The 54,818-nt window shown below is 71.6% G+C and carries 48 protein-coding genes (1 of these 48 only partly in view); 32 read left to right on the forward strand and 16 right to left on the reverse strand.

Annotated elements, in window-relative coordinates; all coding sequences use genetic code 11:
* From AB0M27_RS20035 to AB0M27_RS20050, 4 genes are all read left to right on the forward strand, one after another.
* Nucleotides 1-391: the end of a 5-(carboxyamino)imidazole ribonucleotide synthase gene (locus tag AB0M27_RS20035; protein ID WP_365723186.1), read on the forward strand. The gene continues 749 nt to the left of window position 1, outside the view; only the last 391 of its 1,140 coding nucleotides appear in the window; its start codon lies beyond the left edge, outside the window; it ends in the stop codon at nucleotides 389-391.
* Entirely contained in the window at nucleotides 388-921 is a 534-nt protein-coding gene (purE, locus tag AB0M27_RS20040) for a 5-(carboxyamino)imidazole ribonucleotide mutase (protein ID WP_365723187.1), read from the forward strand. The genes AB0M27_RS20035 and purE overlap by 4 nt, the downstream gene beginning before the upstream one ends.
* A 6-nt stretch (nucleotides 922-927) precedes the next feature.
* Nucleotides 928-2,115 (forward strand): dipeptidase, encoded by a 1,188-nt coding sequence (locus tag AB0M27_RS20045; RefSeq protein WP_365723188.1) that lies wholly within the window; start codon nucleotides 928-930, stop codon nucleotides 2,113-2,115.
* A 276-nt stretch (nucleotides 2,116-2,391) separates the two neighbouring features.
* The gene (locus AB0M27_RS20050) at nucleotides 2,392-3,486 is read left to right on the forward strand and encodes a dipeptidase (protein ID WP_365723189.1); all 1,095 of its coding nucleotides are present in this window, start codon (nucleotides 2,392-2,394) and stop codon (nucleotides 3,484-3,486) included.
* An 8-nt stretch (nucleotides 3,487-3,494) separates the two neighbouring features.
* Here AB0M27_RS20050 and AB0M27_RS20055 read toward each other — a convergent pair whose 3' ends face one another.
* Together AB0M27_RS20055 and AB0M27_RS20060 are read right to left on the reverse strand one after the other, a co-directional pair.
* Nucleotides 3,495-3,887, reverse strand: coding sequence for a VOC family protein (locus AB0M27_RS20055; RefSeq protein WP_365723190.1), 393 nt, complete (start codon nucleotides 3,885-3,887; stop codon nucleotides 3,495-3,497).
* A 20-nt stretch (nucleotides 3,888-3,907) separates the two neighbouring features.
* The gene (locus AB0M27_RS20060; RefSeq protein ID WP_365723191.1) at nucleotides 3,908-4,282 is read right to left on the reverse strand and encodes a VOC family protein; all 375 of its coding nucleotides are present in this window, start codon (nucleotides 4,280-4,282) and stop codon (nucleotides 3,908-3,910) included.
* Nucleotides 4,283-4,377: 95 nt separating this feature from the next.
* Between AB0M27_RS20060 and AB0M27_RS20065 the strand changes: the two genes are divergently transcribed.
* Nucleotides 4,378-4,884, forward strand: coding sequence for a CGNR zinc finger domain-containing protein (locus AB0M27_RS20065; RefSeq protein ID WP_365723192.1), 507 nt, complete (start codon nucleotides 4,378-4,380; stop codon nucleotides 4,882-4,884).
* A gap of 139 nt (nucleotides 4,885-5,023) precedes the next feature.
* On the opposite strand, the gene AB0M27_RS20070 is transcribed toward AB0M27_RS20065, so the two are convergent.
* Nucleotides 5,024-6,367: a UDP-glucose/GDP-mannose dehydrogenase family protein gene (locus tag AB0M27_RS20070; RefSeq protein WP_365723193.1), complete on the reverse strand. Its 1,344-nt coding sequence runs from the start codon at nucleotides 6,365-6,367 to the stop codon at nucleotides 5,024-5,026.
* 182 nt (nucleotides 6,368-6,549) lie between these two features.
* Between AB0M27_RS20070 and AB0M27_RS20075 the strand changes: the two genes are divergently transcribed.
* Together AB0M27_RS20075 and AB0M27_RS20080 are read left to right on the forward strand one after the other, a co-directional pair.
* Nucleotides 6,550-7,707 (forward strand): acyl-CoA dehydrogenase family protein, encoded by a 1,158-nt coding sequence (locus tag AB0M27_RS20075; protein WP_365723194.1) that lies wholly within the window; start codon nucleotides 6,550-6,552, stop codon nucleotides 7,705-7,707.
* 162 nt (nucleotides 7,708-7,869) lie between these two features.
* Nucleotides 7,870-8,232 (forward strand): four-helix bundle copper-binding protein, encoded by a 363-nt coding sequence (locus AB0M27_RS20080; protein ID WP_365723195.1) that lies wholly within the window; start codon nucleotides 7,870-7,872, stop codon nucleotides 8,230-8,232.
* 87 nt (nucleotides 8,233-8,319) lie between these two features.
* Here the strand turns inward: AB0M27_RS20080 and AB0M27_RS20085 are convergent, their stop codons facing one another.
* Nucleotides 8,320-9,642 (reverse strand): LCP family protein, encoded by a 1,323-nt coding sequence (locus tag AB0M27_RS20085; RefSeq protein ID WP_365723196.1) that lies wholly within the window; start codon nucleotides 9,640-9,642, stop codon nucleotides 8,320-8,322.
* Between the two features lie 119 nt (nucleotides 9,643-9,761).
* Between AB0M27_RS20085 and AB0M27_RS20090 the strand changes: the two genes are divergently transcribed.
* Together AB0M27_RS20090 and AB0M27_RS20095 are read left to right on the forward strand one after the other, a co-directional pair.
* The gene (locus tag AB0M27_RS20090) at nucleotides 9,762-10,322 is read left to right on the forward strand and encodes an acyl-CoA thioesterase (protein WP_365723197.1); all 561 of its coding nucleotides are present in this window, start codon (nucleotides 9,762-9,764) and stop codon (nucleotides 10,320-10,322) included.
* 89 nt (nucleotides 10,323-10,411) lie between these two features.
* Nucleotides 10,412-12,091 carry an LCP family protein gene (locus tag AB0M27_RS20095; RefSeq protein ID WP_365723198.1) on the forward strand — a complete coding sequence of 560 codons (1,680 nt, stop codon included), beginning with the start codon at nucleotides 10,412-10,414 and terminating at the stop codon, nucleotides 12,089-12,091.
* 1 nt (nucleotide 12,092) lies between these two features.
* Here the strand turns inward: AB0M27_RS20095 and AB0M27_RS20100 are convergent, their stop codons facing one another.
* The gene (locus tag AB0M27_RS20100; protein ID WP_365723199.1) at nucleotides 12,093-13,469 is read right to left on the reverse strand and encodes an LCP family protein; all 1,377 of its coding nucleotides are present in this window, start codon (nucleotides 13,467-13,469) and stop codon (nucleotides 12,093-12,095) included.
* Nucleotides 13,470-13,721: 252 nt separating this feature from the next.
* Between AB0M27_RS20100 and AB0M27_RS20105 the strand changes: the two genes are divergently transcribed.
* From AB0M27_RS20105 to AB0M27_RS20145, 9 genes are all read left to right on the forward strand, one after another.
* Nucleotides 13,722-14,750, forward strand: a complete 1,029-nt coding sequence (locus AB0M27_RS20105; RefSeq protein WP_365723200.1) for a glycosyltransferase family 2 protein — start codon at nucleotides 13,722-13,724, stop codon at nucleotides 14,748-14,750.
* A 241-nt stretch (nucleotides 14,751-14,991) separates the two neighbouring features.
* Nucleotides 14,992-16,335 carry a peptidoglycan-binding protein gene (locus AB0M27_RS20110; RefSeq protein ID WP_365723201.1) on the forward strand — a complete coding sequence of 448 codons (1,344 nt, stop codon included), beginning with the start codon at nucleotides 14,992-14,994 and terminating at the stop codon, nucleotides 16,333-16,335.
* Complete coding sequence (locus tag AB0M27_RS20115; protein WP_365723202.1) at nucleotides 16,332-17,024, forward strand: ABC transporter ATP-binding protein; 693 nt, start codon at nucleotides 16,332-16,334, stop codon at nucleotides 17,022-17,024. Before AB0M27_RS20110 ends, AB0M27_RS20115 begins: the two co-directional genes overlap by 4 nt.
* Nucleotides 17,021-18,415, forward strand: coding sequence for an ABC transporter permease (locus AB0M27_RS20120; RefSeq protein ID WP_365723203.1), 1,395 nt, complete (start codon nucleotides 17,021-17,023; stop codon nucleotides 18,413-18,415). Before AB0M27_RS20115 ends, AB0M27_RS20120 begins: the two co-directional genes overlap by 4 nt.
* Before the next feature lie 110 nt (nucleotides 18,416-18,525).
* Nucleotides 18,526-19,407: a hypothetical protein gene (locus AB0M27_RS20125; RefSeq protein ID WP_365723204.1), complete on the forward strand. Its 882-nt coding sequence runs from the start codon at nucleotides 18,526-18,528 to the stop codon at nucleotides 19,405-19,407.
* A 65-nt stretch (nucleotides 19,408-19,472) separates the two neighbouring features.
* A complete protein-coding gene (locus AB0M27_RS20130) occupies nucleotides 19,473-19,889 on the forward strand; it encodes a hypothetical protein (protein ID WP_356311624.1) in 417 nt (138 codons plus the stop codon).
* 98 nt (nucleotides 19,890-19,987) lie between these two features.
* Entirely contained in the window at nucleotides 19,988-20,458 is a 471-nt protein-coding gene (locus AB0M27_RS20135; RefSeq protein ID WP_365723205.1) for a DUF2690 domain-containing protein, read from the forward strand.
* Nucleotides 20,459-20,504: 46 nt separating this feature from the next.
* Nucleotides 20,505-20,942, forward strand: coding sequence for a hypothetical protein (locus tag AB0M27_RS20140; RefSeq protein WP_365723206.1), 438 nt, complete (start codon nucleotides 20,505-20,507; stop codon nucleotides 20,940-20,942).
* A 61-nt stretch (nucleotides 20,943-21,003) separates the two neighbouring features.
* On the forward strand, nucleotides 21,004-21,909 hold the full coding sequence (locus AB0M27_RS20145; protein ID WP_365723207.1) for a hypothetical protein: 906 nt from the start codon (nucleotides 21,004-21,006) through the stop codon (nucleotides 21,907-21,909).
* Nucleotides 21,910-21,990: 81 nt separating this feature from the next.
* Here AB0M27_RS20145 and AB0M27_RS20150 read toward each other — a convergent pair whose 3' ends face one another.
* The 4 genes from AB0M27_RS20150 to AB0M27_RS20165 all read right to left on the reverse strand — a co-directional run bounded on the left by AB0M27_RS20150 (nucleotide 21,991) and on the right by AB0M27_RS20165 (nucleotide 27,763).
* Nucleotides 21,991-23,589: an LCP family protein gene (locus tag AB0M27_RS20150; RefSeq protein ID WP_365723234.1), complete on the reverse strand. Its 1,599-nt coding sequence runs from the start codon at nucleotides 23,587-23,589 to the stop codon at nucleotides 21,991-21,993.
* A 130-nt stretch (nucleotides 23,590-23,719) separates the two neighbouring features.
* Nucleotides 23,720-25,480 carry an LCP family protein gene (locus AB0M27_RS20155; RefSeq protein ID WP_365723208.1) on the reverse strand — a complete coding sequence of 587 codons (1,761 nt, stop codon included), beginning with the start codon at nucleotides 25,478-25,480 and terminating at the stop codon, nucleotides 23,720-23,722.
* 230 nt (nucleotides 25,481-25,710) lie between these two features.
* A complete protein-coding gene (locus AB0M27_RS20160; protein ID WP_365723209.1) occupies nucleotides 25,711-26,892 on the reverse strand; it encodes an LCP family protein in 1,182 nt (393 codons plus the stop codon).
* Nucleotides 26,893-27,007: 115 nt separating this feature from the next.
* Nucleotides 27,008-27,763: a TIGR03089 family protein gene (locus AB0M27_RS20165; protein WP_365723210.1), complete on the reverse strand. Its 756-nt coding sequence runs from the start codon at nucleotides 27,761-27,763 to the stop codon at nucleotides 27,008-27,010.
* 122 nt (nucleotides 27,764-27,885) lie between these two features.
* Between AB0M27_RS20165 and AB0M27_RS20170 the strand changes: the two genes are divergently transcribed.
* Together AB0M27_RS20170 and AB0M27_RS20175 are read left to right on the forward strand one after the other, a co-directional pair.
* Nucleotides 27,886-29,265 (forward strand): peptidoglycan recognition protein, encoded by a 1,380-nt coding sequence (locus AB0M27_RS20170; RefSeq protein WP_365723211.1) that lies wholly within the window; start codon nucleotides 27,886-27,888, stop codon nucleotides 29,263-29,265.
* A gap of 184 nt (nucleotides 29,266-29,449) precedes the next feature.
* A complete protein-coding gene (locus tag AB0M27_RS20175) occupies nucleotides 29,450-30,532 on the forward strand; it encodes an NDP-sugar synthase (RefSeq protein WP_365723212.1) in 1,083 nt (360 codons plus the stop codon).
* Between the two features lie 907 nt (nucleotides 30,533-31,439).
* Here the strand turns inward: AB0M27_RS20175 and AB0M27_RS20180 are convergent.
* From AB0M27_RS20180 to AB0M27_RS20195, 4 genes are all read right to left on the reverse strand, one after another.
* On the reverse strand, nucleotides 31,440-32,459 hold the full coding sequence (locus AB0M27_RS20180; protein ID WP_365723213.1) for a DNA-3-methyladenine glycosylase 2 family protein: 1,020 nt from the start codon (nucleotides 32,457-32,459) through the stop codon (nucleotides 31,440-31,442).
* A gap of 87 nt (nucleotides 32,460-32,546) precedes the next feature.
* The gene (locus AB0M27_RS20185) at nucleotides 32,547-33,830 is read right to left on the reverse strand and encodes a coenzyme F420-0:L-glutamate ligase (protein WP_365723235.1); all 1,284 of its coding nucleotides are present in this window, start codon (nucleotides 33,828-33,830) and stop codon (nucleotides 32,547-32,549) included.
* Nucleotides 33,831-33,850: 20 nt separating this feature from the next.
* Nucleotides 33,851-34,810, reverse strand: coding sequence for a 2-phospho-L-lactate transferase (cofD, locus tag AB0M27_RS20190; RefSeq protein ID WP_365723214.1), 960 nt, complete (start codon nucleotides 34,808-34,810; stop codon nucleotides 33,851-33,853).
* A gap of 34 nt (nucleotides 34,811-34,844) precedes the next feature.
* Nucleotides 34,845-35,339 carry a cysteine dioxygenase family protein gene (locus AB0M27_RS20195; protein WP_365723215.1) on the reverse strand — a complete coding sequence of 165 codons (495 nt, stop codon included), beginning with the start codon at nucleotides 35,337-35,339 and terminating at the stop codon, nucleotides 34,845-34,847.
* A 631-nt stretch (nucleotides 35,340-35,970) separates the two neighbouring features.
* Here AB0M27_RS20195 and AB0M27_RS20200 point away from each other — a divergent pair.
* From AB0M27_RS20200 to AB0M27_RS20210, 3 genes are all read left to right on the forward strand, one after another.
* Nucleotides 35,971-36,234 (forward strand): WhiB family transcriptional regulator, encoded by a 264-nt coding sequence (locus AB0M27_RS20200; protein WP_003975777.1) that lies wholly within the window; start codon nucleotides 35,971-35,973, stop codon nucleotides 36,232-36,234.
* 193 nt (nucleotides 36,235-36,427) lie between these two features.
* Nucleotides 36,428-40,099: a glycosyltransferase gene (locus AB0M27_RS20205; protein ID WP_365723216.1), complete on the forward strand. Its 3,672-nt coding sequence runs from the start codon at nucleotides 36,428-36,430 to the stop codon at nucleotides 40,097-40,099.
* On the forward strand, nucleotides 40,096-41,622 hold the full coding sequence (locus tag AB0M27_RS20210; RefSeq protein WP_365723217.1) for a DUF5719 family protein: 1,527 nt from the start codon (nucleotides 40,096-40,098) through the stop codon (nucleotides 41,620-41,622). Before AB0M27_RS20205 ends, AB0M27_RS20210 begins: the two co-directional genes overlap by 4 nt.
* A 231-nt stretch (nucleotides 41,623-41,853) precedes the next feature.
* On the opposite strand, the gene AB0M27_RS20215 is transcribed toward AB0M27_RS20210, so the two are convergent.
* Entirely contained in the window at nucleotides 41,854-42,306 is a 453-nt protein-coding gene (locus tag AB0M27_RS20215; RefSeq protein WP_365723236.1) for a metallopeptidase family protein, read from the reverse strand.
* A gap of 415 nt (nucleotides 42,307-42,721) precedes the next feature.
* Between AB0M27_RS20215 and AB0M27_RS20220 the strand changes: the two genes are divergently transcribed.
* The 6 genes from AB0M27_RS20220 to AB0M27_RS20245 all read left to right on the forward strand — a co-directional run bounded on the left by AB0M27_RS20220 (nucleotide 42,722) and on the right by AB0M27_RS20245 (nucleotide 48,568).
* Nucleotides 42,722-43,144, forward strand: coding sequence for a DUF3499 domain-containing protein (locus tag AB0M27_RS20220; RefSeq protein WP_365723218.1), 423 nt, complete (start codon nucleotides 42,722-42,724; stop codon nucleotides 43,142-43,144).
* 150 nt (nucleotides 43,145-43,294) lie between these two features.
* Nucleotides 43,295-44,659: a phosphomannomutase/phosphoglucomutase gene (locus AB0M27_RS20225; protein WP_365723219.1), complete on the forward strand. Its 1,365-nt coding sequence runs from the start codon at nucleotides 43,295-43,297 to the stop codon at nucleotides 44,657-44,659.
* A gap of 131 nt (nucleotides 44,660-44,790) precedes the next feature.
* The gene (locus tag AB0M27_RS20230; RefSeq protein ID WP_351812221.1) at nucleotides 44,791-44,961 is read left to right on the forward strand and encodes a Trm112 family protein; all 171 of its coding nucleotides are present in this window, start codon (nucleotides 44,791-44,793) and stop codon (nucleotides 44,959-44,961) included.
* 60 nt (nucleotides 44,962-45,021) lie between these two features.
* Nucleotides 45,022-46,149, forward strand: a complete 1,128-nt coding sequence (locus AB0M27_RS20235; protein ID WP_365723220.1) for an SIS domain-containing protein — start codon at nucleotides 45,022-45,024, stop codon at nucleotides 46,147-46,149.
* 115 nt (nucleotides 46,150-46,264) lie between these two features.
* The gene (gene manA / locus AB0M27_RS20240) at nucleotides 46,265-47,416 is read left to right on the forward strand and encodes a mannose-6-phosphate isomerase, class I (RefSeq protein WP_365723221.1); all 1,152 of its coding nucleotides are present in this window, start codon (nucleotides 46,265-46,267) and stop codon (nucleotides 47,414-47,416) included.
* Nucleotides 47,417-47,587: 171 nt separating this feature from the next.
* Nucleotides 47,588-48,568 carry a cation diffusion facilitator family transporter gene (locus tag AB0M27_RS20245; RefSeq protein ID WP_365723222.1) on the forward strand — a complete coding sequence of 327 codons (981 nt, stop codon included), beginning with the start codon at nucleotides 47,588-47,590 and terminating at the stop codon, nucleotides 48,566-48,568.
* Nucleotides 48,569-48,577: 9 nt separating this feature from the next.
* On the opposite strand, the gene lepB is transcribed toward AB0M27_RS20245, so the two are convergent.
* Complete coding sequence (gene lepB, locus AB0M27_RS20250; RefSeq protein ID WP_365723223.1) at nucleotides 48,578-49,270, reverse strand: signal peptidase I; 693 nt, start codon at nucleotides 49,268-49,270, stop codon at nucleotides 48,578-48,580.
* Between the two features lie 694 nt (nucleotides 49,271-49,964).
* On the opposite strand from lepB, the gene ahcY reads away from it, so the two are divergent.
* On the forward strand, nucleotides 49,965-51,422 hold the full coding sequence (ahcY, locus tag AB0M27_RS20255; RefSeq protein ID WP_365723224.1) for an adenosylhomocysteinase: 1,458 nt from the start codon (nucleotides 49,965-49,967) through the stop codon (nucleotides 51,420-51,422).
* Between the two features lie 192 nt (nucleotides 51,423-51,614).
* Entirely contained in the window at nucleotides 51,615-52,229 is a 615-nt protein-coding gene (locus AB0M27_RS20260; RefSeq protein ID WP_365723225.1) for a hypothetical protein, read from the forward strand.
* A 98-nt stretch (nucleotides 52,230-52,327) separates the two neighbouring features.
* Here the strand turns inward: AB0M27_RS20260 and AB0M27_RS20265 are convergent, their stop codons facing one another.
* Nucleotides 52,328-53,272 carry an RDD family protein gene (locus AB0M27_RS20265; RefSeq protein ID WP_365723226.1) on the reverse strand — a complete coding sequence of 315 codons (945 nt, stop codon included), beginning with the start codon at nucleotides 53,270-53,272 and terminating at the stop codon, nucleotides 52,328-52,330.
* Between the two features lie 154 nt (nucleotides 53,273-53,426).
* Here AB0M27_RS20265 and AB0M27_RS20270 point away from each other — a divergent pair, with 154 nt between their 5' ends.
* On the forward strand, nucleotides 53,427-54,434 hold the full coding sequence (locus tag AB0M27_RS20270; RefSeq protein WP_365723227.1) for a stage II sporulation protein M: 1,008 nt from the start codon (nucleotides 53,427-53,429) through the stop codon (nucleotides 54,432-54,434).
* Nucleotides 54,435-54,818: the final 384 nt, after the last annotated feature.

The following is a 54,818-nucleotide window of genomic DNA, read 5'->3' on the forward strand; positions in this document are numbered from 1 at the left end:
CGAGCTGTTCCAGACCCGTGACGGCCGTGTCCTCGTCAACGAGCTGGCGATGCGCCCGCACAACTCCGGCCACTGGACCCAGGACGGCGCGATCACCTCCCAGTTCGCCAACCACGTCCGCGCGGTCCTCGACCTCCCGCTCGGCGACCCGCGCCCGCGTGCCAAGTGGACGGTCATGGTCAACGTCCTGGGTGGCGACTACCCGGACATGTACTCCGCGTACTTGCACTGCATGGCCCGCGACCCCAAGCTCAAGATCCACATGTACGGCAAGGACGTGAAGCCCGGCCGCAAGGTCGGACACGTCAACACCTACGGCGACGACCTGGACGACGTGCTGGAGCGCGCCCGTCACGCAGCCGGCTATCTGAGAGGCACCATCACCGAATGAGCACCGCTGCCGGCCCCGTCGTGGGCATCGTCATGGGATCGGACTCCGACTGGCCCGTCATGGAGGCCGCCGCCAAGGCCCTGGACGAGTTCGAGATCGCCTACGAGGTCGACGTCGTCTCCGCGCACCGCATGCCCCGCGAGATGATCACGTACGGCGAGCAGGCCGCCGACCGCGGCCTGAAGGTGATCATCGCCGGCGCGGGCGGTGCCGCCCACCTGCCGGGCATGCTCGCCTCCGTCACCCCGCTGCCGGTCATCGGCGTACCGGTGCCGCTGAAGTACCTCGACGGCATGGACTCCCTGCTGTCCATCGTGCAGATGCCGGCCGGAGTCCCGGTCGCCACCGTCTCCGTCGCCGGTGCCCGCAACGCCGGTCTCCTCGCGGCCCGCATCCTCGCCGCGCACGACGAGGACCTGCTGCACAAGATGCGCGACTTCCAGCACGACCTCAACGACCAGGCCACCGAGAAGGGCAAGCGGCTGCGCTCCAAGGTCGAGGGGTCGAGCGGCTTCGGCTTCGGGAAGTAACTGGCAATGACCTCACTGGACGAAGCACGGTCCCTGCTGCGCGAGTTCCCGGTCGTCGACGGCCACAACGACCTGCCGTGGGCGCTGCGCCAACAGGTCCGCTACGACCTCGCCGCCCGCGACATCGCCGTACGCCAGGACGACCACCTGCACACCGACATCCCCCGGCTGCGCGCGGGTGGGGTCGGGGCGCAGTACTGGTCGGTGTATGTGCCCTCGGACCTGCCCGGGGCGGTGCCGGCGACCCTGGAGCAGATCGACTGCGTACGGCAGCTCATCGCCCGGCACCCCGCCGATCTGCGGGCCGCGCTGACCGCCGCCGACATGGAGGCGGCGCGCGCGGAGGGCCGCATCGCCTCCCTCATGGGCGCGGAGGGCGGTCACTCGATCGACAACTCCCTCGGCACCCTGCGCGGCCTGTACGAGCTGGGCGTGCGCTACATGACGCTCACCCACAACGACAACAACGACTGGGCGGACTCGGCCACGGACGAGCCGAAGGTGGGCGGTCTGTCCACGTTCGGCCGCGAGGTGGTCCGCGAGATGAACCGCCTCGGCATGCTGGTCGACCTCTCCCATGTGGCCCCCACGACCATGCGGGCCGCGCTGGACACCACGTCCGCGCCGGTGATCTTCTCGCACTCCTCGGCGCGGGCCGTGTGCGACCATCCGCGCAACATCCCCGACGACGTCCTGGAGCGGCTGCCTGCCAACGGCGGTGTGGCCATGGTGACGTTCGTGCCGAAGTTCGTGCTCCAGGCGGCCGTCGACTGGACGGCGGCGGCCGACGAGAACATGCGCGCCCACGGTCTGCACCACCTCGACACCAGTCCCGAGGCGATGAAGATCCACGCGGCCTTCGAGGAGCGCACCCCGCGCCCGGTCGCCACGGTGTCCACGGTCGCGGACCACCTGGACCACATGCGCGAGGTCGCCGGCATCGACCACCTGGGCATCGGGGGCGACTACGACGGCACCGCCTTCACCCCGGACGGCCTCAGCGACGTCTCCGGCTACCCGAACCTGCTCGCCGAGCTGCTGAGGCGCGGCTGGTCCAAGGCCGACCTGGCCAAGCTGACCTGGCAGAACGCGGTACGGGTGCTGGGCGCGGCGGAGGACGTGGCCCGTGACCTTCAGGCGGCCCGCGCCCCGTCCAACGCCACCATCGAGTCGCTGGACGGCAGCCCCGCCTGAGCCGCCAGGGCGGGGTGGTCGTTGTAGCCGGTGGCCCCGCCCACATACATGAGCGCCGTTTTGCGTCTGCCCCACTCCCGACTGCGCTCGAGCGGGGGACGCCCATCCGGGAGACCCTGGACGAGGTGATCCGCACGGCCCGGGAGGCCTGACCGGCCGTACCCCCGAACGCCCCACTCACCAGGAAGCCATCCTCCCCTCCGTGCGACCGTGGCGATACGCCCAGCCCGACGCAGCTCTCGACCGCGTAGGCCACGACGACGTACGGAGCCCGCCATGGCCGACCTCCAGGACGACGCCCCCTCCTCGACCGAGGTCGGCGAGGACGACGGCCTGCCGGACGACCCTTTTCTCTCGGAGCCCGCGTCCCTGCAGCGGGCCCACGCCCTGCTGGTCGCCCACCCGGTCGCCGACGGCTACAGCGGACTGCCGTGGGCCCTGCGCCATCTGTCCTGGTACGACCTGGAGCTGGGCGAGGCGGCCATCGACACCGACGTGCCCCGGATGCGGGAGGGGCATGTGGGCGCGCTGTTCTGGTCCCTGCACCTGCCCGAGGGCCCCGGCGGCGACCGTGCCACCTCCGCGACCCTGGAACAGCTGGACCAGGCGCGCTCGGTGATCGAGGCCCATCCGGAGGGACTGCGTCTGGTGGGCACCGCCGGGCAGATCATCGACGCCCGCAACTGCGGCCGGGTCGCGGTGGTGCTGGGCCCCGCCCATGCCGCCGCGCTCGACGACTCCCTCGGCATCCTGCGCGTCCTGCACGCCCTCGGCCTGCGCGTGCTCACGCTCGCGGGCACCGCCTGGGCGGGGGAGACGGGGCTGACCCGGTTCGGGGAGGAGGTGGTGCGCGAGATGAACCGGCTCGGTGTGGTCGCCGATGTCTCCGGCGCCTCCCGAGCCACCGGCGAACGTGTCCTCGCGCTGTCCAAGATCCCGGTGCTGTGCACCCGCTCCGCCGCCAGGGCCCTGCGCCCGCACCCGGCCAACCTGCCCGACGAACGGCTCGCGGCGCTGGGCGCGGCGAAGGGCTTGTGCATGGTGCCGCTGACCGCGGAGCAGACCGGGCCGACGGTCCATGACGTCGCCGACCACCTCGACCACGTCCGGGACGTGGCCGGCCCGGAGTGCGTGGGCCTGTCCGGCACCTACGACTCCGGCGCCGCCCACCCCCGCGACCTGGCCGACGCCTCCCGCTACCCCCACCTGATCGCCGAACTGCTCCGGCGCGGCTGGTCGGAGACCGAGCTGGCCCTGCTGACCTGGGGAAACGTCCAACGGGTGCTGCGCAGCGCGGACTTCACGGCCCGGGCCGCGCAGCACCGCCGGGAGGCGTCCAACGCGAAGATCGGGGAGCTGGACAGCTCCTGATCAGGGCGTCACGGGTGCTCGATCCGGCACAGGCAGAACGGATGCCCGGCCGGGTCGGCGTACACCTGGAAGTCCTTCTTCTCCCGGTCCTCCAGATCCAGCGGCCGGGCGCCCAGCGCCAGCACCCGCTCGTGGGCCGTGTCGATCTCGGCCCAGGTCCGGCCCGCGTCGAAGTCGAGGTGGAACTGCTGGCCGTCGCGGTCCGCGCGCGGCCACTCCGGCGGGGTGTGTCCCTCGGCCCGCTGGAAGGCCAGCCGCGGTCCGTCCGGCACCCGCAGGACGACCCAGTCGTCGTCCTCGGCCTCGGGGGTGCCCCCGGCGACCGCCGCGTAGAAGGCGGCCAGCGTGTGCGGATCGGGGCAGTCGAGCACGACGGAGCGGAAACGGGCCACGGACGCCATGGTGTCCTCCTTCGGACGGCTCAGCAGGCGCACAGGCAGAACGGGTGCCCAGCGGGGTCGGCGTACACACGGAAGGTCCGCTCGCGGTCCTCCGCGTCCAGCGGCCTGGCGCCCAGCTCCAGCACGCCCTTCTCCGCCGCGTCCAGGTCCTCCACCACCAGGTCCAGATGGAACTGCTGCGAGGCGTCCGGCGCGGGCCACTTCGGCGGCACGTACCCGGGCGCCTGCTGGAAGGCCAGCGCCGTCCCGCCGGGCACCTTCAGGTCGACCCACCCGTCGTCCTCGGGGTCTCCCTGCACCTCCACCGTGCCGCCCAGCACCTCGGCGTAGAAGCCGGCCAGCGCACGGGGGTCGGGACAGTCCAGGACCACGACGCCGAGCTTGGCGAGAGCCATGACTACCTCCTTGTGTCACGGACAGAGTTACCCATAGAGCTGGGTAACCGGTAACGGTTACTGCATGCTCCCGCATTGGAGGTAACGTCGCAACCATGAATGAGAGATCGGCCGCCCCCGGAGCGCTGGCGCTGGTCGAGTCCCTGGTCAACACGCTGGACATCGAGACCGGCGCCGACACGCTGGACACCGAGGAGGGCCGGGGGCGCTTCGGGATCACCGAGGACGGCCTGGAGGAGGCGCGGGAGCTGCGGGAGTCGCTGCGGGCCGTGCTGCTCGCGCACGCCGGGCACGCGCCGCACCGCGCGGTCGCCCCGCTCGGCCGGCTGCTGGCCCACGCCCCCCTGTACGTCGCCGTCGACGACCGCGACGGCTCCGCGGCCCTCACCCCCGCCCCGGACGCCCCGCTGCTCTCCCGGGTCGCCGCCGCCGTCGCCGAGGGCCTGACGCGGGGGACCTGGATGCGGCTGAAGGCCTGCGAGGCCCCCGACTGCCACTGGGCGTACTACGACCGCAGCCCGGCCGGACGCGGCCGCTGGTGCTCCATGCAGGTGTGCGGGGCGCGGGCGAAGATGCGCCGGTACCGGGCCAAGGAGGGGTAAGACACAGGGAGTTCACCGGCCACGTATGTGTCCGGTGGTGCAGAATGCGGAAAGACGCCGGTTCGGCCGACTGAGCCTCGGCCGAACCGGCGTCACCCGTACGTCCTCGGGCCGGGGCGAACCATCGCCCCGTATGTCCTCAGGCCGTCGGGCGGCCCATCGCGCGGTACGTCCAGCCCGCCCGGCGCCACAGCTCCGGGTCGAGCGCGTTGCGGCCGTCCAGGATCAGCCGGGCCGCCGCGGCCTCGCCGAGCGCCGCCGGGTCCAGCTCGCGGAACTCCCGCCACTCGGTGAGGTGCAGGACGGCGTCGGCGCCCCGCACGGCCTCCAGCGCGGAGCCGGCATAGCCCAGGGTGGGGAAGACCTTGCGGGCGTTCTCCATGCCCTTCGGGTCGTACACGGTGACCTGGCCACCCTGGAGGTGGATCTGCCCGGCCACGTTCAGCGCGGGCGAGTCACGCACGTCGTCCGAGTCGGGCTTGAACGTGGCGCCGAGCACCGCGACCCGCTTGCCGAGGAAGGAGCCGTCGCCGAGCGCCTCCCGGGTCATCTCCACCATCTGCCCGCGCCGGCGCATGTTGATGGAGTCGATCTCGCGCAGGAAGGTCAGCGCCTGGTCCGCGCCCAGCTCGCCCGCCCGCGCCATGAACGCCCGGATGTCCTTCGGCAGACAGCCGCCGCCGAAGCCGATCCCGGCGCGCAGGAACTTCTTCCCGATCCGGTCGTCGTGCCCGATGGCCTCCGCCAGCTTCGCCACGTCACCGCCCGCGGCCTCGCACACCTCCGCCATCGCGTTGATGAAGGAGATCTTCGTGGCGAGGAAGGAGTTCGCGGCCGTCTTCACCAACTCGGCCGTCGGGAAGTCGGTCACCACGAACGGCGTGCCCTCACCGATCGGCGTCGCGTACACCTCGCGCAGCAGCTTCTCGGCGCGCTCGCTGCGCACGCCCACCACGATCCGGTCCGGGTGCAGGGTGTCCTGGACGGCGAAGCCCTCGCGCAGGAACTCCGGGTTCCAGGCCAGCTCGGCGTCGCCGCCCGCCGGGGCGTGCTCGGCGAGATAGCCGGCCAGCCGCTCGGCCGAGCCCACCGGCACGGTCGACTTGCCGACGACCAGGGCCGGGCCGCGCAGATGTGGGGCGAGAGAGGAGATCGCGGAGTCGACGAACGACATGTCGGCCGCGTACTCCCCATGCCGCTGCGGGGTGTTCACGCAGACGAAGTGGACGTCGCCGAAGGCGCCGACCTCGGCCCAGTCGGTGGTGAAGCGCAGCCGCCCGGTGGAGCCCTCGAAACCGGCCACGTGCCGGCGCAGCAGCTCCTCCAGCCCCGGCTCGTACATGGGGGTCTCGCCGCGCTCCAGCATGGCGATCTTCTCGGGTACGACGTCGAGTCCCAGCACCTCGTAGCCGAGCTCGGCCATAGCCGCGGCGTGTGTGGCGCCGAGGTAGCCGGTACCGATCACGGTGATCTTCAGGCTCATGGATGTGCTCCAGCTCGGGTACGTCGGTGATGCGGTCCCTGAGCATAGTCGGGGGCCCTCCCCGGGCAATTTCCCTGCTGTCGTGTAGCTCACGTAGGCGTGTTGCGGGCCGCACTCTAAAATTTGAGTTACTTAACGGTAATTAGCGTCAGTATCACTGCGTCTTTGGAGCGTGAGAGACCGTGGCCGGATCGGCTGACTTCGACCTGTACCGCCCGTCCGAGGAGCACGACATGCTCCGGGACGCCGTCCGCTCCCTGGTCGAGGCGAAGATCGCGCCGTACGCCGCAGCGGTGGACGAGGAGGCCCGCTTCCCGCAGGAGGCCCTCGACGCCCTCGTCGCGGGCGACCTGCACGCGGTGCACGTGCCCGAGGAGTACGGCGGCGCGGGCGCCGACGCGCTCGCCACCGTGATCGTGATCGAGGAGGTCGCCCGGGCCTGCGTCTCCTCCTCCCTCATCCCCGCGGTGAACAAGCTCGGCTCCCTCCCGGTGATCCTCTCCGGCGGCGAGGAGCTGAAGAAGAAGTACCTGACCCCGCTCGCCAAGGGCGACGCGATGTTCTCGTACTGCCTGTCCGAGCCGGAGGCGGGCTCGGACGCGGCCGGCATGAAGACCAAAGCCGTCCGCGACGGCGACCACTGGGTCCTCAACGGCGTGAAGCGCTGGATCACCAACGCGGGCGTGAGCGAGTACTACACGGTGATGGCGGTCACGGACCCGACCAAGCGCTCCAAGGGCATCTCCGCCTTCGTCGTCGAGAAGTCGGACGAGGGCGTCTCCTTCGGCGCCCCGGAGAAGAAGCTGGGCATCAAGGGCTCCCCGACCCGCGAGGTCTACTTCGACAACGTCCGCATCCCCGCCGACCGCATGATCGGCGAGGAGGGCACCGGCTTCATGACGGCCATGAAGACCCTGGACCACACCCGCATCACCATCGCCGCCCAGGCGCTCGGTGTGGCGCAGGGCGCCTTCGACTACGCCAAGGGCTACGTCCAGGAGCGCAAGCAGTTCGGCAAGGCGATCGCCGACTTCCAGGGCATCCAGTTCATGCTCGCCGACATGTCCATGAAAATCTCGGCGGCCCGCGCCCTCACCTACCAGGCCGCCGCCGCCTCCGAGCGCGGCGACGCCGACCTGACCTACCTGGGCGCCGCCGCCAAGTGCTTCGCCTCGGACGTGGCGATGGAGGTCACCACGGACGCCGTCCAGCTCCTCGGCGGCTACGGCTACACCCGCGACTACCCGGTGGAGCGCATGATGCGCGACGCCAAGATCACCCAGATATACGAGGGCACGAACCAAGTTCAGCGGATCGTCATGGCCCGCAACCTGCCGTAACGGCGAGAGCCTTCGGGACTCTTCGGAAAGGCGTCCTCCGGGGCGCCTTTCTGCTGCTCCGCCGCACCTTACGACCGGTCGGTCACATGCGGGCCGGGCCCGGTCGGCGTAGGACGGAAGCACACGGGGTCCGCCCCGGCCCCCCGCCTCCGAGGAGGAGCCATGACCCAGTCCCAGATGATGCCGGCGCTCACCCAGCAGATGCAGGACTGCATCGAGGCCTGCATGAACTGCCACAGCATGTGCGAGGAGACCATGAGCTCCTGCATGCAGAAGGGCGGTCAGCAGCAGATGCAGGTCATGCGCGCCCTGATGGACTGCTCCGAGATGACCCGCATGTGCGCCGACATGATGATGCGCCGCTCGCCCATGTCCGCCGAGATGTGCACGCTCTGCGCCAAGGTGTGCGAGATGTGCGCCGAGGCGTGTATGTCCATGCCCGACGACAAGCAGATGATGCGCTGCGCGGAGGCGTGTCGCCGCTGTTCGGAGACCTGCCGCGCGATGGCGGGCGCCGGCATGTGAGCCCCGCACGGCCGAACCGGGCCGGAAAAGGGTCGAGGGCACCCCCGCTGGTGCCCTCGACCCTTTTCCGGCGGTCGTCCGCTTCGGCTAGTTGCCGGAGACGGTGACCTTCTGGTCGTTGTTCAGCTCGTTCACCAGCGTCTTGACCTTCGCCTTGTCCCAGACGAGGTTGCCGCCGACGGAGCCCGAGACCGGCATGTTCATCGACGTGCCGTCACCGCCCTGGACGCCCTTCATCGCCCAGAACATCGAGCCCAGGTCCCACAGGGACATGTCCTTGTCGACGATCAGCGAGTCCAGGCCCGCGCCCATCACGGGGTAGAACTTGAAGGGGTTGAGGATCGTGGACGGGGTGGCCACCTGGTGGGCCAGCGCCGACAGGAACTTCTGCTGGTTCTTGGTGCGCTGCAGGTCGGAGGCCGCGAACGCGTGCCGGGTACGGACGAAGGCGAGGGCCTGCGCGCCGTTCAGGGTCTGCTTGCCGGCCTTGAAGTCGGCGCCCGAGTACTTGTCCTTGAAGCCCTTGTCGATGTCGATGGTGACACCGCCGACCGCGTCCACGATGCTGGCGAAGCCCTGGAAGCCGATCTCCACGTAGTGGTCGATGTGCAGACCGGTGTTGTACTCGATCGTGCGGACCAGCAGCGTCGGGCCGTCGTAGGCGTACGCCGCGTTCAGCTTGTTCTGGCCCATGGCGGGGCGGATCTTGCCGGACGTGGAGCCCCGGAACGAGGGGATCGTGACGTTCGAGTCGCGCGGCAGCGAGATCAGCGTGTCGCCGTTGTCGCCGACGTGCAGGATCATCATCGAGTCCGTGCGCTTGCCCTGGGCGGAGCCGGTGTGCAGCTTCTTCTCGTCCGCCTTGGACATGCCCTCGCGGCTGTCCGAGCCGACGATCAGGTAGTTGGTGCCGGCGCCCGACGCCGGCCGGTCGATGACCTTGGACAGGTCGACCTCGCGGCGCAGCTTGGAGTCGGCCCAGAAGTAGGTCGCGACGGATGTGACGACCAGCACGGTCGCCAGTGTGATCGCGGTCCACTTGAGCCGGCGCCGCCAGTTCGGGCGCGGCCGGTAGTGCTGGAGTTCCGGGTCCGGGTCGTTGTCGTTGGGGACGAAGCCGCCGCCGCGCCGCCCGCCGCCGTACACCTGCCCGGTGTTGTAGCCGCTGTCGTAGCCGGCGCCGTCGTCGTATCCCTGGCCGTCGACGTACGACGGCTGCTGCGGAATTCCGGCCCCGTACGGCGGTGCCGCCGGGCCGGGGTCGCCGTAGGAGCGCTGCCCGGGCGGTACCGCCGGGCCGCGCCGCACCTGCCGCATCACGCGGGCGGCCTCCGGCTGCGAGCCGGCACTGCCGCGTCCGTAGCGCGCGCCGCGGTTGTCGTCGGACCATCCCTCGGGCCAGTCATTCATGCGCCCCAGTGTGCAGGGCACCGCTGTGTGGCTTACAAGGGCTGTCGGAAAATAACAGCGGTGCTGTTGCGAAGCCGACACAAATTCCACGATTGTCGCTTCGGCATAAGGTGGACCGCATGACAGACCAGGCCACGGACGTGGAACCGGACATCGAACCGGACATTCCAGGCAAGCCGACGTCCGCCTCGCGTACCACCCTCAGCCACATCATGACCCACAACGACACCAACCTGCTGGGGACGGTGCACGGCGGGGTGATCATGAAGCTGGTCGACGACGCGGCGGGCGCTGTCGCGGGCCGGCACTCCGGCGGTCCCGCCGTCACCGCGTCCATGGACGAGATGGCCTTCCTGGAGCCGGTCCGCGTCGGTGACCTGGTCCATGTGAAGGCGCAGGTGAACTGGACCGGGCGGACCTCCATGGAGGTCGGTGTCCGGGTCCTCGCCGAGCGCTGGAACGAGTCGACCCCGCCCACCCAGGTCGGCTCCGCCTACCTGGTCTTCGCGGCCGTCGACGCCGACGGCAAGCCGCGCCGGGTGCCGCCGGTGGTCACGGAGACCGACCGCGACCGCCGCCGCTACCAGGAGGCCCAGATCCGCCGCACCCACCGCCTGGCGCGCCGCCGGGAGATCCGCGAGCTGCGGGAGAGGCGGGCGGCCGAAGGCTTCGAGGACTAGCAACTCCCCCTCCTTCCAAGGGGGTTGTACGGGAGTGGGAAACGTCACGGCCGTCCCCCGTCGATGATCTGTGCGGATACTGTGATGGCGTGGACACATCAGGCCCGGATCACGGCGACGACATCGACCCCGCGGACCAGTGGGTGCGCAACCCGCACACCGGCGAGTACGAACTGCGGCCGGCCCCGTCAGCCGGGGAGCCGGCCGTGCCGGGGCCCAGGTCCGCACCGGACGCCGCGGAAGAGCGCCGGGTGCCCGGTCCGCGCCGCGCCGCGGGCCGCGGCGGTGGCCGTGCCCAGCGCAAGGCCGGGAAGAGGTCCACGGGCAGGAAGTCCACCGGAAAAAGGATTCTCCTGTGGACCGGCGGCACCCTCGCCTTCGTCGTGGTGGCCGGTGCCGTTGCCGGTTATGTCTACCTCAAGCACCTCGACGGCAACATCACCACCACCGACACCGCAGGCGCCACCAGCGATTCCTTCAGCAAGGACAAGGCGTTCAACATCCTGGTGATCGGCACCGACAAACGGCAGGGCAAGGGCGACTCCGGCTACGGCGACGCCAACAGCGTCGGGCACGCGGACACCAACATCCTGCTGCACGTCTCCCAGGACCGGACGAACGCGACCGCGCTCAGCATCCCCCGGGACCTGATCACCGACGTACCGGACTGCCCGACCAGACAGCCGGACGGCTCGCTCAAGACCGTGCCCGGCGCCCGGGGCGTCCGCTTCAACACCAGCCTCGGCCAACTGGGCCGCGACCCCGGCTGCACGGTCCGTACCGTGGAGCGGCTCGCCGGGGGCATGAAGATCGACCACTTCATGATGGCCGACTTCAACGCCGTGAAGACGCTGACGACGGCCGTCGACGGCGTCGACGTGTGTCTGGCGCACCCCGTGAAGGACGAGAAGTCGCATCTGGACCTGCCCGCCGGGCCGGCGAAGATCGAGGGCGAGCAGGCGCTGGCCTTCGTCCGCACCCGCTACAGCTGGGGCAACCACGGCGACCTCGACCGCATCAAGGTCCAGCAGCAGTTCCTCGGGGCCCTGTTCCGCAAGATGAAGTCCGACGCCACGCTCACCAGCCCGGGCAGGCTGCTGGACCTGGCGGAGACGGCGACCAAGGCGCTCACGGTGGACAAGGGCATCGGGCACATCACCACGCTCAAGGACGTGACCCTGGAGCTGAAGAAGGTGCCGCCGAAGAACATCACCTTCATCACCCTGCCGGTCCGGGACAACCCCGCCGACGGCCCGATCCCCAAGACCGTCATCGTGCAGGAGGAGCCCGCCCGGCAGGTCTTCTCCATGATCGAGAACGACACCTCCTTCACCGAGGTGAAGAGGAAGCAGAAGGCGCAGGAGGCCGCCCGGCTCGAGGGTCCGCGCTCGGCGCCCGGCGACGTCCGGGTCGTCCTCTACAACGCCGGCGCCCCCACCGGCTCCGCCCAGACGACCCTGGCCTGGCTGCAGACCGAGAAGGGCGTGACCAAGTCCGGCCAGCGCGGCAATACCGGCACGCACCAGCCGAAGACCACGCTGGAGTACGCCCCCGCCCAGGCCGGTCAGGCGCGCGAGCTGGCCGACCTCATGGGGCTGCCGGCCTCCGCGCTGAAACCGGGCAGGAGCGAGACCGGCGGCCAGGGACTCCCGGCGATCGTGCTGCGGCTCGGCGCCGACTTCCGGGGCGCGGGCATCCCCCTGACCGGCCCGGCCAAGCCGCCGGCCGTCCCGACACACACGGCCGACCAGGTGAAGTGCGCCTCGTGAGCTAGCGGCCCGAGCACACGACCTCGTTGCCGCGGACGGGGGCCTGCTGGGGCTGGGCCGGGTCCTCGAAGTGGACCTTGTGCACGTCCTTGAAGTCCGCCCCGGCGACCACCTTCAGCAGCGGGCCCTGGCCCGGTACGGCGCGCAGCCCGGCCCCCGGCAGGGCGGCCGCCAGGGCACGTGCCGAGCGGTTCCAGCGGGGGTCGTAGGAGATGACGGTGCGCGGCACGTGTCCGGCGGCCGTCACCGGCAGGTGCGTCGTGGCGAACCCGGTTCCCGCGAGCGCCGCGTCGACGCGTTTGGCGAGGCCGGCGGCGGCGGTGCCGTTCTCCACCTGGACCCGGATCTGCCGGGGATCCACGTCGACGGGCGCCGGAGGCTGCACACGAACCTGTGCGCGCTGCGGCTGGTCCACGGTGAGCGGCTTGTCGTCGCGCAGGGCCGTGAAGAGCTGGTCCGCCTTGGTCTGGTCCCACTTCAGGGTCGAGCCGATGCCCTTGACGGCGTAGTTGATCTGCCCGATGGGCACGGTGGTGAACTCGGAGGAGGAGGGGGAGAAGTTCCGCATGGCCCGGCCGAGGTCGAGCAGCTCGTCGGTGCCGAAGCCCTCGTCGGCGCGGACCGACCCGAGCACCGCGCGGGTCACGTCCCGGAACCGCATCGGGTTCAGCAGCACCCCGGAGGAGGTGGCCCGCTGGATCAGCGCGGCCAGGAACCGCTGCTGCCGCTTCATCCGGCCGAGGTCGCTGGCCCCGTCCACGTGCCGGGCCCGCACGTACTGCAGGGCCTGCCCGCCGTTGAGCAGGTGCGTGCCGGGGGTGAGGTCGAGGCCGGCGAAGGAGTCCTTCAGCGGGGTCGTCGTGCAGACGTTCACCCCGCCGAGGACGTCCACGGTCTTCATGAAGCTGGTGAAGTCGACCTCCAGATAGTGGTCGATCTTCACATGGGTCATGTTCTCGACCGTGCGGATGGTCAGCTGGGGGCCGCCCTCGGCGTAGGCCGCGTTGAGCTTGATCGGGTGCGGCGGGTGCTCCTTCCCGGAGTCGGTGTGCGCGGGTACCTCGGCGTAGGAGTCGCGCGGCAGGCTCACCACGGTGGCCCGCTCCCGGTTCTCCGAGACGTGCACGATCATCATCGTGTCCGTGCAGTGGCAGGGCGCCCCGCCCAGCCGGTACCTCCGCCGCTCCTGCTCGCTGATCTTGTCGCGGCCGTCGGTGCCGACCAGCAGGATGTTCGTGCCGTGGCCCGCGCGTGGCCGGTTCCGCATGTCCTTGAAGGCGTCGACCCGCGCGATCCCCGCGTCCAGGCTGCTGATCACCGCGTGCCCGATCCCGGCGGAGGCGAGCACGACGACGGACAGCGTGCTCACCGCGCGCATGGCCCACCGGGGTCGCCGGGGCGGCCGTACGGACCGCACGGGCCGCTCGGGCGGGCGCGGCACGCGACGGGGCGGCTGCGGTCGGCGCTGCGGTCGCGCGGGGGACCTGGGCGGGCTGGCCAAAGGGGAGCACCTCCGGACGAGGCCGTACGTGGGATCCGTGAGCACCGTAGGCCGATACGATCTCCGCCCCGGCTCTACGTCCCGGCGGCGCGCACCGGTGTCCCCTGTTCGCGGTAACGTGAGCCCCCTATGAACGCCAAGCCCGACGTGCGACACCCCGCCGTTTCTGTGATCATGCCCGTCCTCAACGAGGAGCGGCATCTGCGCGGGGCCGTCCAAGCGATCCTCGCGCAGGAGTACGCCGGCGAGATGGAGGTCGTGATCGCCCTCGGTCCGTCCACGGACCGCACGGACGAGATCGCCGCCGAGCTGGTCGCCGAAGACCCGCGCGTGCACACCGTCCCCAATCCGACCGGCCGTACCCCCGCCGCGCTGAACGCGGCGATCAAGGCCTCCCGGCATCCGATCGTGGTCCGCGTCGACGGCCACGGCATGCTCTCGCCGAACTACATAGCCACCGCCGTCCGGCTCCTGGAGGAGACCGGCGCGATGAACGTCGGCGGCATCATGCACGCCGAGGGCGAGAACGACTGGGAGCACGCGGTCGCCGCCGCGATGACCTCGAAGATCGGGGTCGGCAACGCCGCCTTCCACACGGGCGGCGAGGCCGGGCCCGCCGAGACGGTCTACCTCGGGGTGTTCCGCCGCGAGGCGCTGGAGCAGCAGGGCGGCTACAACGAGGAGTTCATCCGCGCCCAGGACTGGGAGCTGAACTTCCGGATCAGGGAGGCGGGCGGGCTCATCTGGTTCTCGCCGGAGCTCAAGGTCTCGTACCGCCCCCGGCCCTCCGTCCGGGCCCTCGCCAAGCAGTACAAGGACTACGGCCGCTGGCGGCACGTCGTGGCCCGCTACCACTCCGGCTCCATCAATCTGCGCTACCTCGCCCCGCCGACGGCCCTCTGCGCGATTGCGGCCGGAATCGTCGTCGGCGCGGTGCTCACCCCGTGGGCCCTCGTCGTCCCCGGCGGCTATGTGGTGGCGATCGTCGCGGGCTCTGTCCCGGCGGGCAAGGGGCTGCCGTTGAAGGCCCGGCTGCAGATCCCGGTGGCCCTGGCCGCCATGCACATGTCGTGGGGCTGGGGCTTCCTGGCCAGCCCGAAGTCGCTGGCGCGCAAGGTCATCGCGTCGCGGAGACCGGCGGTCCTCGCCTCGCACTGAACTACGGCGCTCCCGCCACGACGTCCGGCAGGACCCCTCCCCGTACCGGGGAGGGGTCCTGTCTTTTCGCGTGCGCAACTGCCCTTTGTTTACTGCGCGTTGACCCTCTTTCCCCTCCAACGGGGCCCCCAATGGAAGCTCTTGACAATTTTAGTTCATTAATGATCAGATGTCTCTCGACTGTGAAGCAACTGTGGACCTTCTGACCAAAGGCTCGCGGTGTGGGGGATCTGGGGGACTCTTGTCCGGCTCGGGGGAGAAGTCTGCGCTGTTCCGGCGCAAGCGGTTGCTGGGCGGTCTGGCCGGCGGTTCCGTGCTGCTCGCCGCCACCGCGCTGTGGACCTCCGCGTATGTGAAGTCGCCCGCGCAGGCCGCCGCCGACGCCCGGCCGCCCGCGGCCGACGTGCTCACCGCCCCGGTCGAGCGGCGCGTGCTCTCCGACACGGTCGTCACCCGGGGCACCGTCTCCGCCTCGCAGGCCGTGGACGTCGCCGCCTCCGGCACCGCCGCCGAGGGCGGGCTCAAGCCCGTCGTCACCAAGGTGATGATGCACTCCGGGCAGACCTTCCCGGCCGGCCGCGTCCTCATCGAGGTCTCCGGCCGCCCCCTCTTCGCCCTGCGCGGCAGCCTGCCCGTCTACCGCGACCTCAAGCCCGGCGCGCACGGTGACGACGTCCGTCAACTCCAGAGCGCCCTGCGCGAGTTGGGGCACCCCACCGGGTCGGACCGGCCGGGCGTGTTCGGGCCCGGCACCAAGCGCGCGGTCGCCGCGCTCTACGAGGCGATCGGCTACGAGCCGGTCACCACCGACGGCTCCGCCGCCGACACCGCCCGCACCGACGTCAAGCGGGCCCGGCGCGAACTCGACCGCCTCATCGGCAAGGGCGCGAGCGCCGAGGACATCGGCTTCGCCCGCTCCGACCTGGCCGACGCCGAGTCCGGGCTGGCGAAGGCGGAATCGGTCTCCGGGCCGATGGTGCCCGCCTCCGAGGTCGTCTTCCTCTCCGGCTTCCCCGCCCGCGTCGAGAGCCTCGGGGCCAAGGTCGGCGCCGAGGCGGGCGAGAAGCTCGCCACCGTCTCCGCCGGCCGGCTGGTGATCAACGGCTCGCTCAGCCTGCAGGACAAGGGGCTGGTCCACTCCGGTCAGAAGGTCCGCGTCTACTCCGAGGTCACCGGCGACGAACTCACCGGCACGGTGGCCAGGGTCGCGGACGCGCCCACCACCTCCGGCTCCGACGCGGACGGGCAGGACGGCGGACAGGACGGCGAGGGGTACGCCGTCACGGTCACGCCGGGCTCGCCGCTGCCGGTCCGCCTCGCCGGCCAGGACGTACGGCTGACCATCGAGGCCGCCTCCTCCGGGCACAGGGTCCTCGTCGTCCCCGTCTCGGCGATCTCGGCCGGCGCCGACTCCCGCACCACCGTCACGGTCCTCGACCGCTCGGGCACCCGCCGTCGCGTCGAGGTGCGCACCGGCACCTCAGGCGACGGCTACACCGCGGTGACCCCGGTCGGCGGCGCCCGCCTCCTCGCCGGGGACAAGGTCGTGGTCGGCGTCGCGCCGGGCTCCGGGACGGTCCGGTGACCACCCTCGCCGCTCCCGTCGTGGAGTTTCGCGGTGTCGGTCTCACCTACCCGGGCCCGCCGCCCGTACCGGCCCTGCGGCCCAGCGACGTGACGATCCGGCAGGGCGAGTACGTCACCGTCGTCGGACCCTCCGGCTCCGGCAAGTCGACCTTCCTCAACATCGCCGGGCTGCTGGACGCGCCGACCAGCGGACGGTACTTCCTCGACGGCGTGGACACCGGTGGGCTCGGCGACGCCGACCGCACCGCGCTGCGCGGCCGGCGCATCGGGTTCGTGTTCCAGAGCTTCCATCTGCTGCCCCACCGGTCGGCCACCGAGAACGTGATGCTGGCCATGGTCTACAACACCGGACCGCGCACGGACCGCCGTACCCGGGCCCGTGAGGCGCTCGCCCGGGTGGGCCTCGCGCATCGCGCCGACGCGCTGCCGACCCGGCTCTCCGGCGGCGAGCGCCAGCGCGTCGCCATCGCCCGCGCGCTGGTCACCCGCCCTTCGCTGCTGCTGTGCGACGAGCCGACCGGCAACCTGGACACGGTGACGGCCGAGTCCGTCCTGGGCTTGCTGGACGATCTCCACCGCGACGGCATGACCCTCGTCGTGATCACCCACGACTCTGGCGTCGCCGCACGCGGCCAGCGCACGGTGACGATCAGGGACGGCGTCCTCGCCGAACGGACGGCGGCATGACCACCCCGACCACCCGGCCCGGCACGGGGCAGCCCGGCGGGCCCGACGGTGGCCTCCCTGACCCTGGCACGCCCGGCTCCGGCCTGCCCGGCGGCAGTTCGGAGCGCTCCCGGCTGCCCGGTGCGGCCCGGTGGCCGGTGTGGCGGCGGCCCGCGGCCGTGCGGCCTGTCGAGAGGTCGCGGCTCAGTGGGCGGGACGTGTTCGCCGAGGCCACGGCCGGGATTCTGCAGCGGCCGGCGCGATCCGCGCTGACCGCGCTGGGGACCGTGCTCGGCGTCGGGACGTTCGTCGCCGTGCTCGGGCTCACCGCCACCGCCTCCTCGCAGATCGACTCGCGCTTCAACGCCCTGTCCGCGACGGAGGTCACCGTCGAGGACACCGGCGGGGACCAGCCCGACCTGCTGACCGACGCCTTCCCGGCCGACGCCGACCGGCGCATCGAGGCGCTGCGCGGCGTACGGCACGCGGGGGTCTACTGGCCCGTCCGGCTGCGGGCCGACGAACTCGTCGCCGCCGTACCCCCCGGCTCGGCCGCGGAACCGGCGACGGGCGAGCGGACCCAGGTGATCGCGGCCTCGCCCGGCGTCCTCGCGGCCGCGGAACCGCACCTGGCGCAGGGGCGGATCTTCGACGCCTTCCACGACCGGCGGGGCGAGAACGTCGCCGTGATCGGCTCCGGACTGGCCGCGCGGCTCGGGATCACCACCCTGGAGACCCAGCCCGCCGTCTTCGTCGGCGGCCGCCCCTTCACCGTCATCGGCATCGTCGACGACGTGCGGCGCAAGGCGGACCTGCTGCTGTCCGTCGTCGTGCCCCGCACCACGGCCCAGCGGATCTGGGGCGGCCCGGACAGCGGCCGGCGGGCCGAGATGCTCGTCTCGACCGACCTGGGCGCCGCCCGGCAGGTCGCCGGCGAGGCACCCCTCGCGCTCGATCCGGCGCACCCCGACCTGTTCCGGGCCGTGCCGCCGCCCGACCCGCGGGCCCTGCGCGGCAACGTCACCTCCGACCTCGACCAGCTGTTCATGCTGCTGGCCGGCATCTGCCTGGTGATCGGTGCGGTCGGCATCGCCAACACCACGCTGGTCGCGGTGCTGGAGCGCACCGGTGAGATCGGGCTGCGCCGCGCCCTGGGCGCCCGTGGCCGGCACATCACGGCGCAGTTCCTGGCCGAGTCGGGCGCCCTGGGCGCGCTGGGCGGCCTGGTGGGCACCAGCCTCGGCACGGTGGCGGTGGTCGGCATGGCCGTCGTACGGGACTGGACGCCCGTGATCGCCCCGCTGACGCTCGTCGCCGCGCCCGTGATCGGCCTGGCCACCGGACTCGTCGCCGGCCTGTACCCCGCTTGGCGCGCGAGCCGCGTCCAGCCGGCGGAAGCGCTGCGCCGGTGACCGGCCCGGCCGGGTGCGGCCCGCGCCATCCCGAAGACGTTGCCTCGCGCCACCCCGAAGACAGTGCCCCGCACCACCCCGAAGACGTTGTGGGCTCACGAGGAAGACCTATGCGAAAGAAAACGACCGCCGTCCTGTTCGCCGCCGCGCTGCTGCTCACGGGGTGCTCTGGTGCGGGCGACGACCACGACGGGGCGCGGGCGTCCGCCGCCCCGGACAGTTCCCTGGCCCCGAAGTCCTCCAGCCTGACGGCGGACCTGGCCCTGCCGGTCGAGGGCTACATCTTCTCCGAGTCAGAAATGGGCCTGCTCACCCACGCGATGAATGACCTGGCCCGCGACTGCATGAAGGCCAAGGGCTTCGACTACCGCCCCGACGAGACCGACACCCCCGACATCGGCGTCATGGACCGCCGGTACGGCATCGCCAACTCCTACACGGCGGCCACCTACGGCTACCACTTCCCGACGCCCAGGACCGGCCGCGCCAACGTCCGGTCGCTCGGCGAGGCCGGCCGTGTCGCGCTGAGCGGCAAGCCGCGTGCCGACGGACGGCTGGACCCGGACGGCGGATGCGTCGGTGAGGCCAAGCGGCGGCTCGCCGGGGACAAGGGCACTTTCGGCCCGGACGAGATCGCGCGCCGGATCAACCTGGACAGCTACGTCCGCAGCCAGAAGGAACCCCGGGTGCTGGCCGTCTTCCGCGCCTGGTCCTCGTGCATGGCGGACAGGGGCTACCGCTACGCCTCGCCCATGGACGCGATCGACGACCCGAGGTTCGGCAAGGCCCGGACCGACCCCGCAGAGATTTCGACGGCCCGCGCGGACGTCGAATGCAAGAAGAACACCCGACTCGTCCGCACCTGGTTCGACGTCGAGTCCGCGATGCAGCAGACGGAGATCGACAAGAACGCCGAGACGTTGGCCCGGATCAAGCGGCACAAGGAGGACCAGCTCAAGCGTGCCGCCGCCGAGGTCGGTCAGTCCCGGTGACGGTGCCGCCGCGTCACCACCCCGGTTCACCCACCAGTTCACCCACCAGAAGGGACCAACCCCCCATGCGCCTTCGCAGCTCCGCCGTCGCCGTCGCGATGGCCGCCGCCGGAACCTTCGGCATGCTGGCCTCCGCCGCGCCCGCCCAGGCAGACAGCATCCCGGACAACCTGTGCGGCGGTGTCATCGATGTCGACTACTGCCTCTGGTACAACTCGAACCAGAAGGGCGGCTGGACGGCCACCTACGAGAACATCTCCAACTGGGCCGGCTGGAACTTCTCCGACGGCGGCCAGGGCACCAACGGCGTGAACACCCCGGTGAAGAACAACGCCGCGTCCTACGCCAACAGCCGCACCGACAAGACCGGTGTGTCGTACTACAACTCCAACTACGCCGGTGCCTCGGACGTGGCCCCGCCGCGTGACCTGGGCAACCTCGTCAAGACGTACAACAACAACGCCTCCTTCCGCTGGCGCTGACGCACCACATCACTCGCTCCACCCACAGGACGGCCCGTCCGCGACCGGGCGGGCCCGTCCTTCTATCTGTCATGCCCATGCTCATAGGAGACTTCGAAATGCGTTTCAACCTGCGTAACTTCGCGCGTGCCGGTGTGGTCACGGGCGCTCTCGGCCTCGCGATGATCGCCGCCACCGGCGGCGCCCAGGCGTACACCTACGACGGCTCCGACCCGTCCGCCACGGGCTGCGCCAGTGGCGCCACCACCGTGGAGTCGGCGGTCGTGCAGAACTCGCACTCCACCTTCGGCACCATCGAGCTCCGGTACAGCACCGCCTGTCATACCGCCTGGGCGAGATTCACCCTCAACTACACCCAGTCGGCGTGCGGCAACGCGTCCGCCGGCTACGACTGCGCCCACGCGTTCGTCACGCGCAACAACGACGGCCGCACCTACAGCTGCACCATCGGCCAGGGCCAGAAGCAGTGCTACACGCCGATGGTCTACGACAAGGGCCTGACCTCCTTCGCCGAGGGCACCGTCGACACGGCGGCCGGCATGGCCGACACCCGCACCGCGGCCTACTGATCCGCTGCCTTCCGAACACTCTTCGCTTCCGAACAAGGAGAACGTCATGAACGTCCGCAGGAACATCGCCGCCGCGGCCGTGGCCCTTCCCGTCGTGGTGGGCTCGCTCTTCGCCGCCACCGCGCCGGCGTCGGCGTACGCCTCCGACAACTGCCTGGACAGCTCGCTGTGCGTCGTCTTCGACTACAACAGCGACCTGGGGGGCGCGTCGGCCCACTTCGAGCGCGACAACGTCTCGAACCTGGCCGGCTACACCTTCGACGAGTACTCCGGGGACGCCGGTTACGGCCAGCCGGTGAAGAACAACGCCGCGTCGCTGGACAACGTGTCGCCGAACTCGTACGTGACCATCTACTTCAACAGCGGCTACGGCGGCTCCTGCGACTCGGTTCCGCCCTCCAAGCTGGTCTTCCGCCTCCACAACACCTACAACAACGACGCCTCCTTCAAGTTCACCCACGACACCCGCTGCTACCAGTTCTGACGACACCGCGCGTGCGGCCCGGTGGCCACCACCGGGCCGCACGTCCCCGTGGAGGCTCCCGGTGCTCACCTCTCTTCCGGCGTCGTTGCGCGGCGCCGCCGTCGCGGTCCTCGCCACGGCGGCGCTGACGGCCTGTGTCGGCCCGTCCTCCCCGCCCACCGGGCGGACCGCCCCGGCGCACACCGGCTCGCCGCGGGCCTCGGCCCGTGACGTGCCCGTGCTGTCCGGCGACTACAGCGGGAAACTGCCCATCGCCGCCTACAGCCTGACGCCCGCCCAGAGCGAGCTCATCCAGTCCGCGGAGCAGAAGCTGGAGCAGACGTGCCTGGCGCGCTACGGGATCTCCTACGACTTCGTCCGGCAGCCGGAGACACGTACGGCGGACCGGCGTTACGGACTGTCGAGCCCCAAGGAGGCGTCGGCGTACGGCTACCACCTCCCGCCGGGTCCCGCCGTCTCGGCGCCGCCGGTACCGCCGGGCATGCTGACGGTGCTCAAGGGAGAAAGCGCGACCTACCACGGCAAGGCCGTCCCGAAGGGCGGGTGCCGGGCCGAGGCGGTCGAGCGCGTCGAAGGAAAGTACGCCCGGCCGGACATCTCCGCCGCGGCCGCCGCCATCGCCGACGGCAGCTACGCGCAGTCGATGCGGCAGCCGGCCGTCGTGGCCGTCTTCCGCCGCTGGTCGGGCTGTATGGCGGCGAGCGGCGGCCATCACTACGCCTCGCCCATGGACCCCCTCGACGTGCCCGCGTTCACCAAGGGCCGCCCGGGAGCACAGGAGATACCCACCGCGGTGGCGGACGTGGCGTGCAAGCGGAAGACCCGGCTGCTGCCGGTCTGGTTCGGCGCCGAAGCGCGGATCCAGGCGGCGTTGATCGGCAAGCAGGCCGGGGCGCTGGCGGAGCTGCAGCGGATCCACCGCGACCAGGTGGCCGAGGCGAAAGCCGTCCTGAAGGGCGACGCCTGACGCCGACATGCGAGGAGGGGCCCGCTGCTCGGGCGGCGGGGCCCTCCTCGTCTTTGTTCCGTCACCCGGCCGGTCGGCCGGTCACCACTGGTAGGGCTTGTAGACGTCCATGCACGTGCTGGTGTCCGCCCCGTTGATCGAGTCGGTGTTGCCCGGCATGTCCCCGGCCTTCGGCTTGGTCTGCTTGGGGTAGCCGGCCCCGGTGCGCCAGTCCGTGCCGACGACGACCGTGACCCCGGAGACGTCGGTCGACTGCTTCACCGAGCTCATCGGGATGCCGAGTGCCTTCGCCACCGCCTGCGCGTCACCCTGCAGGTCCGCGCTCGGATACTGCACGAGCGTGCTCTCCTCGGACAGCGTCCCCGAGGTGTCGGCGGTCGCCCGGGTGTAGCCCTTCTGCGCGAGCACCTGGCTGATGTCGTTCGCCCGGCCGCCGACCGCCGCCTCGGTGGAGGTCTGGGTGGCGTTGCGCACCAGCACGCCCAGCCGGCCCGGGTCCGTGGAGGGCGACTTGGCCGCCGGGGTCTTGCTCGCGATCTGCTTCGTGGCCGACGGCTTGCCGTTCTTGTCGAACGGCACGTCGTCGCGCAGCATCTCCCACACCTTCTCGGCGTTGGCCGGGTCCGGCACGACGTGCTCGCTGTTCTGCGGGTCCTCGATGTGCGGCATCGTCATCGACGTGATGCGGTTCGTCGGCACCGACTTCAGCTCCATGGCCAGGTCGTACAGCTTCTTGACCGAGCCGATCTCCTCGGAGACCTGGAGCGACTTGGTGGCCGCCTCGGCCAGGTCCATCAGCCGCCCGCTGTCCGTGAAGACGTTCTGGTGCTTCAGGGTGCGGACCATCGAGTTCAGGTACATGTGCTGGGCGCGGGCCCGCATCAGGTCGCTGCCCCAGGCGTGCCGCGTGCGCAGCCACTGCAGGGCCTGCTCGTGGTAGATCTTCCGCGTCCCGGCCTTCAGCTTCAGCCCGGAGCCGCCGGGCTGGGCGGGCGTCGGGTGGTCCCAGACGTTCTGCTTCACACAGACCTCGACGCCCCCGATGGCGTCCGCCATGTTCACGACGCCGGCGAAGTCGATCATCATCCAGTGGTCGATGTAGACCCCGGTGAGGTTCTCCCAGGTGGCCAGCGTGCAGCCGGCCCCGCCCCGGGCCAGGGTGACGTTGATGATGTCGTTGGTCTCCGGGTACCTCTTGCCGGTCTTGGGATCCTTGCACTCGGGGATGTGCACGCGGGTGTCGCGGGGGATGCTCACCATGGCGGCGCTCTTGCGGTCCGCGGACAGGTGGATGAGCATCTGCACGTCGGCCAGCGGAGGCGCGCCGACGCTCTGCCGGTGCCCGCCGAGCTTCAGATCCTCCGGCGTGTTACGGCTGTCGGAGCCGATCAGCAGGATGTTCATCGGCGTCTGCCCGGCCGCGTTCGCCGGTGTCTTGTACGCCTTGGAGTCGTCGGCGCTGCTGCGCTGCCCCTTGCGGATGTTCGCGTTCAGGTGCTGGTAGTACAGGTAACCGGCGCCGGCCGTGCCGAGTATCACCACCGCGAGCACGGTCGCCGACCAGCGTAGTGCGCGCCGTCTGCGCCGTGGCCGCTCGGTCGTGGAACCGCCTCTGCGCCGCCCCCCGCCGTGCCGTCCGGACCCCTCCGGCGACTTCCGGTCCTGCGGTCCGAGCGACATCGCGTCGTCGACCGCAGGATCCTGCCCCCGCACGTCACTCTGCGCCAATCTTCCTGCCCTCCCCACCCTTGCGCCATACAACGGGCCCGTCCCGCGTCCAGTTAGACGCACGACGGGCCCTTTGGGTTACCTACGAGGCGCACTTCACCTTGTCTGCCGTGGACTTGTCGACCGTCGGCGCTTTCGACGGAGCGGTCAGGGAGACCCCCGCGCCCTTGAAGTCCTTGCCCAGGGTCAGCGTCATCGCCGGCAGGCCCTGGGAGTTGGTCACGCTCTTGCCCGGCTTGAGCGCCGAGCCGGACAGACCCATCAGATGGGCCAGCTCCCTGGCCTGGGCCGCCTGGTCGGGCGCGTACTCCAGCGTGGTCTTGCTCAGCTCCGCCGGGGCGTTGCCCGCGTTCTCCGACTTCAGCACGCCCTGCTGGTTCTGCAGCCAGTCGAGGGTCTCCTGCGCGCTGCCCGACTGGGCACCGCCGTTGAGGATCCGCACCCGCACCTCGGAGGGCGCGGACCTGGTGCCCTTCAGACGGGCGGCCTGTGCGTCCTTCTCCGCCTTCTGCTTCTTCTTCACCTCGGTGAAGGAGACGTCGCTGTTGATCGCGTCGAACACCTGCGGGGCGACGGCCGGGTCGACGATCACCGTCTTGTGGACGACGCCGTCCGCCGGGTTGTCCTTCACCGGCACCGTGAGGAAGCTGATGTTCTTCGTCGGCACCTTCTTCAGCTCCAGCGCGATGTCCTTGAGCGTGGTCACGGAGCCGATGCCCTTGTCGACGGTCAGCGCCTTCGTGGCGGCCTCGGCCAGACTGACCAGCTTGGTCGGGCTGGTGAGCGTGTCGCTGGAGGACATCTTCCGCATCAGCGAGGCCATGAACTGCTGCTGCACCTTGATGCGGTCCAGGTCGCCCTGGTTGCCCCAGCTGTGCCGGGTCCGCACGAACGCCAGGGCCTGCTCACCCTCGATCTTGTGCTCGCCGGCGGGCAGTTTGAGATGCGACTCCTTGTCGTTCACCGCGTGGGCGAGGCACACGTTCACCCCGTCGACCGCCGTCGTCAGCGTCTTCACGGCGTTGAAGTCCACCATCATGAAGTGGTCCGGCTGGATGCCGGTGACCGCCTTCACCGTGCGCATGGTGCAGCCCGGATCCCGGCCGTCCTGCCCGAGGCTGGTGTTGAAGCGCACGTCGTCCGTGCCGGGGATGACCTTGGTCGAGCCGTCGGCCTGCTTGGTCGGGCAGTCCGGCACGTTCACGATCAGGTCGCGCGGGATGCTGAGCGCGGTCGCGTTCGACCGGTCCTTGGCGACGTGCAGCAGGATGTTGGTGTCGGCGTGCCCGACGCTGCCCTTGTCGCCGTAGCCCTCGTTGCCCTTCCCGGTCCGCTTGTCGGTGCCGATGATCAGGATGTTGAAGGCGTCGTCCTTGCTGAATCCGTCCTTGGCGGCGCCCTCGACGTCCGTCGTGGTGACGTTGCCCTCGAGGTGCTTGATGTACAGATAGCCGGCCGTGCCGATGGCGAGCAGCACGAACGCCGTGCCTCCGGCCGTCCACGCCAAAGCCCTCTTGACCTTCGACTTCTTCTTCACCGGCCGCCGGGCGGCCCGGCGGCCCTGCGGGGGCTCCGGCTCGCTCCCCCGGCGCCGGCCCGACCGCGGCGGCGGTACGTCGCCCCCGCGCGCCTGGCGCATCTCGCGGGTCCCGCCGGACGCCGCGTCGTTACGGCGGCGCGGCGCACCGGCGCCGGCCCGGGAGGCGGGTCTGCGGGGACCGGGAACCGCCGACTGCGGTGCGGAAGGGCCCAGTCGCAGTTCGTATTCGCCGGTGTTCGGATTGAGCACCCACTGGTCTGCGGGATCGATGTTGTCCGCCCGCCCACGGCCTTGCGCGTCCACGGTTGTCCGAATCCTCCGTCGGGGCCACGCGGCGCCTTCCCCCTCAAAGGCGCTCGGGTCTCGGTGAAAGGTGCACGACCCCAGGAAGGATCTCGCGGCCTGGTGCACCGGATCGCTCACACTATCCGCCCAGTTCAGCGTCCAGCGACGCCGGTGACAAATTCCCTGTGCCTACAACCGGGCAATCCGGCTCATTTCCCGGACGGAAGTTCGGTGTCTTGATGTGCGCATTACTCACAGCCGTGTTCGGCGGCGGTGTTCCCGCGAAACGTCGGCGCGGGGGAGGGGCCGGCCTTGCCGCCGGTCTGCCCACCCGGCTCCGCGGCTTCCTGCGGCGTCTCCTGGGCCACCGCCACGGGCTGATCGGCCCGCAGCCGCGCGAACAGCTTCTCGGCTTCCGGCTCCACGAGTTGATCACGGTTGGCGTCGTAGACGTACGACTCCCTCGGCACCGTCAGGAACTGCACCCGTTCCGTGGGGATGTCGCGCAGCCCGCGTACCAACTGGTACAAGCCACGCAGACTGGCCAGTTCCGGATCCGTGGTCAGGGAGGAGGTCGCCGCGTCCAGCACCGGATACAGCTTCACCGGGTTCAGCAGCACGTCGTTGCTCTGCACCTTGTTGACCAGCGCGCCCAGGAACCGCTGCTGGCGCTCCATGCGTTCGGTGTCGCTGCCGTCGCCGAGCGACTTGCGGGCGCGCACGAACCCCAGCGCCTGCTCCCCGCTGAGCGTGACCTTGCCCGCGGGCAGCTTCAGCCGGGCCGCCTTGTCGTCGATGGGCTCCTTCAGGCAGACCTGCACCCCGTCGACGGCGTCCACCATCTCCTTGAACCCGCTGAAGTCCACGACCACGTGATGGTCGACCCGAATGTCCGTCAGCTTCTCGACGGTCCGGATCGTGCACGCCGAACCCCCCAGCTGGAAGGCGTGGTTGAACATCGCGAACACCGGCTCGCTGCGGCTGCCGTCCGGCTGCCGGCAGCCGGGGATGTCCACCATCAGATCCCTCGGCAGCGACACGGCGGTGGCGCTGCGCCGGTCGGCGGCCAGATGCAGCAGGATCGTGGTGTCCGACCGCTCGCTGCCCAGATCCCGCCCGTACGCGGAGTTCCCGTCCCCGGCCCGCGTGTCCGACCCGATCAGCAGGATGTTCTGCGCGCCCCGCACCAGCTCGGTGGGCCGTTCCCGCTCGTACCGCTCCAGTTCGCGGGCGGCCGCCTCATCGGCGGTGATGTTGTTGCTGAGCTTGGCGTACACGGCCCAGCCGGCCCCGACGCCCGCCACGACGAGCACGGCCACGCCGAGCGCCGTCGCCTTCACCCACCGCCGCCGGCGCCGCCGCACGAGCCCCGCGCCGGTGGCGGAGGCCCCGCGACCGGGACCGAGGGGCTTGCCAACGGTGTCGGTCACGGGCGGGGCACCCTTTCACGGCGTACGAGCGTCACGTCCTGCTCCTACGACGATGGCGGGGGAGGGGACCGATAGCGCCCTCAGCTACTCCAATCGGGGGACGGGCGGATGTCTCTCAGCGGCGCACCGCAGTCACCCGCTCGCTCTCGATCCGCTTGGCGAGAGCCTCCTCGTCCAGCCGGTCCAGATGCCAGCACAGCACCACGGACCCTCCGACGGCCAGCGGCGCGTACATCCCCGCGCTGACCCCTTCCCAGGTGTCGTACGACAGCCCGGACAACAACCTCGATCCAGGCCCCGTCAGGCCAAGGGAAGGCGCATCCGCGAGCGCCCGCTCGACGACCTCGGCCCCGCTGAACTCGGCCCCCGCGACGATCAGCGCGGGCTCCTCCGCATCCACCGGAGCGAACGGCACGAACCGGTCCCCCTGCCCCGGCACTTCCATGGCGTAGTCGACGAACCCGGCCGGGGTCTGCGGAAACCGTCCGCCCAGCGGCCGCAGTGCGAGCGCCACGCGCTCCCCGCCGCACGCTCGCGCCGCGTCCAGCGCATCCGGCCCGCTCACCACGACGTCCGCCGCGGCCGGATCCCCGCCGACGTCCGCCACCGCGCCCACCGCGGAACAGGCCAGCAGCCACACCGCCGTCTGCCAGTGCGCGGGCAGCAGCAGCGCGACCCGGTCACCGGGCCCGGCGGACAGATCGCCCTGAAGGAGGTTCGCGGTCTTGGCCACCCAATTGGCGAAGGTGGCCACGGACAGTTCGACGCGTTCGCCCGTGGCGTCGTCGTAGAAGGTCACCAGCGGGCGGCCGGGGTCCGCGGCGAGCGCGGAAGCCAGCAGGTCGGCAGGGGTGCGATCGGTGGCGTTCACCCGGGAAAGGGTACGCGCGGACGGACGCGCGAGGCGTGCGGTGGGGCCACCGGTTCGGCGGAACGGTTCCCGACGGGTCGTCAGTTCACCGCCGTCTCACCGTTGGACAGATTTGTATGCCTATGCCCACGATCATGACCATGCGTGGATTCCTGACTTCGCCCCCCGGCTCCCCGTCGACCGTCGTCTGCTCGATCGGGGTCACCTGCGCCGCGGCCCTCGCGCTTCCGCTGCTGTCCCTGCCCGCGGCCGCCGCACCCGCAGGCCCGTCCGAGGCGGGCGCCCCGGGCGGCACCCGCTCGCTGCCCCTCGCCCCCCTCACCCGCGAGCGGGTCCTCGGCACCGCCCCGGAGCAGGGCCTGTACCGGCCGAACGGCGAGCACTTCTCGCTGGTCGGGGTCGTCTGGGACGACCCGGACGCCGAACTGCACGGCCGGGTCCAGGTGCGCACCCGGTCGGCAAAGACGCGGAAGTGGTCCGCCTGGCAGGACGTCGAGACGCACAACGCCGACCACGGCGCCGACCCGGGTACGGCGGAACGGGACGCGCGGCGGGTGCGCGGGGCGACCGCACCGCTGTGGGTGGGCGACTCGGACGGTGTGGACGTACTGGTGCGCGGCGTCAGCGGGGGCGTGCGGGGCGGCCATACGGTCGAACCGGGGCCGCCGCTGCCCTACGGCCTGCGCCTGGAACTGGTGGACCCCGGTGAGGAGGCGCCGCCCGAGGGTGTGCCGGCCGACGCGCCCCGTACCGGACCGCACATGGACGCGGCGCGGGCGGCCTCGGCCGCCAACATGGACATCGCCGGTTTCGGCGTCCTGGAGATCCCGGCGCTGGGCAGGCGGGCCACCGAGCGGGAACTCGCCCGCCTGGACGGCCCGGTGCGGGCCAAGCCGTACATCGGGCCGCGCCCGCGGATCGTCACCCGGCGCGGCTGGGGCGCGGACGAGTCACTGCGCGAACGCGGTTTCGTCTACACGAAGCAGGCCAAGGCGGCCTTCGTGCACCACACGGCCTCGGGCAACAAGTACACCTGTGCCCAGGCCCCCTCCGTCATCCGCAGTATCTACCGCTACCACGTCACGGGCATGGGCTGGCGGGACCTCGGCTACAACTTCCTCGTCGACAAGTGCGGAACCATCTACGAGGGCCGGGCCGGCGGCGTGGCGAAGGCGGTTCTCGGCGCGCACACCCGCGGCTTCAACAGCAACAGCACGGGCATCGCCGTGATCGGCTCCTACGGTGCGACGAAGCCGCCCGGCGCCGCGGTGACGGCCATCGCCCGGCTCACCGCCTGGAAGCTCGGGCTCTACGGGGCCGATCCGCGTGGCAAGACATATCTCACCTCGGGGGGTGGCAATCTCTACCCCAAAGGTAAGAACGTGCGACTGAACGTGATCTCCGGCCATCGGGACGGATTCGCCACCGAGTGCCCCGGCAAGCGGCTTTACGCCAAGCTCGGTACGGCCCGTTCCAGCGCGGCGCGCTATCAGGGGCGCTGAGCCGGCCGGGGTCGCGCTCGGCACCGCTTCGGGGGACCCGCCGCTCTCACACCGTTCTCTCACCGATCTCGTGGGAAACCGGGTGGTTGTCAAGGGCGCCGCCGCTACGGTCTGCATACACTGACCGGCCGAAACGAGTGAAACGAGTAGTTCGGCCGGTCCCGGCAGGAAGCAGAGACGACAGGTGACAGAAGCGATCCTCCTGGTCGGCGGCAAAGGCACCCGGCTGCGTCCGCTCACGGTGCACACGCCCAAGCCCATGGTCCCGGCCGCCGGGGTGCCGTTCCTCACGCACCAGCTGGCGCGCGCCAAGGCGGCGGGCGTGGACCACATCGTCCTCGCCACGAGCTATCTCGCCGAGGTGTTCGAGCCGTACTTCGGCGACGGCTCCTCCCTCGGCCTGCACATCGAGTACGTGACGGAGGAGGAGCCGCTCGGCACCGGCGGCGCCATCCGCAACGTCGCCTCGCGTCTGCACTCCGGCCCCGAGGAGCCGGTGCTGATCTTCAACGGCGACATCCTGACCGGACTGGACATCAGGGCCCTGGTCGACACCCACGAGTCGACCGGCGCGGACGTCTCCCTGCACCTGACGAAGGTGACGGACCCGAGGGCCTACGGCCTGGTCCCCACGGACGAGACCGGCCGCGTCCTCGCCTTCCTGGAGAAGCCGCAGACGCCGGAGGAGATCGTCACCGACCAGATCAACGCGGGGGCGTACGTCTTCCGCCGGTCGGTCATCGACGCGATCCCACTGGGCAGGCCGGTCTCGGTGGAACGCGAGACGTTCCCGGACCTCCTCGCGGCCGGTGCCCATCTCCAGGGCATGGTCGACTCCACGTACTGGCTGGACCTCGGCACCCCGGCGGCGTTCGTCCGCGGCTCGGCCGACCTGGTCCTGGGCCGCGCCCCGTCCCCGGCGGTCCCCGGCCGCTGCGGCGACCGCCTGGTCCTCCCTACGGCGACGGTGGCGCCGGACGCCAAGCTGACCGGCGGCACGGTGGTCGGCGAGGGCGCGTTCGTGGCCGAGGGCGCGCGGGTCTTCGGCTCGACCATCCTCCCCGGCGCCGTCATCGAACCCGGTGCGGTCATCACCGACTCCCTCATCGGCACGAGGGCCCGCGTCGGCGAACGCACGGTCATCACCGGCGCGGTCATCGGCGACGGCGCGATCATCGGTGCCGACAACGAGCTCCGCGAGGGAGTACGCGTGTGGTGCGACGCCCGCATCCCGGCGGGGGCGGTGCGCTTCTCCTCCGACCAGTGACGGTTGCTGGGGCCGCCGGGGCCGCCGACCATGGGGGCTGCGCCCCCAGACCTCCATGGGTTCATCCGCGGCACGGCGGTGGCTGCTCGCGCAGTTCCCCGCGCCCCTGGGGAGTTGCAGCACGCCCGACTTCAAAGCACCGCCGCAGCCGGTCGAGCCACTGGTCCGGCACCCATCCGGGAGCGGTGAGGCGTGCGTAGCCACGGTCGCTCGTGCCGCCCGCCCGGCAGCGGCCGTCGCACTCGCGGAGCTGGGGGCAGCGGTGGTTATGCCGTCTTAGCTGCGGTGGTCGGTCGCTGGTCCGGCGCCCCCCCGGCAGCAGCGGCGAGGCGTGCGTAGCCGCGGGCAGCCGTGCCGCTATGGCGGCGCCCACCCGGCAGCGGCCGTCGCCGCGTAGCTGCGGCCAGCGGTGATTATGCCGCCGTAGCTGCGGTGGTCGGTCGCTGGTCCGGCGCCCGCCCAGCAGCGGCCGTCGCACTCGCGGAGCTGGGGGCAGCGGTGGTTATGCCGTCTTAGCTGCGGTGGTCGGTCGCTGGTCCGGCGCCCGCCCAGCAGCGGCCGTCGTACCCGCGGAGCTGGGGGCAGCGGTGGTCATGCCGTCTTAGCTGCGGTCGGTCGTGCCGTCGCTCCGGCGCCCCCCGGCAGCGGCCGTCGTACCCGCGGAGCTGCGGGCAGCGGTCGTCATGTCGCCGTGGCTGCGGGCAGTCGTGCCGCCAGGGGCGGCACGGGTGGGCGCAGCGGCACCCCGTGAGCGCGGGCAAGCGGAACTTCCGTTGTCCGGCGGCAGCACCTCGCACCCCGTGAGCGCGGGCAAGCGGAACTTCCGTTGTCCAGCGGCAGCACCCGGCACACTGCAGCCGCCGACAAGCCAACCCACCCCCGCCCAGCCGCCGCAGCACAGGGCGCCTCACAACAACCCGATGTCCACCCGAGGCATCTTCGGCGCCCTACGCGCAGGCACGTTTCCGCTCAGCAGGATCAACCGAGCCGCCCGATGCCGCTGCCCGGCATACGGCTCAAGCAAGCGCAGCATCTCCGCATCGTCGGCATACCGGTCCCCCGCCAACGCCCACCCCACGATCCCCGGCAGATGCAGGTCCCCGACCGTCACCGCATCCGCCGCCCCATGACTGCGCTGCACCACCTCCGCCGACGTCCACGGCCCGATCCCCGGCACGACCTCCAACCGTGCCTGAGCCTCGACCGCCGGCATCCCCACCGCCTGTTCCAGCCGCGCAGCGACCCGTACGGACCGCAGAATCGTCGACGCCCGCTTGTCGTCGACCCCGGCCCGATGCCACTCCCAGGACGGGATCAGCGCCCAGGCCCGCGGCGCCGGCATCACGAACATCGGCCGTTCCCCGGCCCCCGCCGGTCCCGGCGCGCGGTCCCCGAACTTCCGCACGAGCAACCGCCACGCCCGGTACGCCTCGTCCGTCGTGACCTTCTGCTCCAGCACCGAGGGGACGAGGGACTCCAGCACCAGCCCCGTCCGCGTCAGCCGCAGCCCCGGCCGCCGATGCCGCGCCAGCGCCACCACCCGGTGCCGGGGCACGAACGCCTCCGGCTCGTCGGCCGCGCCGAGCCACTCGGGCAGCCGGTCCAGCAGCCACTCCGCCCCCGGCCCCCACGCCTCGCCGAGCACCTCACCGCCGTACGCCCGCACCCGCAGCGTGCCCGGCCCGGCGGGCGTACGGCTGGCCCGCCACACGGATCCGTCCGCGGCGGCCCGGAACGTGGGGTCGGCCGGCCCGCGCCGCAACGGTCCGAGCACCAGCCCGAGATCGAGCGGCCCCTCCGGCACCCACCGCCGTACCCGCGCCGGAGCCGCAGCCTGCCGCGGTATCCCGGCGGCACCCGCTGGCACGCCGACATGGCCGCCGCGCACGGTCGTACGCGTGGGGCGCTGAGCGAAACGTCCTGCCACGAATGAGGTCCTGTGAAGTCCTGGGAAGCCTGTGCCGTCCTTTGAGACTAGGCGGTCGCACGAGGGTTACGGTCGCGTACGCCGAACTCAGCGCACCGCTATGAACGCCCCCGCGTCCCGCTCCGGCCGCGGTCTCGGCTCCTCGGCCGGATGCCCGACCGCCACCGCGCCCATCGGCTCCCAGTCGGCGGGCAGAGCCAGCACCTCGCGCACCACGTCACGGCAGAACATCGTGGACGACACCCACGCCGAGCCCAGCCGCTCCCCGGCCAGCGCGACCAGCAGGTTCTGCACGCCCGCGCCCATCGCGACGACGAACATCTCCCGCTCGGCGCCGTCCCGCCGCGCGTCCCCGTAGTGGTGGGAGCCGTCCATGACGAGGCACGGCACCACCAGGTGGGGCGCGTTGCGCAGGACGTCCCCGCGGCGGATCCGCTTGGCGATGGACTCCTCGCTCTTGCCGTCCCGGCGCAGGTCGGCGATCCAGGCGTCCCGCATCGCGTCCAGCAGCCGGGTCCGGGTCTGGGCCGACTCCAGCAGGACGAACCGCCAGGGCGTGGTGTGGTGCGGGGCCGGCGCGGTCACCGCCGCCGCCACCGCGCGCCGTACCGCCCCGGGGTCCACGGGCTCGTCGGTGAACGCCCGGACCGTACGCCGCTGGGTCACCGCCTCCCGGACCGCCTCGGACGTGCCGAGCCGGAACATGTCGTCCCGCGCGGTCCGTACCAGCGCCCGCGCGCCCTCGCCGTCCTCGGGGGCCAGCACGTGCGGCAGGCCGCGCACCACGGCGACGGGCCGTCCGGCCGCCTTGCCCTTGACCAGGTCGCCGGCGGCGGCCAGTTCGTCCGCCGTGGCGACGATCGTCGCGCTCAGCGGATTGCCGTGCGCGTCCGTGCCGCCGCGCAGATCGTCCAGCACGTGCACCCCGGCGGCGCCGATCGCCACGTCCGTGAGTCCCGCGCGCCAGGGCCGCCCGAAGGTGTCGGTGATGACGACGCCGACGTCGACTCCGAGGGCGGCGCGTAGGCCGTCGCGGATCGCGCGCGCGGACGCGTCCGGGTCCTCCGGCAGCAACAGCACGGTGCCGGCAGGGGTGTTGGAGGCGTCGACCCCGGCGGCGGCCATCACCAGGCCCTGCCGGTTCTCCACGATCCTGAGGGCGCCGCGCCGGGCCACGACCCGGACCGTCTCGGCGTCGATGGCCGCCTCCCGGTCGGCCGCCTCGACGACGCGGCCCTCCGCCTTGGAGACGATCTTGGAGGTGACGAGCAGCACATCCCCGTCGGCCAGGCCCGGTTCGGCCGCGGCGATCAGCTTGGCGAGGTCGTCGCCCGGCTGCACCTCGGGGATGCCCGACAGGGCCCGGACCATGTACTCCGGGCGCTCCTCACTCACGCTCGCCGCACCTCCTCGGCCAGCGCCAGCGCCTCCCGCGCCATCTGCGCGGCCGCCTCGACGTCGGTCATCATCAGCGGTACGGCCCGGCAGCGGATGCCGTCCGTCTCGACCCGCTCGACCGCGGCCGCGTCCACGGTGTCGACCAGCCAGCCGTCCAGCAGTCCGGAGCCGTAGTGCTCGGCGACCGCGGCGGCCGTGGACTCCACGCCGACCGCGGCGAGTACCTTGTCGGCCATGCCGCGCACCGGAGCGTCCCCGACGATGGGGGACAGGCCGACCACGGGCACGCCCGCGTCCGCGATCGCCTCCCGGATGCCGGGCACGGCGAGGATGGTGCCGATGGACACGACCGGGTTGGACGGCGGGAAGAGGATGACGTCCGCCTCGGCGATGGCCTCCAGCACACCGGGCGCCGGCTTGGCCTGCTCGGCGCCGACCGGGACCACGGCCTCGGCGGGGACGGAGGCCCGCAGCCGTACCCAGTACTCCTGGAAGTGGACCGCCCTGCGCTCGCCGTCCACCTCCACGGCCACATGGGTCTCCACGCGGTCGTCGGTCATCGGGATCAGCTTCACGCCCGGCTTCCAGCGGTCGCACAGCGCCTCGGTGACGGCGCTGAGCGGATAGCCCGCGCCGAGCATCTGCGTGCGCACGATGTGCGTGGCGAAGTCCCGGTCGCCGAGGCCGAACCAGTCCGGCCCGACCCCGTAGGCCGCCAGCTCTTCTTTGAGGTGGAAGGTCTCGTCAGCCCGCCCCCAGCCCTGCTCCTCGTTGATGCCGCCGCCCAGCGTGTACATCACCGTGTCCAGGTCCGGGCAGACCTTCAGCCCGAAGAGGTGGATGTCGTCGCCGGTGTTGCCGATGACCGTGACGTCCGCGTCCGGCACGGCCCGCTTCAGACCACGCAGGAACCGGGCACCACCGATGCCGCCTGCCAGAACCACAATGCGCATGGGCCCAAGTGTTGCAGGCGGGTAGGACAACGCGTCAGGCAGTCACCGGACGAGCTTCGCAGTGCGGCGAGGTGTGCATGGGCATCTGGGTCAGGCCCGGGTGGTACACGTGCAGGCTGACCGCCGGCTCCAGGGTGTCGTTGACGACCTCGTGGACGTACCCCGGCGCGAACACCCGCTGGGCTCCCGCCGCCAACGCGCGCGTGGCGCGATCGGTGCGCTCGGTGAGCGTGCCCTCCAGGACGGTCAGGACGCCGGAGGAGCGGCCGTGGTCGTGCAGCCCGCTGCCCTGTCCCGGCACCCAGGACAGCAGCCACACCTCGTAGCCGGGGCCGGTGCGCAGCCGGTGGTACCAGCGGGTCGTCGCGTCGTACCGCACGAGGTGGTCCCACTGGGAGCGGTCGGCGGCGATCCGGCGGGCGAGGCCCACGAACTCGGCAACGGTGGCCGGGTGCTCCCGCGGCGGCTGGAGCAGGTGCGGGACTTCGAGGATGTCACCGGCGATCTGGAGGTCGTTGTCGCTGTTCATGGGGTGCTGTGGTTCCTCGGTGGGAGAAGGCCGCAGGTGCAAGGAGGCCAGAGGGAACGGAGAAGGGAAACCGGGTCGCGAGGGACACGGCCTACAGCTGGAGCAGGGTGTGGCTCAACAGCTGGAACAGCGACAACAGCTACAGCGAGCCCGGGCAGCACCGTGGGACCCGGCGGTGCGGGTCGAGGTGAGTGCCAAGTTCGCGAGCATGCCCATTAGGACATCGGTTCACACGCACAGTGTCAACTCGGCGCCCGGTATGTGGGACAGATTTCACCTCATCAGGTGCATCTGGGAGATGAAAGGTTTGTTCACCAGGATGCTGGGACACATGGGGCACATCCGGGCGCTCAAGCCTTGCGGAACGCGATCGAACGCCAGGGCGTCCTTCTCCGTATAGATGTCCGTACGGGGTTCCGGCGCCCCTCCGGGCCTCGTCTGCGTGTCACGGTTTATGGCGATTTGAACACTTTCCGCACGGCCTTGGTTCCGCAGAGTGAATAACGGGCTCAATAGCAGATCTCGGCTTGACTCGCCCGGAGCAGCACACTTGTAATTTCACTCGTGTCGTTCAGCCGAAATCGGTAACGGCAACGCACACGGGGACGCGAAAGACAGACGAGGGGCGCACATGACCGAGCTGGTGCAGCAACTGCTGGTCGACGACGCGGACGAGGAACTCGGCTGGCAGGAGCGCGCGCTGTGCGCCCAGACCGACCCCGAGTCCTTCTTCCCCGAGAAGGGCGGCTCCACCAGAGAAGCGAAGAAGGTCTGCCTCGCCTGCGAGGTCCGCTCCGAGTGCCTCGAGTACGCCCTCGCCAACGACGAGCGCTTCGGCATCTGGGGCGGACTGTCCGAGCGGGAGCGCCGCCGGCTGAAGAAGGCCGCCGTCTGACCACGGCAACGCACACGAATCCACACCAAAACGTCACGAACGGCCCGTCGCCGGTGGGTTATCCACAGGCGGCGGGCCGTCGTCATGGCCAGCCGATAGTGTGGTCGCTCGTCCGAGACGCCCCGCCGTCCCCTCGGCCCCCGAGAGGGCGCAGGCGTCCACCGCAGTCCATCGAACCGGGGCCCGTACCTCGATGTCCGTGCACAGCCACACGGCAGCCCAAGAGCACGCTGCCACACCAGAGTTCCCGCGCCACGTGGTGACCGCGGTCCTCGTCTCCCACGACGGCGCCCGCTGGCTGCCCGACGCGCTCGCCGGGCTGCTCGGCCAGGAGCGGCCCGTCCAGTACGCGGTGGCCGCCGACACCGGCAGCGCGGACGACTCCGCCCGGATGCTCACCGACGCCCTCGGCGACGCCAACGTGCTGCACCTCGCCCGCCGCACCGGGTTCGGCCAGGCCGTCGAGGAGGCGAGCCGCACCGCCCCGCTCCTCACCCCGGAAGAGCTGCCGTACCTCAAGCGCCCCAGCGGCTGGGACCCCGTCACGCGCACATGGCGCGACGACGCCTACGACCTGCCCGCACTGCCGTACGGCGAGCCCATCCAGTGGCTCTGGCTGCTGCACGACGACTGCGCCCCCGACCCCGACGCCCTCGCCGAGCTGCTGCGCGTCGTCGACAACGAACTCGAACTCGGCCGCGACGACGTGGCGGTCGTCGGCCCCAAGCTCCGCGGCTGGTACGACCGCCGGCAACTGCTGGAGGTCGGCGTCTCCATCGCCAACTCCGGCCGCCGCTGGACCGGCCTGGACCGCCGCGAACAGGACCAAGGCCAGCACGACCACGTGCGCACCGTGCTGTCCGTCTCCAGCGCTGGCATGCTCATCCGCCGCGACGTCTTCGAACAGCTCGGCGGCTTCGACCGCCGACTGCCCCTGATGCGCGACGACGTCGACCTGTGCTGGCGCGCCCACACCGCCGGCCACCGCGTCCTGATCGCCCCCGACGCCGTCGTACGGCACGCCGAGGCCGCCTCCCGCGAGCGCCGCACCGTCGACTGCGTGGGCCGCACCGCCGCCTCCCCGCACAAGGTCGACAAGGCCGGCGCCGTCTACACCCTGCTTGTCAACACCCGCGGCGCCGCGCTGCCCTGGGCGCTGCTGCGGCTCGTTTTCGGCACCGTCCTGCGCACCATCGCCTATCTCGTCGGCAAGGTCCCCGGCCAGGCCGTCGACGAGATCCGCGGCCTGCTCGGCACCCTGCTGCGCCCCGAGCGGATCATCGCCGCCCGGCGCCGCCGCGGACCCTCGCAGATCGACAAGGGCGAACTGCGCCAGCTGTTCCCGCCGCCCGGCGCCACCATCCGGGCCACCGTGGAACAGCTCGCGGCCAACTTCACCAGCGGCTCCGACGACACCTCCCCGGCCGGCCGGCACGGCGGCGCGGTGGAGTCCGGGCCCGGTGGCGACGACGCCGACTTCCTGGAGGTCGAGCAGTTCGCCCGGCTCAAGCGGATCGCCCGCAAGCCCGGCCCCGTGCTCTTCCTCGCCCTGCTGCTCATCTCCCTGGCCGCCTGCCGTGCCCTGCTCGGCGGCGGCGCGCTCGCGGGCGGCGCCCTGCTGCCCGCCCCGGCCGGCGCCGGCGAGCTGTGGTCCCGCTTCGCCGACTCCTGGCACCCGGTCGGCGCGGGCGGCACCCCCGCCGGACCGCCCTACCTCGCGATCATCGCGACCCTCGCCACGATCCTGTTCGGCTCCACCGGACTCGCGATGACGGTCCTGCTGGTCGCCTCGGTACCGCTCGCCGGATTCACCGCCTACTTCGCCTCCCGGCCGCTCGTCACCTCCCGGCTGCTGCGCGCCTGGGTGGCCATCGCCTACGCCTTCCTGCCCGCCACCGCCGGCGCCCTGGCCGGCGGCCGCATCGGCACCGCCGTCCTCGCCGTGCTGCTGCCGCTCATCGCGCGCGCCGGGATCGCCGCGAGCGGCCTCGCCAACCGCACCGGCGCACGCGGCAGTTGGCGCGCCACCTGGGCGTACGCGCTGCTGCTGACCATCACCACCGCCTTCACGCCGATCGTCTGGCCCATCGCGCTGTTCCTCGGCATCGGTGTGCTCGTGCTGCGCCGCGGCGACCTCGTCGCCCACGCCCTGCGCTTCCTCGTCCAGCTCGGCACCCCGCTGCTGGTCCTCGCCCCCTGGTCGCTGACCCTGCTCCCGACCGGCTTCTTCAAGGAAGCCGGACTGGCCTACGGCACCTCGGCCGCCTCCGCGCTCGACCTGCTCGGCGCCAGCCCCGGCGGCCCCGGCACCGTGCACGGCCTGATGCTCATCGGTGTCGTCCTCGCCGCCCTCGGCGCACTCCTGCGCTCCGAGCGGCAGCCGGCCATCCGCACCGCGTGGGCCGTCGCCCTGGTCGGCCTCGTCTTCGCCGCCTTGTCCAACAGGTCCGCCTGGGCCGGACCGGCCACCCTCGTCTACGGCATCGCCCTGCTGGCCGCCGCAGCCGTCGGCGCCGACGGCGCACGCGCGCGTGTGGCCGAGCAGAGCTTCGGCTGGCGCCAGCCCGTCGCCGCCCTGATCGCCTTCGCCTGCGCCGCGGGTCCGCTGCTCGTCGCCGCCGGCTGGATGATCCGCGGCGCCGACGGCCCCCTGGAGCGCCGCGACCCGACCCAGGTGCCCGCGTTCGTCGCCGAGGACTCCTCCACCGGCGACCGGGCCCGCACCCTGATCCTGGACAGCGACTCCACCGCGCGCGTGCGCTACACCCTGGTCCGCGGCTCCGGCGCCCGCATGGGCGACGCCGAGATCAGCGCCGCCGACGGCCAGAACACCCGGCTGGACAAGGTCGTCGCCAACCTCGTCGCCGGCTCCGGCGCCGACCAGGCCGACGAACTCGGCGGCTTCGCCGTGCGGTACGTCCTCGTCCACAAGGGCGCGCCCCGCGACATCACCCGCGTCCTCGACACCACCCCCGGCCTGTCCCGGCTCAGCCAGCAGAACGGCGGTGCCTTGTACCGCGTCGACCAGGAGGTCTCCCGGGCCACCATCGTCCCCGCCGGCGGCTCGGGCGCCGCCCAGCCGGTCACCGCGGGACCGGTGGAGATCCACACGACCATCCCGTCCGGCTCGGGTAGCCGCGTCCTGCGCCTCGCCGACACCGCCTCCGACGGCTGGACGGCCACCCTGAACGGCAGACCGCTCACCCCCACCACGGTCGACGGCTGGGCCCAGGGCTTCCAACTGCCCGCCGACGGCGGCAGGCTGGACGTCACCTACACCGACCCGATCACCCACACCGCCTGGCTGTGGGCCCAGGGCGCGCTCGCCGTCGTCCTGGTCGTCCTCGCCCTGCCCGGCCGCCGCCGCGACGTCGACGACGACCTGCCCGAGGAGGAGCCGCTGCCCGCCCAGGCCGTCGCCGGCGAGGGCCGCCGAGCCCGCCGGCTGCGCGCCCAGGCCGAGGAACAGGCCGGCGACGAACAGTCCGGCGAGGAGCCCCTGGCGGCACCGCCGCTGCCGGAGGACCCCGCCGTACCCCACCAGCAGTCCTACGAGGACTGGGACCAGGGTTCGTACACGAACGCCGGATACGCCGGCTACGGAACCGACCAGTACCACAACGGCGGCCAGTACCCGCCCTCCGACTACGACCAGCAGGCGTACCCGGCCGCCGACCCGTACCAGACGGGCCAGGGCCAGTACGACCCGTACGCCTACGGCGGTACGGACGACCAGATGCCGTACGACCCGACGGCCTACCAGCAGGGCTACCACCCGGCGTACGACCCCGCCCAGCAGGGCTACGACCCGGCCCAGCACCCCCACGGCACCGGCAGCGAGCGCCCCGACGGGAGCCAGCAGTGAACCGCACCACCCTGTCCCTGATCGCCGCCGGCACCGCGCTGGCCGCCGTCACCGCGTTCGCCGCGTTCGACGGCCCGTCCGCCTCCGGTGCCTCCGCCCCCCAGGCGGCCGCGAACCTGCCGGTCCAGCGCACCAGCCTGCTGTGCCCGCCGCCGAGCGTCTCGGACATCGCCGACACGTCGTACACGTCGTACACACCCGTCACCCAGGGCGCGGCGAGCGACGGCAAGGCCCGACTCCAGGCCGCCGGCGAGAACTCGGCGGACGGCACGGACAACTCCCGGACAGGCAAGGGCGCCAAGGGGGCCAAGGGCGGGAAGAAGACGGCGGACCAGCCGGTGCTCACCCCGAAGGCACCGGGCACCCCGGCCACCGGCGACACCTCCGGCGCGGACGCGCCCGCGCTCATCGGCACCGCCGACGGGAAGTTCGCACCCGGCTGGACCGTCCAGGAGACCACCGAGGTCGCCGCCGGCACCGGCCGCGGCCTGCAGGGCGTCAACTGCACCGCCGCGGACACCGACTTCTGGTTCCCGGGCGCCAGCACGGCCACCGACCGCACCGACTACGTCCACCTCACCAACCCCGACGACACCCCCGCGGTCGTCGACATCGAGCTGTACGGCAAGAACGGCGCGATCAAGTCCCCGCTCGGCGAGAACCAGACCGTCCCGGCGCACGCGAGCAAGCCGATCCTGCTGTCCACGCTCACCGACGAACAGCAGGCCGACCTGACCGTGCACGTCAGCGTGCGCAGCGGCCGGGTCGGCGCGTCGGTACAGGCCCTGGACGACAAGCTGGGCGGCGACTGGCTGGCCGCGGCCGCCGACCCCGCCGGCAGCCTGGTCCTGCCCGGCATCCCCAAGGACGCCACCGACGTCCGCCTGATCGCCTTCACCCCCGGCGGCGACGACGCCGACCTGAAGGTCCGCCTGGCCTCACCGGACGGCCTGATCACCCCGGCGGGCAGCGAGACCCTGCACGTGAAGTCGGGCATGACGACCACGGCCGACCTGGGCGAGGTGACGAGAGGCGAGGCGGGCTCCCTGGTCCTGACCCCCACGGACCAGTCGGTCCCGGTCGTGGCGGCCCTCCGGGTGGTCCGAGGCAAGGGCGACAAGCAGGAGACGGCCTTCATCCCGGCCACCGCCCCGGTTGGCACCCGCGCGACCTCGGCCGACAACAGCGCCAAGGGCACGACCCTCGCCCTGACCGCGCCCACCGCCACCGCCACGGTCAAGGTCACCGCGTCGGCGGGCAGCGAGGGCGGTACGCCGACGACGAAGACCTACACGATCAAGTCCGGCACCACGGAGGACGTGACCGTCCCCGTCCCCTCCGGCCTGAAGGGCACCTACGCCCTCACCGTCGAAACCGTCTCCGGCGGTCCGGTCTACGCCTCCCGCACCCTCTCCGCCACAGAGTCCGGAATCCCCGGCTTCACCATCCAAACCCTCCCGAACGACCGGGGGATGGTGGCGGTACCGAGGACGACGGAGGATCTGTCGGTCCTGCAGAAGTGAGGGGCGACGCTTCGTAGCGCCGTCGGGGTTCGGGCGCTGGTGCGTGGGCGGCTGCGGGTGCTCGGTGGCGGCCGTCATGCCGCCGTGGCCGCGGGCAGTCGTGCCGCTGGGGCGGCACGGCCGGCCGCAGCGGCAAGCCGGCGCGGGCAAGCGAAACGCCCCGTCGTCCAGCCACAGCACAGGGCACCCCGGCAGAACAGGCCCCCAAACGCCGTACCCCCTCGGCCCGCCCTAATCCTCCCCGTACCGCGGATCCACGGTCTCCGGCGTCAGCCCGAGCAACTCGGCAACCTGCTCCACGACGACCTCATGCACCAGCGCGGCCCGCTCATCCCGCCCCTTGGTGCGGATCTCCACCGGCCGCCGGTACACGACCACCCGCGCCCGCCGCCCGTCCCGCGCGGGCACGACCCCGCCCAGCGGCACGGCTTCGTCACTCCACACCTGCTCACCGCTCCCGTCCAGCCGGGGCACCTCCAGCACGAGGAAGTCGATGTCGGCAAGCTGCGGCCACCGCCGTTCGAGACGTTCCACGGAGTCCTGCACCAGGTCCGCGAACACATCGGCACGGCTGGCCGCCAGCGGCACCTGTGGCGGCGCGATCGGCCCCCGCATGCCCCTCCCGTGACGATCACGGCGACGGGGCCCGGGGCCGGCGGCACGGGGCGGTACACGGTTGTCCATCACTGGGGAAGCGTAGTCCCCGCACGCTCCCCGCGCCCGCCCCACACGACGCCCCACCCCACCCCTCATCCCACCCCGACCAGCCACGCGCGGCCGACCACGTTCTCGGTCGATCTAGACGCCTCATCGGCCGACCCCGCCCCCCGCCGATCAGCCCGCCCCCGATCGGCCCCGTTCGGCTGCGATCGGCCGCCTCCGCCTCCATGTCGCAGGTTGACCGTTCCAGCCAACGTCTGGCTCGTTTCCGTAACCCTCCGAGACCGCCGAACTCAAGGCAATTGACGGTGTTTGTGCAGACTCATGACCGTATCGAGCCGCGCCCAAAACCCGACGAGAACCCGTCCACGCAGGTCAACGGGGCCTCCACGAAGGGGTGTGTGGGGCGTTTCACAGCACGACACGGTGGAGTGACCTGGTGGAGAGTCGTCGCGGCCCGCTCAAGAGTGCGGTACCGTCCAACGTCGTGAGCCCTGTACGTCGCTGTTCGCGCACCGCCTGCGGCCGACCCGCCGTCGCGACGCTGACGTACGTCTACGCCGACTCGACCGCGGTCCTCGGCCCGCTCGCGACCTACGCCGAGCCGCACTGCTACGACCTGTGCGCCGAGCACTCCGAACGCCTCACCGCCCCCCGTGGCTGGGAGGTCGTCCGCCTTCTCGACGGTTCCGCCCCCGCGCGGCCCAGCGGAGACGACCTGGAAGCGCTCGCGAACGCCGTGCGCGAGGCGGCCCGCCCCCAGGAACGCGCGGCCGAGGCGGGCGGCGGAGCCCGTGCGGCGGACCCCATGGAGGTCGCCCGCCGCGGCCACCTGCGCGTCCTGCGCTCCCCGGACAACTGAGCCCACCCCCACGCAGCCCACAGCCGTCAAACCGGCGCACCGCACCCCACCCCCGGTTACGTCTGGGCGTCCACCTGGTGTCCGCACACCACGCCCTTACCCCGGACGGGTAGTTTGTGGGTACCCATAGGACTTTCAGGAGGGTTGGCTGTGACTGCTGATCTGTCGCAGATCGTGAAGGCGTACGACGTACGCGGAGTGGTTCCGGACCAGTGGGACGAGTCACTGGCCGGGCTCTTCGGCGCCGCCTTCGCGGAGGTGACGGGTGCGGCGGCCATCGTCGTCGGCCACGACATGCGGCCCTCGTCCCCCGGCCTGTCCCGCGCCTTCGCGCGCGGCGCGGCGGACCGTGGCGTGGACGTCACCGAGATCGGCCTGTGCTCCACCGACCAGCTGTACTACGCCTCGGGCGCGCTGAACCTGCCGGGCGCCATGTTCACCGCCTCCCACAACCCGGCCCAGTACAACGGCATCAAGATGTGCCGCGCGGGCGCCGCCCCGGTCGGCCAGGACACCGGCCTCGCGCAGATCCGCGAACTGGTCGAGCGGTGGCTGGAGTCGGGCGCTCCCGAGCCGGTCGACCGGCCGGGAACCCTGTCCTCGCGCGAGACGTTGGAGGACTACGCGGCGTACCTCCGCTCCCTGGTCGACCTGACCTCCATCCGCCCGCTGAAGGTCGTGGTCGACGCCGGCAACGGCATGGGCGGCCACACAGTCCCCTCGGTCTTCACCGGCCTGCCGCTGACTCTCGTCCCGATGTACTTCGAACTGGACGGCACCTTCCCCAACCACGAGGCCAACCCGCTCGACCCGGCCAACCTCGTGGACCTGCAAAAGCGCGTCCCGGCGGAGGGCGCCGACCTCGGCATCGCCTTCGACGGCGACGCCGACCGCTGCTTCGTCGTGGACGAGCACGGCGATCCGGTCTCCCCGTCCGCGATCACCGCGCTGGTCGCCGCCCGCGAACTCGCGCGCAACGGCGGCAAGGGCACGGTCATCCACAACCTGATCACGTCCCGTACGGTCCCCGAGGTCGTGACGGAGAACGGCGGCGCCCCGGTCCGCACCCGCGTCGGCCACTCCTTCATCAAGGCCGAGATGGCCCGCAGCGGAGCGATCTTCGGCGGCGAGCACTCCGCGCACTACTACTTCAAGGACTTCTGGAACGCCGACACGGGCATGCTGGCCGCCCTGCACGTCCTCGCCGCCCTCGGCGGCCAGGAGGGCCCCCTGTCCGCCCTCGTCGCCCAGTACGACCGCTACACCGGCTCCGGCGAGATCAACTTGACCGTCGCCGACCAGGCCGCCCGCCTCGCCGCGATCCGCTCCGCGTACGAGAACCGCGCCGACGTCACCCTGGACGACCTCGACGGCCTCACCGTCGCCGCCCCCGACTGGTGGTTCAACGTCCGCCCCTCCAACACCGAGCCGCTGCTCCGCCTGAACGCCGAGGCGAAGGACGAGGCCACGATGACCAAGATCAGGGACGAGGCCCTGGCGATCATCAGGGGCTGAGCGGCCGGGCAAACGGCGTTCAGGGGGCGGTGCCCCCTGGACGGTACCGACAGCCCGGCTCAGCCCGTCCACCAGCGGTACGCTGACCAGGCACATCCACAGACAGACATCCGCCCTCGAAGGGACACCCCATGCCGCTCGAAGCCGGCCTCCTGGAGATCCTCGCCTGCCCGGCCTGCCACGCCCCCCTCAAGGAGCAGGACGCCGAGCTGATCTGCACCGGCCAGGACTGCGGCCTCGCCTACCCCGTCCGCGACGGCATCCCGGTCCTCCTCGTGGACGAGGCCCGACGCCCCCAGTGACGACGCCCCTCACGTCGTAGCCAACCCACACAGGACCCCGGCGATCGGAGGCAACCGCCCATGCTGGACGAATCGCTGCTCGACACCCCGGAGGGCCTTGCCGAGGCCGACCGCCGAGGCCTGCTGCGCGGCGCCGCCGAGGCCGGCGCCCGCGTTCGTACCGCGGCCCGGCACGCCACCGAGGCCGGCGTCGGCGACCTCAAGCCCGACGGCCGTCCCCGCGCCGTCCTCATCGCCGGCCCCGGCGCCGCCGCCACCCACACCGCCGACCTCCTCGGCACCCTGGCCGGCGTCGGCAGCCCCGTGGTCCGTCTGGCCCCGACCGGCGTGGCCCCGGCCGCGGGGGCCCTGCGCTGGGAGCTCCCGGGCTGGGCCGGCTCCGTGGACCTGCTGCTGATCGCCACCCCGGACGGCACCGAACCGAGCCTGTCCCTGCTCACCGACCAGGCCTACCGCCGCGGCTGCTCGGTCGTCGCCGTGACCCCGGCCGGCACCCCGCTCGCGGAAGCGGTCACCGGCGCGCACGGCCTGTTCGTACCGATGGCGACGGCGCCGTACGACCAGGAGGAACCGCTCGCCGCGTCCTCCTCGGGCGTCTTCTGGGCGCTGCTCACCCCGCTGCTGGCGGTGCTGGACCGGATCGGACTGATCAGCGCCCCGCCGGAGGCGCTGGAGAAGGTCGCCGACCGCCTGGATCACATCGCCGAGCGCTGCGGCCCCGCCATCGCGACCTACAGCAACCCTGCCAAGACCCTCGCCGCCGAGCTCGCCGACGCCCTGCCCGTGGTGTGGACGGAAGGGCCCTCGGCGGGCCCCGCCGGCCACCGTTTCGCCGCGGCCCTCGCCGAACTCGCCGGCCGCCCCGCGCTCGTCGCCGAACTCCCCGAGGCGCTCTCCGCGCACAGCGCCCTGCTGGCCGGCTCGCTGGCCGCCAGCGCCGACCCCGACGACTTCTTCCGCGACCGCGTCGAGGAGCCGCCCGCGCTGCACGCGCGCGTGGTGTTGCTCCGCGACCGCCCCATCAGCGGCCTCACCGCCGCCCCCGCCGCCCGTGACCTGGCCCTCAGCCACGACACGCCGATCAGCGAACTCGAACCGGAGGAAGGCGGCGAACTGGAGTCGCTCGCTGAACTGATCGCCGTCACGGATTTCGCCGCTGTTTACCTGGCGCTCGCTTCGAGGGCCTGATCTGGCTACGGGCCGGAACCCCCGCGCCCACCATCAGCACGGCAACCAGTACCGGCACCGGCGCCAGCACCGGCGTCGGCTGGGGCAGCCGTACGTACGGAGACAGAGAAGACACATGGACCGCCTCGACAACACCATCCGCCCCTACGCCTGGGGTTCCCCCACCGCCATCCCGCATCTCCTCGGTGTCGAGCCGACCGGTGAGCCGCAGGCGGAGATGTGGATGGGCGCGCACCCGGGAGCCCCCTCGCGCACCGCGCGCGGGACGCTCGTCGACGTCATCGACGCCGACCCGGAGCGCGAGCTGGGCGCCGGGGCGGTCGCGAAGTTCGGACCGCGGCTGCCGTTCCTGCTGAAGATCCTCGCCGCCGGCGCGCCACTCTCCCTCCAGGTGCACCCCAACCTGGAACAGGCCGCGGAGGGTTACGCCGACGAGGAGCGCCGCGGCATCCCGGTCGACGCCCCGCACCGCAACTACAAGGACGCCAACCACAAGCCCGAACTGATCTGCGCGCTCACCGAGTTCGACGGCCTGTGCGGCTTCCGCGACCCGGTCCGGGCCGCCGACCTGCTCGAGGGGCTCGGCGTCGCCTCCCTCAAGCCGTACGTCGATCTGCTGCACGCCCAGCCCGAGGAAGCGGCCCTGCGCGAGGTGCTCACCGCGATCCTCACCGCCGACTCGGAGGAGATGGCGCACACGGTCGCCGAGGCAAGCGCCGCCTGCGCCCGCCTCGGCGGCGACTACACCGCCTACGCCGACCTCGCCCAGCACTACCCGGGCGACCCCGGCGTCATCGCGGCGATGCTGCTGAACCACGTGCGCCTGCAGCCCGGCGAGGCCCTTTTCCTCGGCGCCGGCATCCCGCACGCGTACCTGAACGGCCTCGGCGTCGAGATCATGGCCAACTCCGACAATGTCCTGCGCTGCGGCCTGACCCCCAAGCACGTCGACGTCCCCGAACTGCTGCGTGTCGTCCGCTTCGAGGCGAGCGACCCGGGCGTACTGCGCCCCGAGGCCTCCCCGGCCGGCGAGGAGGTCTACGACACGCCGATCGACGAGTTCCGGCTCTCCCGGTACGTCCTTTCCGAGGGCGGTACCGCCCGCGACCTCACCCTCGGCACCCCGCAGATACTGCTCTGCACGGTCGGCTCGGTCCGCGCCGGCGAGCACGAGCTGCGCCCGGGGCAGTCGGTCTTCGTCCCGGCCGGCGAGACGGCGGAGATCTCCGGTGCGGGCACGATCTTCCGTGCCACTGTGATCGTATGACCTGTGATCGTCTGACCGGGGTTGTGGATACCTGACGCGGCGGCGCCCGGCCGGGCTGCAAGAATGGCCCACCGGCAAAGGCCGGGCAAAGTACGGCCACGCCTGGACGGCGTGGCCGTGCGAAGGCGCCGTGCCAAGGCGACGACTAGGGCGAAGGGACAACGCGGACTCATGAGCGCGTCAGGCGGTACGAAGGCGATCGTGGCGGCACTCGGCGCCAACCTCGCGATCGCGGCATCCAAGTTCGTGGCGTTCGCGTTCAGCGGCTCTTCCTCGATGCTCGCCGAGGGCGTCCACTCGCTCGCCGACTCCGGCAACCAGTTCCTGCTGCTCATCGGCGGCAAGAAGGCCCAGCGCGAGGCGACCCCGCAGCACCCCTTCGGCTACGGCCGCGAGCGATTCATCTACGCCTTCCTGGTCTCGATCGTCCTGTTCTCCATCGGCGGCATGTTCGCCATCTACGAGGGCTTCGAGAAGATCAGCCACCCGCACGAACTGAAGGACTGGTACTGGCCGGTGGGCGTGCTGGTCTTCGCGGTCATCGCCGAGGGCTTCTCCTTCCGCACGGCCATCAGGGAGTCGAACGAACTGCGCGGCAAGCTGTCCTGGTCGCAGTTCATCCGCCGTGCCAAGGCCCCCGAGCTGCCCGTGGTCCTGCTGGAGGACTTCGGCGCACTGATCGGTCTCGTCCTGGCCCTCCTCGGCGTCGGCCTGTCCGTGCTCACCGGCGACGGCATCTGGGACGGCGTCGGCACCGTCTGCATCGGCGTCCTGCTCGTCCTGATCGCCCTGGTCCTGGCCGCCGAGACCAAGTCGCTGCTGCTCGGCGAGGCGGCGGGCCCGGACGTGATCCAGAAGATCGAGGAGGCGATGGTCGACGGCGACACCGTCACCGGCGTCATCCACATGCGCACGCTCCACCTCGGCCCCGAGGAGCTGCTGATCGCCGCCAAGATCGCCGTGCAGCACGACAACACGGCCGTCCAGGTCGCGAACGCCATCAACGCCGCCGAGGCCCGCATCCGCGCCGCCGTCCCCATCGCCCGCGTCATCTACCTCGAACCGGACATCTACAGCGAGGCCGAGGCGGCCAAGGGCCCGGACCCGGAGGCCACTCCCGGCGGCCCGAACCCGCACGCCGCCGGCCACTGAGCCGGGACCTCAGCTCCCGCTCGGCCGCACCGGCCAGGGCATCCGCGGCATCTCCGGCGCCCTCCGCCGCCGTACGGCAAGGAAACCGATGCCCAGGCCGACGCCGATGAGCAACAGCACGCCGCCCAGCAGCAGGGCCGCCACCAGCAGGGCGGGAACCGCGCGGTCATCCGTCACCCGGCCCAGCACCGCGTCCGCGGACACCGTGCCGCCCTGCTCGTCGAGGTGGAACCGCGAGTCGTCGGAGTTCGCACGGTAGTCGCCCAGGAGGAACAGCCGCCCCTGCGGGACCTTCACGTCATACGGCCGGTGCGCGCCGTCGGCGTCGCCGCCGTACACGTACGGCTCCTCGACCGGCTTCCCGTTCACGGTCACCCGCTCCCGCGCCCCCACGAGCATGCAGCACCGCACCCGGTCCCCACCCACGCCGACGACCCGCTTCATCAGGGGCCCGTCGAACCCGTAGGAGTCCGGTGGCCGGAACAACACCACATCACCGCGCCGCACCTCGCTCCCGTCAACGCGCTCCCAGACGATCCGGTCCCCCTGCCCGTACGTCGGCCGCATGCTGCTCCCACCCACGCTGGAGACCCCGTACGCCCCCCGCAGCCAGCCAACGGCCCCGATCACCAACACCAGCCCCAGCACCCCCACTACACCGGCCGACATCCCCAGCCCGCGCCCCCGCGTCCTACCCGCCATGCCTCGTCCTCCCCGAGCGACCCATCCAAGGCGGCGGAGAATAGCGGCACTTTGTGAACCGGCTGTGGGTGGGGCGCCTTTGACTTGCGGGTGCGGGTGCGGGTGCTCGCCGAGGAGGGGGCGCGCTCGTCCGGCGCCGCGGGCAGCCGCTCCCGGCGCCGGCAGCTTCACCTGCCGCCGCTCGTCATCGCGGCCACCCGGGGAGGGAGGACGGCCGGACCAGTCACGTCTGTCTCCTCACACCTTGGCCGCACGAGGCACCGTCCCGGACACTCCGCGAGCGGACCGGACGGCCCCGGCCCGACCTGCATCCCGTGCCACCCCGCCCCTGGCCCAGGGTGCGAAAGTCCCTGTTCGTCATGGTCTGCGAGCTCCCGTCCCGCGCTTCCCGCGCCCCTGCCGGCGCGGCTCCTGCCCCTCCCCGCCCCTCGGAACCGCCTCCCGGACGGCTCGAACCATGCGGAGGCGGACTGGGGCCGACCGGTCTGTCCGGTGTAGCTTGGGACGGAGCCAGACGTCGCTGCTGATGGCGGTCGGGCGGTCCCAAGCGGACCGACCGAGGGAGAGAGGGCCTCCGACGGACTGCGCTGCGCGCACGTGGGCATGCCAGTGTCCTCATCTCGGGCACCCGTGCGTCCGCCGCCGCGCAGACCAGCCGTACCCACCTCGCCCCGACACCGAGGAGCAGCTCGCAATGACGACTGTCGACAGCCGACAGGACTTCAAGGTCGCCGACCTCTCGCTGGCCGAGTTCGGCCGCAAGGAGATCACCCTCGCCGAGCACGAGATGCCCGGCCTGATGGCGATCCGCAAGGAGTACGCCGAGGCCCAGCCCCTTGCCGGCGCCCGCGTCACCGGCTCCCTGCACATGACCGTGCAGACCGCCGTGCTCATCGAGACCCTGGTCGCCCTCGGCGCCCGCGTCCGCTGGGCTTCCTGCAACATCTTCTCCACCCAGGACCACGCGGCCGCCGCCATCGCCGTCGGCCCGAACGGCACGCCCGACAACCCGCAGGGCATCCCGGTCTTCGCCTGGAAGGGCGAGACCCTGGAGGAGTACTGGTGGTGCACCGAGCAGGCGCTGACCTGGCCGGACAGCCCCACCGGCGGCCCGAACATGATCCTGGACGACGGCGGCGACGCCACCCTTCTCGTCCACAAGGGCGTCGAGTACGAGAAGGCCGGCGAGGTCCCCGCCCTGGACACCGCCGAGTCCGACGAGCATCGCGTCATCCTCCAGCTGCTGCACCGCACCCTGGGCGAGAACCCCCAGAAGTGGACCCAGCTGGCCTCGGAGATCCGTGGCGTCACCGAGGAGACCACCACCGGTGTCCACCGCCTGTACGAGATGCAGCGCGAGGGCTCCCTGCTCTTCCCGGCGATCAACGTCAACGACGCCGTCACCAAGTCGAAGTTCGACAACAAGTACGGCTGCCGCCACTCCCTGGTCGACGGCATCAACCGCGCCACCGACGTCCTCATCGGCGGCAAGACCGCCGTCGTCTTCGGCTACGGCGACGTGGGCAAGGGCTGCGCCGAGTCCCTGCGCGGCCAGGGCGCCCGCGTGATCATCACCGAGATCGACCCGATCTGCGCCCTGCAGGCGGCGATGGACGGCTACCAGGTCACCACCCTGGATGAGGTCGTGGAGACCGCGGACATCTTCGTCACCACCACCGGCAACAAGGACATCATCCTTGCGTCGGACATGGCGAAGATGAAGCACCAGGCGATCGTCGGCAACATCGGTCACTTCGACAACGAGATCGACATGGCCGGCCTCGCCAAGGTCCCCGGCGTCGTCAAGGACGAGGTCAAGCCGCAGGTCCACACCTGGACCTTCCCGGACGGCAAGAAGATCATCGTGCTGTCCGAGGGCCGCCTGCTGAACCTGGGCAACGCCACCGGTCACCCGTCGTTCGTGATGTCCAACTCCTTCGCGGACCAGACCCTGGCCCAGATCGAGCTGTTCACCAAGCCCGACGAGTACCCGATCGGCGTCTACGTGCTGCCCAAGCACCTCGACGAGAAGGTCGCCCGCCTCCACCTGGACGCGCTCGGCGTCAAGCTCACCAAGCTGCGCCCGGAGCAGGCCGCGTACATCGGCGTGGAGGTCGACGGCCCCTTCAAGTCGGACCACTACCGCTACTGAGCCGGCGACTCCGTAGTCCCGCCCGCCGGGGAGCACACCGGCGCACCGCCGCGCTCCCCGGCAGGAGGTCCTCCGAGGCAGGCCCCCGCACCCCCGTGCCGGGGCCTGCCCCTTTGGCCGGTCCCGCCCGGACAGCACCGGAGCACCGGCATCCGGCTGGACCGTCAGCCCGTCGAAGACCCAGGACCCCCCATGCCCCGCGGCCGCTATTCGCTCCACGATCCGCACGATCACACCCCCCTCGGCGAAGAACACTTCCAGTGCGCCCCCGGCCCCTCCGGCTGGCGCTATGTCTCCCGGCTGACCAGCCCCGCCGGCGACCAGCGCGGCTCGGTCGACCTCGCCCTGGACGACCTCGGCCGCCCGATCCGCCTCGAACTCCACGCGGGTGAGTGGCAGGTGCGCGGCGCCGCCCTCGACGGCGTCACCTGGGTCCGCACCGATCCCACCGGAACGCATGCCACCGAAGGCAATGTGCGCGCCCACGCCTTCACCGGCACGTCCCCCGCGTTCCTCGTCGCCACCGCCCGTCTCCTGCGCCTCACCCCCTCGTCCGAAGCGACCCGCGTACGCCTGGTCGCCTTCACGGACCCGGTCCTCGCCCCCCGCACCGTGGACCAGTCCTGGGCCCTGGTGAACAGCGAAGCACACGCCACTGACAACGGCCCCCTGACCGTGGACGAATACCAGGTCACAGCCCTGGACACCGGTGAGCGGCACACCGTTCACATCGCCGGGGACGTCGTCTTGGCCGCACCCGGAATCGAGCTGGAGGACCTTCAGTCGCCGCCGTCGACGTTCGACTGAAAGCCGAGTCCGGCGTAACCGCTGGGACCATCGCAACCTCCGGAACCCGGTCGGTCCGAGGAGGCGGCTGGCCGGAAGGGGACGGAGCGGACCCGTATCTACGCCGGTGGTGCGAAACCGGTGGCCGGGCGGTCCGCTGGGGGCTCGTCCCGCGGAGGTGCGGCCGAAGGCGGAGGCGGAGCCTGCGGCGGCTGAGCGTAAGTGGGTGGCTGGGCAGGAGCCGGTGGCTGGGGAGAAGGGGGTGGCTGATGAGCGGCCGGTGCGCCAGGCGCGGTCATCAGGGGGCCGAACCCAGCGGCGCCGAACGCCTGCCGGGCCTCACGCGACTGCCGCTCGTGCACGACAGCCGCCAGAAAGACGGCCGCCGGCAGGTCCTGTGGCACAGAAGCCCCCGTCCGCGCCACGAGGTCGGCCGCGAGGCGCTGGGCCATTCCCATCGAGACCTGCGGATCGAGCTGCCCCATCCGGGTCAGGTACTGCCGGACCGCCAGCCACAGCCCGTCCGGCACCGCCGACAGGTCCAGCTCTGCGAACCGCCCCGCCAGCCACGGAGGCGGCGGCGGAACAAAGCCGGCCCGACCTGCCGGTATTCGCTCACGCACGACCAGCGTGCCCGCGAACACGTCACCGAGCCGCCGGCCGCGCGCCGACACCAGCGAGGCGATGCAGGCGACCACGCCGAACGTCAGCAGAATCTCGACCACCCCGATCGCGCCCCGCACGAGCGCGTGCCGGAATCGGATCGGCCCACCGTCGTCCCGGACCACACGGAGCCCGAACGCCAGCTTCCCCAGCGAACGTCCATGGCTGAGGGTCTCCACCGCGATCGGCCCGCCGACCAGCACCAGCAAAAACGTCGCGATCGACAGCGCCACCTGCGCGGCCTCGTCCAGCGACGCGGTCGACACCACCACCGCGATGGTGACGACGACGTACGTGACCACGGCCACCACGAGGTCGAGCAACACGGCCAGCGCCCTGCTCGGCAGCTTTGCCGGCCGCAGTTCGAGCGCCACCGCCTCGCCCGTCACCAGCTCACTCACGCCCGCCGTCCTTCCCTGATCTGCCCTCGGAAGCGCAAGTCTGCCAAGCTGTGGGCACATCGCGCGCCGGTGCGACTATCTGACCGCGATCGAAAGCATTCACGACGACTCCACGACGAGCAGTCGACGACCAGCCGAGGAGCAGGCAGACCCGATGGACCTGGACGTCTTCGTCTCCGTACACCGAGCCGAATGGGACCGCCTCGACGCCCTGCTTCGCCGCCGACGCCGCCTCACCGGCGCCGAGGCCGACGAACTCGTCGTCCTCTACCAGCGCACCGCCACTCACCTGTCCCTCATCCAGTCCAGCGCCCCGGACCCGCAGCTGACAGGACGGCTCAGCCAACTGGTGGCACGCGCGCGTAGCGCCGTCACCGGCACCCGCCGCGCCTCATGGCGTGACGTCACGCGCTTCCTGGGCCAGGGCTTCCCGGCCGCGGTCTACCGCGCTCGCCACTGGTGGGTACCCACGGCACTGGTCTCCACGGCCATCTCGATCCTCCTGGGCTGGTGGATCGGCACTCACCCGGACGTACAGTCGTCGATCGCGGCGCCCAGCCAGCTGCGCGAGCTGACCCGCCCCGGCGGCGAGTACGAGACGTACTACTCCAGCCATCCCGCGGCTGCCTTCGCCGCCCAGGTGTGGACGAACAACGCCCAGGCAGCCGCGATGTGCCTGGTCCTGGGCGTCTTCCTGGGCCTGCCTGTCCTCTGGATCCTCTTCGAGAACATGCTCAACCTGGGCGTCGGCTTCGGCCTGATGTCCTCCGCCGGCCGACTAGACACATTCCTCGGCCTGGTCCTTCCGCACGGCCTGCTCGAACTGACCGCCGTCTTCGTCGCCGCCGGTACGGGACTGCGCCTGGGCTGGACACTCATAGACCCAGGTCCCCGCAGCCGACGCACCGCTCTCGCGGAGGAAGGACGCGCGGCCGTCGGCATGGCGATCGGACTCGCCCTGGTTCTTTTCGTCTCCGGCGCCATCGAAGGCTTCGTCACCCCGTCCGGCCTGCCCACCTGGGCCCGCATCGGAATCGGCGTCGTGGCCGAGCTGGCATTCCTGACGTACGTCTACGTCCTGGGCGGTCGAGCGGTACGTGCAGGTGAGACCGGCGATCTCGAAGCAGCGGACCGGAGCGCCTCGGTGCCGACCGCCGCGTGATGTGCGTTCCACCCCTCTGAGCTGCTACTCTCCTCTTCGCCCCGCGAGACCCGTTGACACGGATGGCGTGGGGAGGTAGATTCAAACAGTTGCCTGGAACTGGACAAGTTCATCGGCGAAGGCTAGACTCTACGAGCTTCCGGAGAGGTCGAGAGCGACATCTCGGAGAAGCACCTCCCGATTACTCAGAAATGAGCGGCCGGTCAGAACGGCCAAGAACTTCTGATAAAGTCGGAATCGCCGGAAAGGAAACCGCGAGAAAACGCGGGACCCTGGAAAGCACCGAGGAAATCGGGTCGAGAAAAGATCTGATAGAGTCGGAAACACCGAAGGGAAGCGCCCGGAGGAAAGCCCGAGAGGGTGAGTACAAAGGAAGCGACCGTT

The organism is Streptomyces sp. NPDC052107 (genome assembly GCF_040680215.1).
GTDB lineage: Bacteria > Actinomycetota > Actinomycetes > Streptomycetales > Streptomycetaceae > Streptomyces.

Bases quoted from the DNA above. Each gene is read 5' to 3' on its own strand.
- AB0M27_RS20170 (WP_365723211.1), top strand. From the start codon at position 27,886: ATGCCCACGATCATGACCATGCGTGGATTCCTGACTTCGCCCCCCGGC.
- lepB (WP_365723223.1), bottom strand. From the start codon at position 49,270: ATGGCGGGTAGGACGCGGGGGCGCGGGCTGGGGATGTCGGCCGGTGTA.
- AB0M27_RS20205 (WP_365723216.1), top strand. From the start codon at position 36,428: ATGTCCGTGCACAGCCACACGGCAGCCCAAGAGCACGCTGCCACACCA.
- AB0M27_RS20060 (WP_365723191.1), bottom strand. From the start codon at position 4,282: ATGGCTCTCGCCAAGCTCGGCGTCGTGGTCCTGGACTGTCCCGACCCC.
- AB0M27_RS20120 (WP_365723203.1), top strand. From the start codon at position 17,021: ATGACCACCCCGACCACCCGGCCCGGCACGGGGCAGCCCGGCGGGCCC.
- AB0M27_RS20260 (WP_365723225.1), top strand. From the start codon at position 51,615: ATGCCCCGCGGCCGCTATTCGCTCCACGATCCGCACGATCACACCCCC.
- AB0M27_RS20100 (WP_365723199.1), bottom strand. From the start codon at position 13,469: ATGCGCGCGGTGAGCACGCTGTCCGTCGTCGTGCTCGCCTCCGCCGGG.
- AB0M27_RS20195 (WP_365723215.1), bottom strand. From the start codon at position 35,339: ATGAACAGCGACAACGACCTCCAGATCGCCGGTGACATCCTCGAAGTC.
- AB0M27_RS20245 (WP_365723222.1), top strand. From the start codon at position 47,588: ATGAGCGCGTCAGGCGGTACGAAGGCGATCGTGGCGGCACTCGGCGCC.
- AB0M27_RS20130 (WP_356311624.1), top strand. From the start codon at position 19,473: ATGCGCCTTCGCAGCTCCGCCGTCGCCGTCGCGATGGCCGCCGCCGGA.
- AB0M27_RS20150 (WP_365723234.1), bottom strand. From the start codon at position 23,589: ATGTCGCTCGGACCGCAGGACCGGAAGTCGCCGGAGGGGTCCGGACGG.
- AB0M27_RS20045 (WP_365723188.1), top strand. From the start codon at position 928: ATGACCTCACTGGACGAAGCACGGTCCCTGCTGCGCGAGTTCCCGGTC.
- AB0M27_RS20140 (WP_365723206.1), top strand. From the start codon at position 20,505: ATGAACGTCCGCAGGAACATCGCCGCCGCGGCCGTGGCCCTTCCCGTC.
- AB0M27_RS20055 (WP_365723190.1), bottom strand. From the start codon at position 3,887: ATGGCGTCCGTGGCCCGTTTCCGCTCCGTCGTGCTCGACTGCCCCGAT.
- AB0M27_RS20185 (WP_365723235.1), bottom strand. From the start codon at position 33,830: ATGGTCCGGGCCCTGTCGGGCATCCCCGAGGTGCAGCCGGGCGACGAC.
- cofD (WP_365723214.1), bottom strand. From the start codon at position 34,810: ATGCGCATTGTGGTTCTGGCAGGCGGCATCGGTGGTGCCCGGTTCCTG.
- AB0M27_RS20070 (WP_365723193.1), bottom strand. From the start codon at position 6,367: ATGAGCCTGAAGATCACCGTGATCGGTACCGGCTACCTCGGCGCCACA.
- AB0M27_RS20065 (WP_365723192.1), top strand. From the start codon at position 4,378: ATGAATGAGAGATCGGCCGCCCCCGGAGCGCTGGCGCTGGTCGAGTCC.
- manA (WP_365723221.1), top strand. From the start codon at position 46,265: ATGGACCGCCTCGACAACACCATCCGCCCCTACGCCTGGGGTTCCCCC.
- purE (WP_365723187.1), top strand. From the start codon at position 388: ATGAGCACCGCTGCCGGCCCCGTCGTGGGCATCGTCATGGGATCGGAC.
- AB0M27_RS20085 (WP_365723196.1), bottom strand. From the start codon at position 9,642: ATGAATGACTGGCCCGAGGGATGGTCCGACGACAACCGCGGCGCGCGC.
- AB0M27_RS20235 (WP_365723220.1), top strand. From the start codon at position 45,022: ATGCTGGACGAATCGCTGCTCGACACCCCGGAGGGCCTTGCCGAGGCC.
- AB0M27_RS20125 (WP_365723204.1), top strand. From the start codon at position 18,526: ATGCGAAAGAAAACGACCGCCGTCCTGTTCGCCGCCGCGCTGCTGCTC.
- AB0M27_RS20090 (WP_365723197.1), top strand. From the start codon at position 9,762: ATGACAGACCAGGCCACGGACGTGGAACCGGACATCGAACCGGACATT.
- AB0M27_RS20135 (WP_365723205.1), top strand. From the start codon at position 19,988: ATGCGTTTCAACCTGCGTAACTTCGCGCGTGCCGGTGTGGTCACGGGC.
- AB0M27_RS20215 (WP_365723236.1), bottom strand. From the start codon at position 42,306: ATGGACAACCGTGTACCGCCCCGTGCCGCCGGCCCCGGGCCCCGTCGC.
- AB0M27_RS20270 (WP_365723227.1), top strand. From the start codon at position 53,427: ATGGACCTGGACGTCTTCGTCTCCGTACACCGAGCCGAATGGGACCGC.
- ahcY (WP_365723224.1), top strand. From the start codon at position 49,965: ATGACGACTGTCGACAGCCGACAGGACTTCAAGGTCGCCGACCTCTCG.
- AB0M27_RS20230 (WP_351812221.1), top strand. From the start codon at position 44,791: ATGCCGCTCGAAGCCGGCCTCCTGGAGATCCTCGCCTGCCCGGCCTGC.
- AB0M27_RS20050 (WP_365723189.1), top strand. From the start codon at position 2,392: ATGGCCGACCTCCAGGACGACGCCCCCTCCTCGACCGAGGTCGGCGAG.
- AB0M27_RS20080 (WP_365723195.1), top strand. From the start codon at position 7,870: ATGACCCAGTCCCAGATGATGCCGGCGCTCACCCAGCAGATGCAGGAC.
- AB0M27_RS20200 (WP_003975777.1), top strand. From the start codon at position 35,971: ATGACCGAGCTGGTGCAGCAACTGCTGGTCGACGACGCGGACGAGGAA.
- AB0M27_RS20105 (WP_365723200.1), top strand. From the start codon at position 13,722: ATGAACGCCAAGCCCGACGTGCGACACCCCGCCGTTTCTGTGATCATG.